This is a genomic window from Planotetraspora phitsanulokensis (genome assembly GCF_016863295.1).
Lineage (GTDB): Bacteria > Actinomycetota > Actinomycetes > Streptosporangiales > Streptosporangiaceae > Planotetraspora > Planotetraspora phitsanulokensis.
In genome coordinates, this window is the sequence record NZ_BOOP01000031.1 from 1 (window position 1) to 56949 (window position 56949).

Consider the following 56949-nt stretch of genomic DNA (forward strand, 5'->3'; position numbering starts at 1 on the left):
GTGACCATCACCGACACCGGCATGAAGCCGCTGCGGATCGGCTCCTGGGCGGTCTGACACACGAGGCGGCCTGGCTGAGGGCGAGCACACATGTGCTCGCCCTCAGTGCTTTCCGGCCGACTGCCGCCGGTGGGCGATCCCGTTCTCGCCTGGGCCCTCTCAGCCCCTGGTCCTGGATTATGTGTCCGCTTCGTCACTGTGTGTTCCCTCAGGGTTCTAGTGTTAGAGACTGACCGAAATTGGTGAAAGGTCTTGTTTTTTGGACCTTCTAGTGATCAAGATGGCGGCACCCGTTCGGAATCCGGGGAGGGTGCGTGGTCAGCGGTGAGGGCGCGCCGGCGATCGTGCCGGGGGTGCCGCAGTGGCTGTGGGCGGTCGTCTCAGCGGTGATCAACGCCGTGGTCGGCCTCGCCGGAATCGAAATCTCCCGACGGCCGACACGGCCTTCCCGGCCTGCGCTCGGTGGTGCCGCCTGATCGGATACGTGATGATCGCCTGCGCGCGGCCGACGCCCCTCCTGGACTCGGCATCGCCGGGCTCGCCCGCGGTGCCGCAGCAAATCCCTTCCGCCGCGTTGAAAGGAACTCCATGATCCGCAAGCTCCGCTTCGGCGGCAGGCTCGCCGCGGTAGCGGTCGCGGCCGCGACGGTCGTCGCCACGGCCGCGTTCGCGCCGGCCGCCGGTGCCGCCCAGCCCACACCCGCGACCCCCCCCATCGCATATGTGGACGTGTCCGTGGCGACTGTCTGGACCAAGCCGAACAGCCCGCGTCCCATTGACGCACCCGCGCTGACCAACCCGGTGGACCCCGAGAAGTGGCTCGCCGGCATGACGGTGGACGACAAGCGGGGCCTGACGAGCGGCAACCTGACCCAGACGCAGGTCCTCTACGGCCACCCCGTCTACGTGCTCGCCGAGCAGGGCGACTGGGCCGAGGTCGCGGTGCCGGGCCAGGCCACGCCGAAGAACTCGCTGGGCTACCCGGGCTGGGTGCCCAAGGCGCAGCTCACCAGCGACCCCGGGTTCGCCGCTGTGGCCGCGCACCGCCCCTTCGCGCTGGTGAACCAGGCCCCGACCGCGTGGCTCTACAACGATCTCGGGCGGCGGTCCAAGGCCCTGAAGATCAGTGTGAACACCCGGCTGCCCGAGCTCGCACGCGTCGGCGACTCCGTCCTCGTCTACACCCCGGACGGCACGAAGTGGCTTGCCGCCGCCGACGTCACTGTGTACAAGTCGGAATCAGACATTCCATACCCGACCGGCACGGATCTGGTGAACTTCGCGAAGAAGTTCATCGACGTGCCCTACCTGTGGGCCGGCCGGGCCGGGTTCGGCTTCGACTGCTCCGGCTTCACCTCCACCGTGTACGAGGCCAACGGCATCGCCATCCCGCGCGACTCCGGCCCCCAGGCCACCTTCGGCGGTGCCACCAAGGTGGACCGGGCCGACCTGCAGCCCGGTGACCTGATCTTCTACGCCCGCAACAACGGCACCGGCTCGATCTACCACGTGGCCATGTACATCGGGGACCAGCAGATGATCGAGGCGTACGACGCCGCGACACCGGTCCGTATCACCCCGGTGCGGTTCAACACCGACTACTGGGGCGCGGTTCGGTACCTCACCGCAGGCCACTGACGGTTTCGCGCCCACGTCAGCGTCGCCGTGGGCGCGGCCGTGCCTTTCCGTCGACGGAGAGGCCGGGGGACCGCTACAAGGAGAGACTCCTCGGGATCGTTCCGATGGCCCGGCCTGCAGTTCTGGGCCATCGGTACGGGCCTGCCGGCCGCCGACACCGCACATGAGGTCGCCTAACCGGTTCCAGGGAGAGGCGTTTTCGGCATGATGACAGGGTGATCTGTCTGCGCCGCCGCCCGGCAAGTTGACCGGAGTCATGTGGTGACCCCCGAGCTTGAGGACTCCGCGTCGTCCTCGCCTGCCGCCGGGAGAAGCTTCTCTTCCTCCATTCGCGCAGTGCTCGCAGGTGTGTGCATCGTCGCTCTGGGAACATGCGTGATTTTGCCGATCGACCCGGAGGCGCCTGCGCGGACGGCGATCGTCGGTGTGGTCGCAGCCTTGCTGAGCGCCGGGGCCTGCGTCCTGCGGTCGGCGCCGGCAGTCCGCGCGGCGGTGTTCATCTGCCCGCTCTTCGGCTGTTTCGCGGTGGGGATTCTCGGCGAGTGGCCTCCCGCGGCCACCACGATCCTGGTCTGCGTGCTCCCCTTGGGATGCCTGCTGCTCGCCGGTCGTCACGCCGCCCTGAGGTCGACGGCGCCGTGGCTGACGCGTGGATCATTGACGCCGGAGGCCCCCTGGCTGGCCCTGGCCACCGTGGTGCTCAGCGCAGCGGCACTCACGGCGTGGGCACTCACAGTGCGTCCTGTGCCGGCCGAGTACCTGCGGGAGTTGCAACGCCTCCCGCTCGGGCTCGCGATTCTGGGCGTGGTGGCGTTCGCCCTGGTCAATCCAGTGTGGGAGGAGTTGCTCTTCCGGGGAGTCCTGCTGACCGAACTCGCCTCGGTCTGGGGCGCCAAGGCGGCAGTGGTGCTGCAAGCGGTGTTGTTCGGAGCCGCGCATTTCGCGGGATTCCCGTCCGGTGTCATCGGGATGATCATGGCAGGTGCCTGGGGTTTCGTCCTGGGCATCATGCGCCTGCGTAGTGGCGGCATCCTGATCTCGTACGTGGTGCACGTGACCGCCAACGCAGTCATCGGGACGATCGCGGTGCTGATCCTGCGCTGAGCACGTACACGCCGCACGCAGCGCCCAATCTGATGTGCTTACCCATCGGATGATCACGGCTCCGCCAGGCCAGTAGCCTGAGTGACAACGCCCCTGGACTGTCGTGGACGCATGTGGAGCACCGTGGACGATCTCAGCAGACGGAGTGACCGGCCGGCCAGCCGAGGCGGCGTTCGGCATTGCTCGTCATGAAGGACTCATCACGGTTTCGGACCGCGCTCGGCGCCACTGGGCTCGCCCTGTCCGCCCTCATCGGCCTCGCCGGCTGCGGTGAGGCCACGACCGCCAAGAACGCGGCCCCCCAGAGCGCCCCAGCACCCACTCACACGCCGGCGACGTCCCCGGACCCGGCCGCCCAGGCGAACTCGTCCCAGGCGGAGGTCGACCGGCGGCTCCGCCGCCTCGAACAACAGCACCACGGACGCATCGGCGCGTACGCGATCGACACGGGGACGGGCCGCGCCCTGAGCCACCGGGCCGGCGAGTTGTTCCCGACGCTGTCGACGTTCAAGGCGATGGTCTCCGCCGCGGTGCTGCGGAAGGCGCGGCAGTCCGATCCTGGGCTGATGGACCGGGTTGTCCGCTACACCAGCCGCGACCTCAAGGACTACTCGCCTGTCACCGGGAAACACGTGACCACGGGCATGACCGTTGCCGAACTGTGCGACGCGGCGATCACCATGAGCGACAACACCGCGGGCAACCTGCTGCTCAAGCAGATCGGCGGACCGGCCGGGCTCACCGCGTTCTACCGCACGCTCGGCGACTCGGTGAGCCGGCTCGACCGCTGGGAGACCGAGCTCAACGTCTGGAAGCCCGGTGAGAAACGCGACACCACCTCCCCGGCCGCCTATGCACGCGACCTGCGGGCGCTCACCCTGGGCGACGCGCTCGAGCCCGCCGACCGGACCCGCCTGATCGGCTGGATGGACGATGCCGAGACCGGGGACGCGCGCATCCGGGCCGGGCTGCCCGAAGACTGGACCGTCGGCGACAAGACCGGGACCGGCCCGACCTACGGCACCACGAACGACATCGCGGTCGTCCGGCCGCCGTCCGGCGCACCGGTGGTCATGGTGATCCTCACCAACCGCCGGGCCGCGGACGGCGCCAGTGACGACAAGGTCGTCGCCAAGACCGCCGCCATCCTCGCCACCGGGCTCGGCCGGGCCGATTAGGACGCGACCGGATGCGCGACACTCCGACTTGGAGATGCCATGGACGTGCTCGTCATAGGCGCCGGGGTGGGCGGCCTGGCCGTCGCACGCGGGCTGCTGGCCGCCGGTCATCGGGTGCGGGTGTACGAGCAGGCACCCGCTCCCCGGGTGAGCGGGAAGGCGGTGCTCATCTGGAGCAACGGCACCGCCGTACTGAACGATCTCGGTGTCGGCCTGGACGGCGTCGGCACCCGCATCGACAGGATCGACGCGCTGACCGCGGACGGCAGGCTGCGCACCAGCATGGACATCGCCCACGCGGCCGGCCGCTACGGCTTCCCGACCAAGGCGATCCCGCGTCGGCACCTTCAGGAACGCCTGGCGGACGGGCTGCCTGACGGCCTCGTCCGGTACGGCATGAGCTGTCAGAGCGTGACCCAGGACGAGGGCCGGGTAACGGCGACCTTCGGCGACGGAACGACGGCCACAGGAGACCTGCTCATCGGGGCCGACGGCCACCACTCGGCCGTACGGCGCCAACTGTGGGGAGACGGCGTCGTGCAGCCGGCCACCTTCGGCACATGGCAGGGCCTCAGCCCGATCGACATCGACATCACTGACACGCACCGCCACATCATGATCACGGGGAGGGAGGGTGCGTGTGGGCTCTTCCCCGCCGGGGACGGCATGCTGCAGTGGTGGTTCGACGTGCGCTGGTCACCCACCGAACCGCGGCCGACTTCACCGCTGGCCGAGTTGCGGCGTCGCTTCGGGCACTGGGGTTCGCCCGTCCCCGAGGTGCTCGCCGGCGCGTCGGAGGACGACCTCGACTTCTTCGGGCACCACTGGAACAAGGTCCGCCGGATGTGGGGGGAGGGGCGAATCACCCTGCTCGGCGACGCCGCCCACACCATGCCGCCCACACTGGGGCAGGGCGCCAACCAGACCCTCGAGGACGCGTGGGTGCTCGGGCGCGAGCTCGCCAGGGACGGCGACGATCCGGCGGTACGGCTGCGCGCCTACGAGAAGGCGCGCTACCCGCACATATCTCTGGTTTCCCGGCTGGCCAGGCGCAACCCCGCCAACTGGCGCATCCCACCGATGCTCGGCCGGCTGTTACCCGAAACGACCCAGACCGCCATGCTCGCGCGCTTCAGCAACCGCCTCAACGCGCCGGCTGCGCGATCCCTCTGACCGCGCTGCGCCGCCGCGTTCAGCCGTCGATCTTGATGAGGTCCGAGTCGTCGGCGCGGTCCGTGGAGTCGGGGGCGGCCGGCCGAAGGTCGCGTCGGGCGACGGGAATCGTGAGAAGGAGAAGGACTGCGACTGCCGCGAACCCGAGCGGATAACCGGTCCTTTCGGTGAGCAGGCCGAAGCCGGTCGCACCGATGCCCATGCCGCCGTCGAAGGCCAGATTCCACAACATGCTCGCCCAGCCGAACCGCTCGCGCGGGACCCGTTCGAACATCACCGTCAGCGTCACGTTCTGCGCGATGCCGAACCCGGTGCCGAACAAGATCATGCCGGCCACCGTCGGGATCAGGCCGTCGAACGGGACAAGCAGGAAGATTCCGAGCGCGGAGGCGAGCAGAGCCGGCAGCAACAGCCGGCGTGGCCGGTAGCGGGAGGCCGCGCGGCCGGCCCACCAGCGGGCGAGCGGGGTCGTGGCCGACTGCGCGAGCAGCGCGAGCGACGCGTTCCCGGCGTGGCCGGTCAACGGCAGAAAGGTCACGACGACCCCCGCGGCCAGCGCGACCGCCCCGAAGATCATGGCGGGCGTGGCCAGGCCGCCGGGACGGGACCGTTCGACCCGGGACCGTTCGACCCGGGTCAGCGGCGGCCTGGTGACCGGCACGGCCACCAGCCCCAGCATGCTGAGCAGAGGGATCACGCCGGCGATGAGGAACACCGGCGCATAGTCGAGGCCGCCGGAGGCCCAGAGGCCCAGCGGGAGCCCGATGATCGACGGGATTCCGACGGCCACGCCGTACGCGCCGAGCGCCCGGCTGCGGTCCTCGGGGAGCGACAGGTCGGCGGCCAGCGCGGTGCCGACCACCACGAGGATCCCCAGGCCGGCACCGCGCAGCAGGCACACGGCGAGGACCAGAGGCAGGCCGGAGGAGAGGGGAAGCGCGAACGCGGGCGCGCCGAGCAGCAGCAGGCCGAGCCAGGTCACCGTGCGGTACCCGTACTTGGACAGCAGGTACGGCACGGCCAGTTCCATGGCGACGGTGGACAACATGAGCGTGCCGGTCGCCAGGCCGGCGCCCTGGCCTCCGGCGCCGCCGGCGGCCACATACTGCGGCACCGTGGACACGAGCAGGTAGAAGCCGGTCGAGCCGCCCGCGACGGACGCCATGGACAGGTACAGGGAACGTGTGAGCACGTCCCCAAGCTTCACAAGGGGCGAGCCGCCGGACATCGGGCAGGATACTTAGCCGCCTCTTCATTGCCCTCTTCTCGCGGGCCACCCGCAGGTGACGCCTCGCGGCCCGTGATCGCGGGGCCCGTCATGCGTCCCTCCTACGATGGGGCGCATGTTCGTGGGGCGGGAGGCGGAGCTGGCGGCGCTGGCGGCCGCGCGGTCTCGCAGTCCGCAGGCGGTGGTGGTGGCCGGCGAGGCGGGGATCGGCAAGTCGCGGCTGGTGGAGGAGTTCGTCGCAGGCGGGAGCTCCCCGGTGTTTCGGGGCGCGGCCGATCCGGGCGGCCCGCCGTACGGTCCGCTCGTGAGCGTGCTGCGCCGCGTGGTGCGCCATCTGGGCGTACGGCAGGCGGTCGACCTGCTTCCCGGGAACGGGCGTACGGCGCTGGCGCGGCTGCTGCCCGAGCTGGGGCCGCAGCACGAACCGGACCGTGCCCGTCTGTTCGAGGAGGTGCTGCTGCTCCTCGAAGGCGTCGCCGGAAGGGGCGAGGTCATCGTCCTCGTCGAGGACCTGCACTGGGCCGATGTGCCCGCTCGTGACCTGCTGGTCTTCCTGCTGCGCAATTTGACCCGGCCCGGCGTGCTGGTGATCGGAACGACCAGGGACACGCAGGGCCTGTGGCCGCTGCTGCGGTTGGACACCGTCGAATTGCTCACGCCACCCGCCCTTGGCCGGGAGGACGTGGCACGGATGCTGGGTCGCCCGCCCGATTCGCCGGAGGTCGCACGAATTCTGCGGCGCAGCGAAGGAAACCCGCTGTTCGTGGAGGCGCTCGCCGATGTGGGCACGGCCACCCCGGGCGCGTTGCGCGACCTGCTCCTCGCCGGCGTCGAACGGTTGGAGCCCGAGAGCCTCGCGGTGTTGCGCGCCGTCGCCGTCGCCGGGCTCGCGATGGAGCACATCCCGTTGCGGGACATGACAGGCCTCGACGACCTGGCCCTCGACGACGCCCTGCGGCCACTGGTGCGCGGCAGGTTCCTGCGGGTCGAGACAGAGGGCTACGCCTTCCGGCACGTGCTGATTCGCGATGCGGTGTACGACGACGTGCCGCTGGGCGAGCGGGCACGGCTGCACGCCCGGTGCGCCGCCGCGCTGGCGGAGCGCCCGGATCAGGCGAGCGACCATTGGCACGCCGCGGGAGACCGAAGGCGTGCCATGGAGACGGCATGGCAGGCGGGGAAGTACGAGCGGGTGCTCGACCTGTGGGACGAAACGGCCATGCAGGACGTCGACCACGCGCGTGTCCTGGAACTGGCGGCCGAGAACGCCCTCCACGCCGGGGCGGCCGATCGCGCGGAGGAACTGGCCACCGCCGCCATCCGGGAGGTCGATCCGGAGGCCGACCCGGCACGGGTCGCCCGCCTGCTGACACTGCGGGTCACCGTGCGCGACCAACTCGGCGAGGACGGCCTGGACGACCTGCGCGAAGCCGTACGGCTGGCGCCGGACTCCCCGCGGCTCACCGGAGCCCTCGCCGCCACCCTCGCCTGGAACGGCCAGTATGCGGAGGCGCATGCGCACGCCACCCGGGCGGTCGCGCAGGGCGACACCGGCTCCGTGATCACCCTGGCCTCGCTGGCCGCCGCCGATGGAGATATGGAAAGCGCCACGGCCCTGTACGCACGGGCCCAGGCGGCGGCCGGTGACGACGACACGCTGCTCAGCGCGCTCGCCGCCGAAGCGGACGCCCTGGAGGCGGCGGGGGAACACAGCAGAGCCGAGGTCGTCGCCAGGCGCGGCATGACGCACGCACGCGGCGCCGGGCGGGCCAGGTCGCTCGGCACGCTGATCGCGGCCAACCTCGCCGAGCCTTTGGCGTCCCTGGGCCGGTGGGATGAGGCCAGACAGGTCGTCGCCGCCGCCCTCGCCCTGGACCCGCCGCCCATCTACCGCGCGTGGCTGCTCATAGTGGACGGCACGGTCGCGGCCTGGAGAGGCGACACGTCGGACGCCGAGGAGATCTTGCGCCTGGTTCGTCCACTGACACGCGGCCGGTCGCGTGGAGAGGACTCCTGCCTGGAGCCCGACCTGCTCGCCTGCCGTCTCGCTCAGCTCGGCGGAGACGTCGACCGCCTGCGCCGCCTCCTCGGCCACGTGCTGGAAACGCACGACCTGACCCGCAGCCGCCGCTACGCCTGGCCTCTCCTGGCCGCCGCCGCCCAGGCCGGGATCGTCCCCGGCCTGCCCCTCGAGAGCCTTCCCGCCATCGGGCGCCTCCAGTGGGCTCACCGAGCGACGTACCTCGCGGAATGCGGCGAGGGCGCCTGGGACGAGGCGATCGCCCTGTGGCGGCAGGTCGGCCAGCCCCATGCCCTCGGGTCGGTGCTGCTACGCGCGGGCGGCCACGCCGTACACGCGGGGGACCATGCGACGGCCCAGGAGAGGCTGCGCGAGGCCGCCTCGATCGCCGGCTCGCTCGGTGCCCTTCCGCTCGCCGGCCAGGTCGCCGCCGTCGCCGCGACCGCCCGGATCGTCCTCGATCCCGCTCCGGTGTTGTCGCCTCGTGAGCTGGAGGTGCTCACCCTGGTCGCCGAAGGTCTCAGCAACCGTCAGATCGCCGACAGGCTGTTCATCTCGCCCCGGACCTCGGGCGTCCACGTCTCCAACATCATGGCCAAGCTCGGCGCCTCCAACCGGGTCCACGCCGCCGCGATCGCCCGTCACCACGGCCTGCTCTGAGGCGGTGTGGCCGGCGCGGGCCACACCGCCTTCTCATCAGGATGTGAGCGTCACGCGATCGCCGGTTCGCCCGATGGGCGCGGCGCCGGAGCGCTCTCGAGCGGTTGCGGGGGAGCGTTGAGCACCGTCTCGTCGAGACGGCCCTCGCTGCGGGCGACGAGGACCGGCACCACGATCTGCCCGGCGACGTTGGTCGCGGTGCGGATCATGTCGAGGATCGGGTCGATGGCCAGCAGCAGGCCGACGCCCTCGAGCGGCAGCCCCAGAGTGCTCAGCGTCAGCGTGAGCATCACGATCGCGCCGGTCAGACCGGCCGTCGCGGCCGAGCCGACCACGGAGACGAACGCGATGAGCACGTATTCGCCGATCCCCAGCGGGACGTCGAACACCTGAGCCACGAAGATCGCCGCCAGCGCCGGGTAGATCGAGGCGCAGCCGTCCATCTTGGTGGTCGCGCCGAACGGCACGGCGAAGGAGGCGTAGTCGCGGTCGACGCCCAGACGCTCGATCGTGACCTTCTGCGTCACCGGCAACGTGCCGACCGAGGAGCGGGAGACGAAGGCCAGCTCGATCGCGGGCCACGCGTTGCGGAAGAACGTGATCGGGTTGACCTTGCCGACGAGCGCGAGCAGCGCCGGGTAGACGGCCAGCAGGATGATGAAGCAGCCGACGTAGACGCCGAGGCTGAACTTGGCCAGCGGTGCGAGCAGGTCCCATCCGTACGTGGCGACGGACTTGCCGATGAGGCCGGCGGTCCCGATGGGGGCCAGGCGGATGACCCACCACAGCGCCTTCTGGACCAGTTCGAGGATCGAGCGGCTGAAGCCGAGGAACGGCTCGGCCTTCTCGCCGATCGCCATGGCCGCGGCGCCGAGCACGATTCCCAGGAAGACGATCTGGAGGACGTTGAGCTCGGTGAACGCCGTGACGATGTTCGTCGGGATGATGCCGGTGAGGAAGTCGACCCAGGTGCCGACACTCTCGGGCGCCTTCGCGCCCGCCGTGTCCAGGGTGACGCCCTGGCCGGGGTTGATGATCAGGCCGAGCCCGATGCCGACGATGACGGCGATCAGCGCGGTGGTGAGGAACCAGAACAGCGTCTTGCCCGCCAGTCTGGCCGCGCCGTTGACGTTGCGGAGGTTGGCGACGCTGACCACCACGGCGGTGAACACCAGCGGCGGCACTGCCAGCTTGAGCAGCTGGACGAAGATTTTTCCGACTTCGGTGAGGGTGGTGGCCAGCCAGGCGAGGTCCCAGACGCGGGCGGCGAAGCCGAGGGCCACGCCCACGACCAGGCCCAGCAGCAACTGCAGGGAGAAAGAGAATCTCTTCATGATTGACGAAGGCTCCGAAAGACGGCATGCCTGATAGGGCATGCGAAAAGGGGAGTGAGTGAGGGTGATGGCGATCGAGCGCTGGTCAGAGCGCGATCAGCGACAGAGAGAGCCGGCCAGACGACAGAGATCGATGTGCAGCCGCGCGACGAGCCACACGGACAGGACGGTAAGCCTCACGGGACCAGCTAACGGGTGTGAAGGAGCATTACTCCGACTGTAAGAGTGTTTTACCTTCCGATCAAGAGGTTCCCGACCGGGAGTGCATGGATGTTCCGGCCAGCCGGAAGTGGGCGGCCGTAACCAGGCGGCCGGTTACGCGCTGTGTACGGCCGCTGCACCTGGGCGGAATCCACTTCGTGAAATTTCGGGTTTCGCAGCGTTGACAGAAGGTTGTCCCACTGCCAAAGTCACCAATTGACTAGTTCACTTGGTCGTTACGAGTCCGAAACGGATGGCGGAAGCATGGCGGAGTACGACGCCCCTGTCTCCCCGTCGATGAGGCCGAGCCTCACCGACGGGTTGATGACCCAGATCCTGGAGATCATCAGGCACGAGAACCTGGGCTACGGCGACGGGCTTCCCACGGTCCGGGAGCTGGCGAAGCGGTTCTCGGTCACGGCTCCGACCATCAGGGAGGCGCTCCGAGGCCTGCAGGCGACCGGAGCCGTCGAACTGCGGCACGGCTCGGGTGTCTACGTGGGTGCCGGCGTTTCCCGGATGGTCCTCGCCAACCCCCACACGACCGGGATCACCACCGAGGCGACCCTGCAGCTCGTCGAGGCCCGGTTGATGATCGAGCCCACCATCGCCATGCGGGCGGCGCTGCACCGCACGTCGGACAACCTCGACCGGCTTCGCGCGGCGCTCGCGACGGCGCTGGAACCGCGCGACGCCGACCGGCCCGACGCGCGGTTGAACTTCCACCGCGAGCTCGCCGCGGCGTCGGGCAACACCGTCATCTACGAGGTGATCGACTCGCTGCTCGCCGTACGCAGGCGGGAGCAGCGGGAGGTGCGGCAGATGTACGACCACCGAGCCGACTACGACCAGCACGTCGCCATCTTCGAGGCGGTGGCGGAGCAGGACGCGGAACGAGCCGGTGACCTGACCCGCGCGCACCTGACGGAAATCCGCAACGCGGTCGCCTCGCGCCTGTCCTGACATCGGGCCGCGCCCCGGCTTCTGTGCTCGCGGGCGCATCCGGCTGTATCGAGAAGACTGGAGAACCACATTGCAAGGGGTAGGGCCGCAGCAGCGGAGTCGCACTCGGGGGAGCGGTTACCTTCTCGCCGAGATGACCTGGCCCGAGGTGGAAGCCGCCCGTGAGGCGGCGCCGCTGGTGATCGTGCCGCTCGGTTCATGCGAGCAACACGGCCGTGGCATGGCCCTGCAGACGGACACGGTCCGCGCTGTCGAGCTGGCCAAGCTGGTCGCCGAACGAATGGCGCCGCGCGCGGTGATCGCACCGGAGACGACCGTCGGCCTGTCCGAGCACCACATGGGCTTTCCCGGCACGATCACGCTGACCCCGCAGACGTTGCAGCAGGTCGTCTACGAGATGGTGCACAGCCTGTACCGGCACGGCTGGCGCAAGGTGTTCCTGCTGAACGGACACGGCGGCAACAACGCGGTCGTCGACGTCGTCTCGATTCGCATCCGCACCGACTTCCCTGACATGCACCTGGCCTCCAGCGGCATCTCCGCCCTGGTGCCGGACGTCATCAGTCAGGAGGGGGTCAGCGAGCTGCGCGGTCATTCGTGTGAGGTGGAGACCTCGCAGGCCCTCTACCTGGCGCCCGAGCTGGTGCGTAAGGAGAGCCTGGTCCGGGGCACGGATCGGCGCGCGGACCTCGACGCGGCGGGACGGCTCAGCCGGATGCATCCCGCGATCCACTTCCCCCAGCCCTACCACCGCCTCGACCCGAACGGCGCGCTGGGCGACGCCACCGCGGCCAGCGCCGAGTTCGGCGAGCGGCAGGTGTCGGCCGCCCTCGACCGGCTCACCTCGTTCCTGGAGCAGTTCATCGCCCTTCCGCTGCCGGATGCCGGCTCGGCCGCCGGCCCCCGATCCCTCTGAGCATCGGCCTGTTCTAACGCAGAAACCCTCCGTTCGACACATCAAGGAGCCACCATGCCCCCCGCATCCGTACGCGACAGACGTCGGACCTCCTTGCGGCTGGCCACGATCGCCCTGGCGGTCGGGCTGACCGGCACGGCCTGCGGCGGCGCCGACGCCACCGGCGCCGCCACGAAGAACGGCGCAGATCTGGGGCTGATCAAGCCGGGCATCCTGTCCGTCGCCTTCCGCACCGACGACAAGCCCGCGTCGTTCCTGCAGGACGGCAAGGCCACCGGCATGTACGTCGAACTCATGGACGAGATCGCCAAGCGCATGGGCCTGAAGGCGACATACGTCTCCAGCGACTTCGCGAGCCTGCTCCCGAGCGTTCGCAACCACCGGTACGACACCGCGGCGTTCGGTGTCCTGGTCACACCGGAACGGGAGGCCGTCACGAACTTCACCGCCGCGGTCTCCTACGGCGAGGCGCAGCTGATCTCCCTCAAGAAGTCCCCGCTGGCGACCATCAAAGACTCGGGAGGCAAGACGGTCGCCATCACCCGCGGGAGCGCGCTCATCCCGTTGCTGCAGAAGACCGCTCCCACGGTGGTCATCAAGGAGTTCCCGAACATCGCGGCGAGCGCGAACGCCCTGACCGCGGGTCAGGTGGACGGGCTGTTCTCCGGCACGGCCACCGTGCGCGAGCTGCTCGCACAACATGACGACTTCACCGCCTCCGAGGTGATCACGTCGGGCAAGACCGCGTTCCCGGTGGCCAAGGACAAGCAGAAGCTCCTCGACGCGGTGAACAAGAACCTCGCCGGCATGATCGAGGACGGCACGTACGCCCGGCTGTTCTACAAGTGGAACCCGGCGGACGCGCAGATACCCGAGGAACTCGTCACCGAGCATCCGGGCATGCCGACGACCGCTCCCGCCGGGGCCTCGTCGTCCACGGCGCCTTCCGCGAGCTCGTAGGAGGACCGCGATGTTCGACGGGCTTCAGCGCGTGTGGGAGACGTTCTTCAACCTCGACCTCATCGGGCAGACCCTGCCGGCCCTGCTGCGAGTCGGCCTCCTCAACACGCTGCTCCTGGCGGTGCTCGCCAGCGTGATCGGCGTCGGCGTCGTCGTCGTGATCGCGGCCGGGCTGATGTCGTCCAAGGTGGCGGTCCGCCTGCCGTGCCGGGCATACGTCGACGTCCTGCGCGGCCTGCCGCACATCCTCACCGTCTACCTGGTCGGCCAGGGGCTGCCGCTCGCCGGCATCACGCTGTTCGGTGAGAGCACCTACGGATATGCCGCGCTGGCGATCGGACTGCTCGAAGGCGCCTACATGGCCGAGATCTTCAGGGCGGGATTCCAGAGCGTGGAGAGGGGGCAGATAGAGGCGTCCCGCAGCCTCGGCCTGTCCCACCTGGAGACGCTGCGGTTCGTGGTCTTCCCGACCGGAGCCCGTCGCGTTCTGCCGCCTCTGACCGGGCAGTTCATCCTCGTCATCAAGGGCACCGCGCTGGTCTACCTCCTCGGCCTGACGGCCGACCAGCGGGAGATGTTCGCGATCGCGCAGGACACGGCGATCGTCAACGCGTCGCTGTCGCCGCTCGTGGCGGCGGGCCTCCTCTTCCTGGCGATCACGGTGCCGATGACCTACGCGGTCAACGCCTGGGAACGGCGGCTCAGGGACGGGCGGAAGGACGCTCCGACCGACACCGCGACCGACATGGACCGGGCACTCGCCCATCAAGGCACTGGATGACCCCATGACGACACAGACCACATCGCAGGCCCCCACGACCCGCGGCACCCCGGTCACCTTCGACCACGTGAACAAGAGCTTCGGGCGGACCCAGGTCCTCCACGACATCTGCCTGGAGGTCCCGGGCGGTCAGACCACGTGCATCGTGGGACCCTCGGGCTCCGGCAAGTCGACCCTGCTGCGCTGCACCAACCGGCTCGAGGAACCCGACGAGGGCAGGGTGCTGCTCGGCGACACCGACGTGACCGACGGGTCGGCGGACATCGACGCCGTCCGCGCGCGGATCGGCATGGTCTTCCAGACCTTCAACCTGTTCCCCTACCGCACCGCGCTGGACAACATCACGCTCGCACTCCGGCGCGTACGCAAGCTGCCGGCGGAGGAGGCGGCGGAGCGGGCACGCGCGCACCTGGCGTCGGTGGGGCTGGCCGGCCTGGAGCACCGGCGGCCGGCGCAACTGTCGGGAGGCCAGCAACAACGTGTGGCCATCGCCCGCGCCCTGGCGATGGAACCGGAGGTGATGCTGTTCGACGAAGCGACGTCCGCGCTCGACCCCGAGCTGGTCAAAGGCGTGCTGTCCATCATGCGCGACCTGGCCGGACAGGGAATGACGATGATCGTGGTGACGCACGAGATGCGCTTCGCGCAGGAGGCCGCCGGACAGGTCGTCTTCCTCGACCACGGCAGGCTGATCGAGAGGGCCGCACCGGACAAGTTCTTCGGCGCGCCGGAAAGCCCGCGACTTCAGGCGTTCCTGAGCGCGGTCACCTGACACCCGCCGCGCTCCACACCCCCCAACCCGCAAACCTTCGGCAGAAGGCTGGTTCAGCATGCGCACATTCACCCCCAAACTCCTGCGCGTCGCGGCGTCGGCCGCGCTCGTCGTCGGACTCACCGCGGCCGCCGTGACGCCCGCGTCGGCCGAGCCGGTACGGCAGGCCGGCCCACGCGCTCATCAGTCCGGGGTCGTCGACCACCGGGTCCCGACCCGGGGCTGCCGGCGGCCCCCCACCGCGGAACCCGGCGTCTCGGAGCAGCGCACCATCGTCTCCGGTGGTGTGACGCGCTCCTACGTTCTGCACCTTCCCGCGAGCTACCGGCCCGGGAAGAAGACGCCACTGGTCATGGCGTTCCACGGGCGCAAAGGCAGCAGTGAGCAGATCGAGGGCTTCTCCGGCATCTCGGCGCTCGACGCGATCGCCGTCTACCCGCTGGGCCTGATCGGCGAGGGCGGCCACACCGCGTGGCAGGGGGCTCCGTACGCCTCGGGCGCCGACGACGTGCTGTTCGTCAGTGACCTGCTCAACGAGCTGCAGGGCACCCTCTGCGTCGACCCGGCCCGCGTCTTCGTCACGGGGAAGTCCAACGGCGCAGGCTTCGCCGGCGTCCTGGCCTGCCGCCTGTCCCGCAGGATCGCGGCAGCCGCACCGGTCTCGGGAGCCTTCTACCAGGCCGGGGAGCAGAACTGCGCACCGCGGCGGGCCGTGCCGATCCTGGACTTCCACGGCACCGCCGACTCGATCGTCGACTACCTGGGTGAGCCCGAAGACGGCCTCCCCCCGGTGTTCGACTGGACCGCCGCGTGGGCCGAGCGCGACGGCTGCGACGGAACCCCGCAGACGATCGTCGCCAAGGACGACATCACCGCCTTCCAGTGGACGGGCTGCCGGGCCCACTCGACGGTCATTCACTACCGCATCGAGGGCGGCGGCCACACCTGGCCCGGCGAACTGGCCGACAGCGGCCCCGGGCACGTCACCAAGACCATCTCCGCCACCGCGGTGATGTGGGACTTCTTCAAGGCCCACCCGCTGCACTGAGTGTCCGCGGCCGGGGCACAGTGGCCGTGCCCCGGCCGCTCAACCGCCACCGCCTGCGCTCTCGTGGTCCGCCGGGTGGGTGCTCGACGCCGGTCAATAGACTCGTCGGCATGACCTTGCTTGATCTCACCTCTGACCAACTGCTTTCCACCACGCGTGCGGTCCGCAAGCGTCTCGACTTCACGCGTCCCGTTCCCGACGACCTGGTGCGGGAGTGCGTCGCGATGGCGTTGCAGGCGCCGTCCGGGTCGAACGTGGTGACGATGCGGTTCGTGGTGGTCCGCGATGAGGAGAAGCGGCGCGCGATCGGTGAGGTGTACCGGCAGGTGTACGCCATGTACAAGGCTTCGCCCGGCTACGCGGGCAGGCTGACCGGCGATGCCGAGCGTGACCGGATCCAGGGCAGGGTGGCGAGTTCGGCCGACTATCTGGGCGAGCACATGGGTGAGGCTCCCGTGCTGGTCATCGGCTGCAACGAGGGCGCGGATCGGGCCTCGGCCGGCGCGGGGCTGGGCAACATCCTGCCGGGGATGTGGAGTTTCATGCTGGCGGCCAGGGCGCGGGGGCTCGGCACATCGTGGACGTCGATGCACGTGGCCCGCGAGCGGGACGTCGCGGAGATCCTCGGCATCCCGTACGACACCGTCGCACAGGCGGTGCTGACGCCGCTCGCGTACACCAACGGGACCGACTTCCGCCCGGCCGGCCGGCCGAACCCCGACCAGGTGATCCACTGGGACACCTGGTGAAACCGTAGATCCCCTTCCGGCGCGGCCGCGTGACGGCGGGCCGATGAGCCCGAGGAGTGGAGTCAGCCGAAGACGAGTCTGCGGAAACCGTTGCGGACCTCGGTGAGGGGTTGTTTGTCGCGGGTGTAGTACACCTTGTTCGTCAGCAGGACGGCCCAGCGGCTGAGCCGGGGGTTGACCCACATGCCGACGCCGGTGAAGCCGTAGTGGACCCAGGTGTCCTCGGCGGGGCCGGTGCCGGGGGCGAGCTGCCAGAACAGTCCCCGTACGGGTCGCAGGTCACCGGTCTGGACCCGCAGGGACAGCGACGTCCAGGCCGATCCGAATCCCGGCCGGGCGGCGCCCGTCGCGCCGCCGAGCACATGCCGGAGGAAGACGCCCAGGTCCTCCGCGGTGGAGAAGACGCCTGCGCTGCCGCACGAGGGGCCCAGCAGCCGGGCCGAGAAGTCGTGCACGGACCCTTTGATGTGGAGGCCGGTATCCGGGTCGGCCTCGGTCGGGGCGCACCGGAACCGCCTCTCGGGGGCCAGCGGGCCGTAGCCGGTGGTGGTCAAGCCGAGCGGCCGCCAGGTCTGGACGCTGGCGAGCTCGTCGAGCCGTACGCCGGTGAGGTGTTCGGCGAGGAAACCGAGGATGATGGCGGCCCGGTCGGTGTACTCGACGGCCTGGCCGGGTGGACGACGGAGCGCTTCGCGCAGCACACCCGCACGGATGTCCTCGCGGTCGATGCCGTAGAGGTGCCTGAGCTGAGCCCGCAGGGGGAGGCCGGCGGTGTGGGTCAGCAGCCGGCGAGCGGTGAGGCCGCCCACCGGGTGGCCCGTCACTTCGGGCCAGAAATCGCCGAGTGGGGCATCGATGTCGAGCCGGTCCGTCTCCCACAGGGCGCCGATCGACGACCAGGTGACGAGGATCTTGGTGAGGCTGGCGACGTCGAAGACGGTGTCGAGCCGCATGGGCACATCGGGGACGGCGGGGTCCGGCACGCCCACCGCCCCGAAGTCGTACATGCCGTCGGCGTCACCGACGGCCCACACGGCACCGGGACAGGTCCTGCGGCGGACCCCTTCCTCCAGCAGCCGCCTGATGGGGTCGACGTCGTACGGCCTGGACGTCCTGGAAGCGCCCAGCGGCAGGTTCCCGGTCCTGGTCACCATGACAGGCGCCCGTCGTCGGCGCCGGTCCGGCTCAGCTCGGCGAGGATCTTCGGGCCCAGGATCGTGACGTCGCCACCGCCCATCGTGACGACGACGTCGTGGGGCCGGGCCATCTCGGCGATGACGGCGGGAGCCGCCGCCATATCGTGCACCGGGGTCACGTCGGCCCCTGCCGCCTTGGCGGCGTCGACGACCAGAGCGCTGCTGACTCCGGGGATGGGCCGCTCTCGAGCCGGATAGATGTCGAGGACCACCGAGGCGTCGGCCAGGGCCAGCACCTCGCCCATGGCGGCGCCCAGGTGCAGGGTGCGGGAGAACAAGTGGGGCTGGTAGACGACGAGCAGGCGTGACCCGCGCATGGTTTCGCGCAGCGCCTCCAGATCGGCCGCCATCTCGGTCGGATGGTGGGCGTAGGTGTCGATGACCCGGACGCCGGCGACCTCGCCCTTCAGTTCCAGACGGCGCTTGGCACCGGTGTAGGAGGCGAGCGCCGGGGCGAGTTCGTGAACTGGCAGGCCGAAGGCGTGCCCGGCGGCCAGCGCGGCGACCGCGTCGTGGGCGTAATGGCGGCCGGGCACCGAGACCGTGAACGTGAGCCGTTCGCCGCCGATCAGCACGGTGACCCGGCTGGTCATGCCCTGCGGGGCGATGTCGAGGATGCGGACGTCGGCCTCGGGGGAGCAACCGTACGTCAGGGTCCGCGGGCCGCCGCGACCGGCGAGCCGCCGGGTCAGTTCCCGGGCGCCTTCGTGGTCTGCGGAGATCACCAGTGACCCGGTCGGGGTGATCCGGCCGGCGAAGGCCTCGAAGGACTCGTAGATCTCCTCCAGCGAGGCGTAGTTCGCGTGGTGCTCGAACTCCACGTTGAGCACGACGCCGACCTCGGGCGTGTAGATCTGGAAGCTGCGGTCGCTCTCGTCGGCCTCGGCGACGAATGCCTCGCCCGTGCCCTGATGGGCATTCGAGCCGGGTACGTCGAGATCGGCGCCGATGGCGTAGGACGGATCGACGCCCATCACGGTGAGCGCCACCGCCAGCATCGACGTGGTGGTCGTCTTGCCGTGGGTGCCGGCGATCGCGATCGTCCGGTGGCCTTCCATCAACGCGGCCAGGGCCTGGGATCGGTGTACGACGGGAACGCCGAGCTCCGCGGCCAGGGCCAGTTCGGGGTTGCCGGCGGGGATGGCGCTTGAGACGACCACGCAGGACGCGTCCGGCGGGAGGTTCGCGGCGTCGTGCCCGGCCCGCACGGTGACGCCGAGGCCGCGCAAGGCCTCGGTGGAGCCGGACTCGTACGCGTCGCTGCCCGTCACTCGGGCGCCGCGTCGGGTGAGCATCTTCGCGACGCCCGACATGCCGGCGCCGCCGATGCCGATGAAGTGCGGCCGCCGCAGGTTGTGAGGAAGGGCGGGAACGCTGGGTGACATGGGGAGTCTCCTGGAAGGAAGGGGATTCGTGGTTGGGCGGAGGTGGGCCTGCGGTTTCGTGGTTTGGCGTGTCAGGAGCGGGCGGCCTGGCGGCCTGGGGCCGTGTGATCCGCCCCGGCCATTTCGCGCATCCATCCATGGGGGTCGGCCGCCGCGCCCGACTGGATCTGCCGCAGCGTCTCGCGCAGGCGCATGGTCACCTCGCCGGGTCGCCCGTCGCCGACCGTCCACTGGGCGAGAGCGGTCTTCACCGACCCGACGGGGACGACGCCCGCCGCCGTGCCGCAGGCGAACACCTCGGTGAGCGAACCGTCCGCGCTGTCGCGCCGCCAGTCCTGGAGGGAGACCCGAGCCTCCTCCGCCTTGTAGCCGAGGTCGCGGGCGAGGGTCAGGAGCGAGGCGCGGGTGATGCCCGGCAGCAGGGAGCCGGTCAGCTCGGGAGTGACGATCCGTTCCCCGTAGACGAAGAACAGGTTCATCGCGCCCATCTCCTCCACCCAGCGCCGTTCCAGGGCGTCCAGCCAGACCACCTGGTCGCAGCCTTGCGCGGCGGCCTGGGCCTGCCCCATGAGAGAGGCGGCGTAGTTGGCGCCCGTCTTGGCGGCCCCGGTGCCGCCGGGGGCGGCCCGTACGTACTCCTCGGCCACCCAGACCGACACCGGCCGCACTTCGCCGGCGAAGTAGCCGTCCGTCGGTGAGGCGATCACGACGAAGAGGAACTCCCGCGCGGCCCTGACCCCCAGCCCGGATTCGGTGGCGAACATGAAGGGCCGCAGGTAGAGGGAATGCCCGGGGCGCGAGGGCACCCACGCCCGATCCTGCGCGACGAGCGCTTCGCAGGCCGCGAGGAAGGTCTTCTCCGGCAGTTCGGGCATGGCCATGCGGCGGGCGGACGCCTGGAACCGTCTGGCGTTCTCCTCCGGCCGGAAGGCCCCCAGATTGCCGTCGGGCCCCCGGAAGACCTTCAGTCCTTCGAAGACGGTCTGGGAGTAGTGCAGCGTCAGGTTCGCGGGATCGATCGGGAGCGGCCCGTAGGGAACGAGCCGCGCGAAGTGCCAGCCGGCGTCCTCCGTCCACGTGATCGTCACCATGTGGTCCGTGAAGTGGTGGCCGAAGCCGGGACTCGCGAGGACCTCCTCCCGCTGCTCCGCGGGAATCGGACGAGAGTCCGGCTTGAGCTCGATCACGGGCAGGGTCATGCGAGGCGGCATCCTTACGGTGTGCGGTGACGGTCGGCGGGAGCGGCGTCCGCGGCACGTTGCCCCGGCTCCGACGCGGGGCGACGGGCGGAGCGGCTGGGGGTGGAATTCCGGCTGCTCTCCAGGTGACCGGTACGCGGTTTCGCGCACACAGCCACTGTCGGCAAGGCAGCCATCAGCCCTGCCTGAATAGGGCATCGATGTCCGCTTCATCGTGTATCGGCGACGTATCACCTCGGGCGGCTCCTCGGGAGGGAAACCGCCGCCACGCTCGCGCTTTCCGGTCGGAGCCGGTCGTCGCCGCGCGCTGTTCCGGCGGAACGGGACCTCTGACATGGCCCCTAAGCTGGCGTGCCCCGGGTGGCGCAGTGGCGAGGTGCGCCGGTCGCCGGGAGTCCGAATCGATCAAGAAGTGAACGGAGCGACATGCAGGGGGTCCTTGCCGGCGGTGGAACGGCCGGCCTGGTTTGCGTAGCCGGTCTCGGGATCTCCGGGCGGGCCGCCGCACGCCGTCTGGCCGAGGACGGGTGCGAGGTGATCGTGCTGGAGTCGCGCGACGGCGAGGCACAACGCGCCGCCGCCACGAAGCTGGCAGGGTTCGGCGTACGGGTCCGGTTCGGGCCCCCTCGCCTGCCGGAAGGCGTGTCGCTGGTGGTCACCTCACCGGGCTGGCGACCCGACCACCCGGTGCTCGCCGCCGCGGCCGCGGCCGGCATCGAAGTGATCGGCGAGGTCGAGCTGGCCTGGCGGTTGCGCCCCGGCGACGCCGCGCCTTGGCTGGCGCTGACCGGCACCAACGGAAAGACCACGACGGTCCGCATGCTGACCGCCATGCTCACCGCGGCGGGCCGCAAGGCGCTTGCCGTCGGCAACGTCGGCACGCCTGTGATCGAGGCCGTCGACGGCCCGTACGACGTGCTCGCGGTGGAGCTGTCCAGTTTCCAGCTGCACTGGTCGTCCAGCCTGGCGCCGCAGGCCGCGGCGGTGCTCAACGTGGCGCCCGACCATCTGGACTGGCACGGTTCGATGGACGCGTACGCGCAGGCCAAGGGGCGCGTTTTCGCTCGCGCCCCGGTGTTCGTCTTCAACGCCGACGACCCCTGGCCGGTACGGCTCGCGGTGGCGAGCTCCGGAGCCCGGAGGGTGGGCTTCACCTTGCGGTCCCCGCGTCCAGGGCAGCTCGGGGTGGTGGACGGCGCGCTGGTGGACTGGGCGTTCGTGGCCGGCTCGGCGCACGAGGCGGAGGAACTCGCCACCCTGGCCGACATTCGGTCGCCCGCCCCGCACAATGTGTCCAACGCGCTGGCCGCCGCCGCGCTGGCCCGCGCACACGGGATCCCGGCCGCCGCGGTACGGCGGGGCCTGGCCGGCCACGTTCCCGACCCGCATCGGATCGCACATGTGGCGAGCGTCGCCGGAGTCGACTACGTGGACGACTCCAAGGCCACGAACCCGCACGCCGCAGCGGCCTCGCTGGCCGCCCGCCGTTCGGTCGTGTGGATCGCCGGGGGACAGCTCAAGGGAGCCGAGGTGGACGATCTGGTCCGCCAGGCCGCGTCACGGCTGCGCGGTGTGGTGTTGCTCGGGGTGGATCGCGCGCTCATTCGTGAGGCTCTGGCCAGATATGCCCCGAATGTCCCCGTCGTCGAGGTGGCTGACCGAGACAGCGGGGCCATGGAGCGCGTCGTCACTGAAGCCGCCCGCCTCGCCATCGCGGGGGACACCGTACTGCTGGCTCCGGCCGCCGCTTCGCTGGACATGTTCACCGGCTACGGCGAACGAGGGGACGCGTTCGCCCGAGCCGTGCTGGCCCTGCCTGCCCGGGCCGAACGGCCCAGCCGACCTGGCTCGCCCGCCGGGTGATGCCAGGAGGGCGGGCGTGGATCTTCGCCCGTCAGCGGTGGCTGAGCACGTTGACGACACGTCCATTGGGATCTCGGACGAAGAAGCGGCGGACGCCCCAGCTCTCGTCCTGGAGCGGATGGACGATCTCGGCGCCGGCCGCCACCATGGCCGCGTGCACGGCGTCCACGTCCGACACCTCGACGCTGAGATCGGGCTGCACGGCTGCCGAGGCATCGGGGCCCATGAGCGTGACCTGCGCCGTCGGATTGTCCGGCGACGCCATGGTCACCACCCAGCCTGAGTTCATGACCTCCTCGAAACCGAGCAGTTCGTAGAACTCCCGGCTCTCGTCGATCGCCTCGCTGCTGATATCGGGCACGACCCGGCGGATGCTCATGTGGCTCATCCTCCCTCCACCGGGCGATGCGGCGCGCGGCCATGGGGCGAAGGGGCGAGGTAAGCCACTCGGGCAGAAGGTCGCCAACTCCGCCCACGCCAAGTGAACGTGCCAATGCGCAGTTGAAGGGCTGGCGTCTCCTGCGGAAGCTCCGCTGCTGCCCCAACGAGCAGGTCAACTGGTCAAAGCCATCCCACGTCCTTCAATCCCGAGAAGCAGGGTGAAAAAGACTCACTGAGCCCCGCCAGCCGTTGCCCCTTTTCGGCTAACTTGAAACATGACTTCTATGACCGAATGCGGTCAAATGCGTCATGCATATCACTATCACATTCAAAGTGTTCAAATGGTACCCTCGACCAGAATTCGCGCAGAGAAAGACGCGGATCGCTTTACGGAAGGGACGCCTTGCAAATGAAGCTCGGCAAGCAAGTCGCGCGTATCGGCCTGTTGGCGGGTATGGCACTCACCGTTGCATCGGCGGTCGCGTTCACGGCACCGGCCACAGCGGCAACGGCGGCATCGACATCCTCTTCTCCTGCCCCGGCAGCCACCTCATCGGCATCGACCAGCTCAACGGACAGTCCGTCCCTGCTGAACCGGCAGGCCCGTTCGGATGCAGAGTTGCGCGAGCAGATCGCACTTCAGATGGAGATCGCCCCAGGGGGCAAACAGACGAGCCCCAACGAGGTTTCGTATGACAACGGCAAGTTCGTAGTGACGTACGCTCTGCCCGGGCAGCGCGCCCTCGGCGTCGCCGACTGCCCGTCCGGCTGGTTCTGCTTCTACGAGAACATCAACTTCGGCTACCCGCGAGGCAAGCTTTCGGACTGCGGCACGCAGGACCTCGGACAATATGGCTGGGCTAACCGCATATCCTCGGCCGACAACAGCACTACCAACTCGGTCGAATACTGGGAAGCTACAAGCTTCGGAACCTTGTACCTCTTCACCAACTTCAACCCTGGGGCAATCTCTTATGTCGGGAACGACTACAACGATAGGGCGGATATCGTGCACCGCAACTGCTGAACTCACTGCGCACATACCAAAGGTCTAGCTCTCGACCAGAATTCGCGCAGACAAGACGCGGATCACTTTGCGGAAGGGGCGCTTTGCAAATGAAGCTCGATAAGCAAGTCGCGCGTATCGGCCTGTCGGCGGGTATCGCACTCACTGTTGCATCGGCGGTCGCGTTCACGGCACCGGCCACAGCGGCAACGGCGGCATCGGCAGCTCCTTCTCCTGCCCCGGTAGCCACGTCATCGGCATCGACCAGCTCAACGGGCGAGCTGTCCCTGCTTAACCGGCAGGCCCGCTCGGATGCAGAGTTACGCGAGCAGATCGCACTTCAGATGAAGATCGCCCCTGGGGGCAAGCAGACAAGCCTCAACGAGGTTTCGTATGACAACGGCAAGTTCGTAGTGACGTACGCTCTGCCCGGGCAGCGCGCGCTCGGCGTCGCCGACTGCCCGTCCGGCTGGTTCTGCTTCTACGAGAACATTAATTTCGGCTACCCGCGAGGCAAGCTTTCGGACTGTGGTGGGCAGGACCTCGGACAATATGGCTGGGCTAACCGCATATCCTCGGCCGACAACAGCACTGCCAATTCGGTCGAATACTGGGACGGCCCCTTGTTCCTCTTCACCAACTACAACCCTGGGGCGATCTCTTATGTCGGGTCCGCCTACAACGATAGGGCGGATGTCGTGTTCCGCAACTGCTGAACTCACTGCGTACGTACCAAAGGTCTAGCTGGTCGAGCTTGCGAAGCCCCCGGGGAATTCAGTCCCCGGGGCTTCAAGCGTCTTAGGAGAGCGATTTTGGCGGTGGGCCCTTGGTCAAGGCCTCGGCATAGTCGCGTTATGTCCGTTTTATTCATGCCGGGTCGAGTCGGAGGGTCTCGGGGGTCCTGGTGGCGTCCCGGGCGTGGTGGCGTGCAGGCGGCTGTGATGCTGGCGTGCCTGGCCGTTTTGGAGGATCCCGATGGCGAGCAGATCGTGGCTGCCAGGCGATCTGGCTATGGCCGTCAGGGCGCTTCAGGCGCATCCTGTGAAGTGCGCGGAGTGGCCGGGCGTGGCCAGCATGCTGGGTTCTGGCCGGCGAGGAGGAATGCATGGAAAGCGCGCCGAGCAGGACGGCGATGTTTGCGGCCGTGTCGCGTGGATTGTTTCGCCTGGAGACGGCGTCGCCGTGGGTACTGGACGATGTGCTGGCCCTGGTGCTTGTCGGCCCGGTATGGCAGCAGCTGCGAGACCAGTTCGATCCGCTGTTCCCCGGCCCGGTCCGCAGCGAGTCCCGTGCGGCTGTCTGCACCCGCAGCCGGTACGCCGAGGACCGGCTGGCTGCTGGTGCCTTCACGCAGTACGTGATTCTTGGCGCGGGGCTTGACTCGTTTGCGTGGCGGCGGCCGGATCTGCTCGGCTCGCTGACGGTGTTCGAGGTTGATCACCCTGCCTCCCAGGCCTGGAAGCTCGAGCGGGTCAGGGAGCTCGGCCTGCCGCTCAGCGACTCGCAGGTATTCGTGCCGGTTGATTTCGAGGCCGGACCGGTTCAGGATGTTCTGGGCCTGGCTGGGTTCGACTGGGCGCAGCCGGCGATGTTCTGCTGGACGGGCGTCGCCCCCTATCTGACGGCACAGGCGATCGAGTCGACGTTGCGCACGATCGCGGCGGCTGCTCCCGGGTCTGAGGTGGTGTTCTCCTACCGGGCCGAGGACTGTGCGCTCGACGACGCGGGGACGGAATTCGCCCGTATCTACACGCCGATCGCGGCTTCTGCAGGCGAGCCTCTTCAGCCTGGCTGGCCGGTATCCGAGATCGAGAGGCTGATCAGCCGGTGCGGGCTAAAGGTCGTGGACCACCCCGCACGTGCAGACCTCCAGCAGCGGTACTTCGCCGGCCGTACCGATGGCCTGCGGCCCTATACCTTCGAGACCCTGGTGGCCGCGCGGGTCACCTGAGCGAGCGCAGGCCTGGGGTCCGCTGCCGGTGCGGATCTGGGAGGCGTCTTCGCCGTAGCTGACGTCGCGGAGGTGGTGCAGGGCCTCGATCTGCCAGTGGCCGCGGATCCAGGCGGCGAGCTGGGCGGGGGTTGCCTGGTGGGCGTCCAGGCTGGTGATGGCGTAGACGGTGACGGTCCGCCACCTCCCGCCGTCCAGCGGCCGGATCTGGCGGGTGAGGCAGATGGCCTGTGCGGCGTGCGGGAAGGCGAGCCCGGCGGCGACGGCCGCGGCCTTGAGGGTGCGGTGCTCCTGGCGGCCATGGCCCCGGTTGTGCTGGCGGGAGGCGACCGGGATGTGCCGCCAGGGCAGGTTCTTGACCTGGGCGTACAGGCCCGGCTGGTTCTTCTTGACCACCAGGATGTAATGGGCCCTCCTGCCGGTGACAAGGAACTCGGCGTGCTCGCGCTGGGTGTGCAGGGCGTCGGCGGTGATGACGCACCCGGCCAGTCCAGCGGCTCGAGCAGCGGCGCGAACCGGGTGATCTCGTTGGTCTTGCCGTCCACCCGGACCTGGCCGAGCACAACACCACAGCGCTGGTCGAGGGCGGCCAGCAGGTGCACCGGCTGGCCGTCGGCGCTGGCGTGACGGGTGCCCCGCACCGCCTTGCCGTCCACCGCGACCGCCCGCCGGCGGCGCCGTCCGTGTCCTGCTGCCTGGCCGGCGGCGTGCAGCCGCGCATCCAGCCAGGACTCGACGGCGGCATCCAGCCGGTCAGCGTCCACGGCTTCCAGCACGCGGCGGATGGTAGCCTCATCCGGCGGCACGAACCGCCGGGTCAGCGGATCGCGGCGGACGCCCAGAGCGGCCAGGACCTGCGGCGGCGCATCCGCGACCCACTCGCCGACCGCGGTGAACGACGTCGCCCCGGCCGCCATTAACAACGACGTCAGGCTGTGCCGCACGCCGCGCCGATTCCGCGGATCCGGCACCCATGCCAGGTACTCCGCCAGGCCTGGGCACTGGCCCGACAGCAGCGCGCGGTCACTGGCCGGCAAACGTGAAAGCTCTTCCAGGGCGGCGCTGATCGAGGATGATGACAAGGCAGGCACGGTCTTCCGCAGCGATCACTGGATTCGACACCCACATGATCTTGGAACCGTGCCTGCGCCGCATCCCGGTGAGCGAACCAGACACCCGGTCATAAACAAGCCATCACGCCACTATGCCGGGACCCTGGGTCCTTGGTGCCTCTTACCTGGGCGGACGCTGCCGGCCGCCGTCCGATCTCCAAAGCCTGGAGCACGTCTCCGATATGAAGCGCGCCTGATTTCGTGGAGACTCTGACCGTGCCGCCATCGGTGACCTGTCCGCCGGTTGATCCCGACGATCCGGCCGGCCTCCGCAGTACCCACTCCCTGAGACACAGGATCCAAATATGCCGTGCGCTCAGCAAGTAGCTTCTTGCGGCCCTACGGAGACCGAACCGGCCGGATCTCGAACACTGCAACTCCTGAACAAATCAGGTGTTGCAAAGATCACTAGAACCTAGGCAGGCGTTCGATCACTCGCAGGGGGTTTCAACGTAGTCCTGGTAGACGGTTTTCACGCCCCAGTTGTACGCGCTGCCGTCGCACGTACCCCCGAAGACACCGACCACTTGGGTGTAGGAGTTATCGGAGTAGTACGTACTCTTGCAGGCGTAGCCGAGGGGGCAGGCCCTGGCTTGGGCGGGACCGGCAGGGAGGGCGACGAGGGCGGTTGTGGCCAGGGCCGCGGCGACGAGGGCGCGACGGATCATGCAAGGTCCTTCCTGAGCACGGAACGGCGTGGGTTCCGCCACCCGTCGGGCGGCGGCCCAACCCATGATCGAAATGATCCGTCACGTTCACATGAAACGCAATACTCACTCATATTCGTGCGTTCTGTAGAATGCCTAATGCATTCGCCCCGCTCGCCGAAATGTGCACCCGCCCAAGCGTCAATCGTTCACACCAAAGCGTTTGCCTGTTGTCACGCTCGGCACTTATGTCCTTCCACCTTTATCGCGTGGACGATTCCGGCCCACCCTAAACCGATTTTATGTTTCCGATTCACCAAGCACTCGTCGACCAACTGGAGCAGAGATGCCATGTCGACATTTTTCTAGTATTCGGACGAGAAGCTGCCGGACAGGTTCGAGATCCGCATCCTCCTCCTCGCTGACAAGGAAGGACGCACCTACGAGGTGAGCACGTTCAACGGCGGGCCGAAGCACGGTGAGACCAATGCCCGGTGGATGCCGTCAAGCAAGGAGGACGGCCTGACGGGTGGCCTGCGGGAGTCGGTCGAGACGATCGCGGCGGCGCTGACGGGGGTGGCCGGGGCGTGGGGTCACCGGTAGGTGTGCGTATGCACGCGAGGAAGCCCTGGAGCCAGGCGGTGCCGGGGCTTCCTTCGTTCAGGAGCGCTGTCAAACGTCTGCAGGGTGATCGCGAGTTGTAAGGGGTGACTCCTTGACGGCTGGGAGGCGGGCTGCTGGAAGGCTTCTCGGTGGTCCGACGACACGACCGCTGAGAAGTGGGAGGCGACGCGGCCTCACAATCAGGTGCGGTGTGTCGTCGAACCGGGTGAGGGCAACTGCGGCAAAGGGAGTCAGCATGACCACTCGATCCGAGCCAGGAGACGACCAGGCCGATCCGAGCCTGAGCGCGATCATGAGCGAGCGGCGTCAGCTGATCAATCTCGCGTACCGCCTCCTCGGCTCCCTGGCCGAGGCGGAGGATGTCGTGCAGGAGACGTACGCCCGCTGGTACGCCATGTCCCGGCAGCAGCAGGAGGCCATCGAATCCCCCGGAGGCTGGCTGACGAGGGTCGCCAGTCGTATCTGCCTCGACGTGCTCGGTTCGGCGCGGGCCCGGCGCGAGCGCTACGTGGGCGAATGGATCCCGGAGCCGCTGCCCGAACCCACGGAGTTGGGCGGCGCCGCGGTCGACCCGGCCGACCGGGTCACTCTCGACGAGTCGGTCAGCATGGCCTTCCTCGTCGTGCTCGAATCGATGACCCCGGCCGAGCGCGTCGCGTTCATCCTTCACGACGTGTTCCGCTACTCCTTCCCCGAGGTGGCCGAGATCGTCGGCCGTACGCCGGCCGCGTGCCGCCAGTTGGCCTCGTCGGCCCGCCGCCGCGTACGCGCGCAGCAGGCCCCCGCGACCGCGACAGCCCAGCGCGCCGGCATCGTCAGGGACTTCAAGGAGGCGTGGGAGGCCAGGGACATCGAGGCCCTCATCGGCCTCCTCGACCCCGACGCCACGGGGATCGCCGACGGCGGCGGCCTGGTCAGCGCCGTGTTCCGCCCGATCGAGGGCGGCGAGAAGGTCGCGCGCTACGCCATCGAGCTCGCCGGCTGGGTACCCGACCTGACGATCCTGGAGCGTACGGTCAACGGTCAGCCCGGCCTGGTGGCTCAGCGAGACGGCGTCACCGTGGTCGTGATGGCGTTCGACATCGTCGGCGACCGGATCAAGCACATCTGGGCCGTACGCAACCCCGAGAAGCTCCGTCCCTGGACGGCGGAGCAACAGCACTAGAGCGGGCGGCCGGCAGACCGGGATCCGCCTGCCGCCCGCGGGTGCCGCGACGTAAGATCACGAAAGTGTTACTGGGAAGAGACCCGGAGCTGGAAGTCGTCGATCGCTTGGTCGACGGGGTGCGGGCGAGTACCGGCCGCGCGCTGGTAGTCGTGGGTGAGCCCGGAATCGGCAAGTCGGCGCTCATGGACCACGCGATGGGCCGAGCCGGGCAGGAAATGCGCGTGCTGCGGGTGGCCGGCGTCGAAGGCGAGGCCGAGTTGCCCTACTCCGCCCTTCACCTTCTGTTGCGCCCGGTCCTCGACCGGATCGAGGTGCTCCCCGCGCTCCAGGCGTCCGCGCTCCGTGCCGCTTTCGGGATGGAACCCGCCGCCGGCGCGGATCGGCTTCTGGTCGGGCTCGCCACCCTCACGCTGCTGTCCGACCTGGCCGCGGAACGGCCCCTGTTGTGTCTGGTCGATGACGGCCACTGGGTCGACACCGCGTCCGCCGCCGCTCTGCACTTCGTGGGACGACGCCTCGAGCATGACCCGATCGGCCTGATCGTGGCCGTCAGGGAACAGGGCGGCCCATCCGACCACGCATCGTCCTTCGCGACCCTGCCGGTCATGCGGCTCGCCGCGCTGCCACGAGAAGCGGCGACGGCCCTGCTCGCGAGGGAGGCGCCGGAGTTGCCGGCGCGGCTCCGGAACCGGGTGCTGGCCGCGGCGAGAGGCAATCCGCTCGCATTGCGTGAGTTGCCCAAGACGGTCGATGACGAGGAGCCGTCGGGCACCGATCCTCTGCCGATCACCGAATGCCTGCGGCGCGCTTTCACCGGGCAGATCGACCGGCTTGAGGACGCGGCCCGCAAGCTGCTCGTGATCATCGCGGCGGAGGGCACCGGTGACCTGGGCACGGTCATGCGGGTGGCCGACCTCCTCGGCGTGCCGAGGACCACCCTCGCCGAAGCCGAGCGGGCCGGGCTCGTCGTCGTCACCGCCGGCTCGGTGCGGTTCCGCCATCCGCTGGTGCGGACCGCGGCCTACCAGGGGGCTCTGTTCACCCAGCGGCAGGTCGTGCACCAGGCCCTCGCCATGACCGTGGAGACGAGCGACCCGCACCGATGGGCCTGGCATCTGGCCGCCGCGGCGTTCGGGCCGGACGAGCATGCGGCCGCCGCCCTGGAACGCACGGCGGAGAGCTCCCTGCAGCGAGACGGCCAGGCTGTGGCCGTCGCGGCCTATGAGCGGTCGGCTCAACTCAGCGAGGACGGGCCGGCGCGGAGCCGGCGGCTGTCGGCCGCCGCCATGGCGGCGATCGAGGCGGGGCAGTTCGTCCGCGCCGGGGAGCTGTGCGACGCCGCCGCCCGGTTGACCGACGAGCCCGCCGTCCTCGCACGGCTGGCGGGTGCCCGCGGGCGGCTGGAGTTCGAGCGCGGCAACCCGAGGGCCGCCGCGAGACTGATGATCGACGGAGCCGCCAAGGTCCCCGTCGAGGCTCCGGAGGACGCCGCCGAGATGCTGGTGCTGGCGACCTACTACGCCGGGCACGGTGTGGACCTCCCGCTGGCGGGCCAAGCGGTGACGATGCTGAACTCGCTCGATCTTCCGGCGAACCATGGCTTCCAGCCGTACATGCGCCAGGCACGCGGATTGTACCAGCTCATCGCGGGTGAGGCAGCCGACCACGCCACGTTCGAGGCACTCCGCCCCACCTCGGTCTGGGAGCAGTCCTGGACGGCGCGGGCGCTCAACTTCGCCGGGCGTGCTTCAGAGGCGCTGGAGATATCCACGGCCATGGTCGCCCAAACCCGGGCAGACGGCCTCATCGGGCATCTCGCCAACGCCCTCTTCCACCAGTCCTGCGCTCAGACCTTGCTCGGCCGCTGCCGGGCCGCGGCCGAGTCGGCGGAACAGGGCCTCATGATCGCGGCCGACACGGATCAGGGATCGGTCGCGACCTATCTGCGTGGCCTGCTCGCGTGGCTGGCGGCGCTGGACGGAGACGACCAGCGCTGTCGTGCGTTCGCCGATGAGGCGATCCGCTATGCGGACGATCACGGAGCCCCGCCGAGCGCGGCGGACGCGACCTGGGCGCTGGCACTGCTCGATCTCGGCAACGGCCGCTACGAGTCCGCGCTGAGCCGCATGGAGAACCGGTGGCAGGGCTGGCCGCACAGCAGCGCCAGGGTCCGGGCCACCGCCGACCACATCGAGGCCGCGGTCCGGGCGGGGGAGCCCGGCATCGCCGCCCGCCTGATCGGTGAACTCGACGCCGACATCGGGAAGCTTCTCGACCCGTGCGCTCCGTCCATCATCGCCCGCTGCCGCGCCTTGGTCAGCCCGGCGCGGGAGGCCGAACACCACTTCGTCACGGCCCTGCGGCAGGGGGAGTGCCAGGACCGGCCGTTCGACCGAGCGCGCACCCTGTTCGCCTATGGGACGTGGCTCCGAAGGGAACACCGCAAGACCGAGGCGAGGAGCCGGCTCCGGGCCGCAGTGGAGATCTTCCAACGGTCCGGCGCGACGCTCTGGGCGAGCCGCGCGCAGGGTGAGTTGCGGGCCACCGGTGATCGGTCCGCCACCCGCTCACCCGAGCCCGGCCTGATCGACCGGTTGACACCCCAGGAGTTCCAGATCGTACGGCTCGCCGCGACCGGCGCCACCAACCGCGACATCGGAACGCAGCTGTTCATCAGCCCGCGTACGGTGGCCCAGCATCTGTACCGGGCCTTCCCCAAGCTCGGCATCACCACCCGTACCGAGCTCGCCGCCCTCAACCTCGACCTATGACACCGTCCCTTCGCCACTGTGGCGTGTAAGTCATCTGACTCAGGTCTCCGAAAGGGGCCGGCCTGGGAGTGGCGGACGATTGGGCCCGTCACAGACCTGGAGCGCACGACCGGGTGCCCTTCTGGGCGAGTTGAGCAATCTTTCGGATTCGGCCGAAGATCACACGCTTATAACGTGCCCATGGAGCACGACCGTCCCGTCCGAATAAGGGGAATCGCGATGAACAAGCTTGTTAAGACGCTGGCGGTGGCCGGCGCGGCGGCATGCGCGCTCGCCGTCTCCGCACCCGCCCAGGCCGCGTCCAACCCGTACAACCACGAGTCGGTGTGCGGCTCCGGCTACTACAACATCGACCACCACGACCTGTACACCTCGAGCGGGATCAAGGTCGCCACGATCTGGCTCGACTACAACGGCAGCTCCAACTGCGTGACCACGTTCGAGTACTCCACCCTCGCTGAGGTGTTCCTGAAGGCCACCCTGCAGGTGGAGGGTTCCACCACCAAGGTGGACTCCGGCGACTTCAAGTACTACGCCGGTCCCGTGCGTGCGGTCGCGCCCGGCAAGTGCGTCAAGTGGGGCGGTCAGTGGGACGTCGACCCCGGCGTCTCCTGGACGAGCCAGTGGTCCCACTGCGGCTGACGCGGTGACCGGGTGCCGGCCTCCCCGGCGTTCTCGGGGATAGCCGTCAGTGACAGGTGAAGGCCTCGCGCCAGTCGGGCGCGGGGCCTTCAGGCCGTGACCACTCGACGTGGACGGCTGGAGCGTCGAGTCACCCCGCTCACGCGCTGCCCCTGGCGCGAGCGCGGAAGGCGGCCGGGGTCTCACCGGCTCGCTGCCGGAAGAACTTGGTGAAGACCGTGGGCTCGGGGAAGCCGAGCTGCTCGCCGACGGCCGTGACCGCCAGGTCGGTGTGCACGAGCTGACGCTTGGCCTCGAGCAGGACTCGGTCGTCGATGAAACGTTTGGCGCCGACGCCGGCGGCTGCTCGTGTCGCGCGGGTGAGGGTGCGGACGCTGTATCCCAGGTCCCTCGCGAAGTCCTCCACACGGCGGGTCCGGGCGAAGTCCCGATCCACCGCGCCCTGGAAGCGGCGGAACGCCTCCGTCACGCCCGCCCCGTCGTCGTCCAGGCCGCCTTGTGCCCGTGCCAGCCGCAGGACCAGTACGGCAAGCAGATGCCGCAGCACCTCCACGTGCGCCTCGAGCGACGGACCGGCCGGGCCGCGACACTCGCTCTCCAGCAGGTCGAGGACAGCGCGTACGGTCTGGTCCGTGTCCTCAGAGATCAGCGGCTCCCGCCAGGAGGCGTCGACGCGTGCGAGCTCCACGGCACCGGGGCTCAGGAAACTGCGCTCGAAGAGGACGACGGAACCTTCGGCCGCGGTGAGGTCGGAGCGGAACTGCTGGATCTGACCAGGACGAAGCCACATCCAGGCGCCTTCGGTCAGCACATGCTCGGTGAAGTCCGCGCAGTAGCGCAGGGTGCCCGATCGCACGGTGATGATCTCGTGGAAGGCCAGCCGCTTGGGCGAGTACATGTCGACGTCGTGACCGCGGGCGCGGGCGAGCAGGCCGGGGAAGTCGAACACCTCCACGCCCGGCGGAGCTCCCACCGAAGCCCTGTACGGGACGTCCGTGACGACGACGTGTCCGTTTCTGTCCATGGTATGTCCCCAGCGTACCCTCTCGGGGCCTCCGCACCCGTCTAGCGTTGAGTGCAACAGAGCTGGTCAGAGCCGCATGAAGCGCCGATGACCGCGGGCCACACGAGGATTCGGTGTCCGAACCCGACCGTGCGGCGTCCGAAACAGCTCGTCCATTCGGCGTCCATCTCGCCGGGCGAATCGAGAGGGTTGATCATCGTGCGACTGATCGTGGGCATGACGGGCGCGACGGGTGCGGTGTTCGGCATCCGGCTGCTGGAGAACCTGGCCGACCTGCCGGAGGTGGAGGTCCACCTGGTGCTCAGCCGCTGGGCGCGGACCACGATCGAGCTGGAGACCGGTCTCACGGTCGCCGAGGTCGGCGCGCTCGCCGATGTCGTCTACCAGCCCGAGGACCAGGGCGCGCCGATCTCCTCGGGCTCGTTCAGGACCGCCGGCATGGTGATCGCACCGTGCTCGATGAAGACCCTGGCCGCGATCCGCGCCGGATACGCCGACGGGCTGATCGCCCGCGCCGCCGACGTGGTCATCAAGGAGCGGCGCAAGCTCGTGCTCGTCCCGCGTGAGACCCCGCTGAGCGAGATCCACCTGGAGAACATGCTCGCGCTCAGCCGCCGGGGGGCACAGCTGATGCCGCCCATGCCGGCCTTCTACAACCACCCTCGATCGGTGGACGACATCGTCGACCACATCACGGCACGGGTCCTCGACCAGTTCGACCTGCCCGCACCCCGCGCCCGGCGATGGGAGGGCATGCGCGCCGCCCGCGGCCTGCGCTCCGCCACCTGACCGGCACTCCGGCGACCGCTCCCCGGCCCGCACTCCCGCGCACCCGATCGTGCGACCTGTGAAAGGAACGACTCATGGCCTACGACGACCTGCGGAGCTTTCTCGACACTCTCGACAAGGAAGGGCAACTCCTCCGGATCAGTCAGGAGGTGATGCCGGAGCCGGACGTCGCCGCCGCGGCGAACGCCGTACCGCGCCTCGGTGACGCGGCCCCCGCCCTCTACTTCGACAACGTCGCCGGCTTCACCGGCGCGAAGATCGCGATGAACGTCCACGGCTCGTGGGCCAACCACGCGCTCGCGCTGGGCCTGCCCAAGGAGACCGGCACCAGAGAACAGATCGAGGAGTTCACCAGGCGCTGGGCCGACTTCCCCGTCGAGCCCGATATGCGGGACGACCCGCCGTGGGCCGAGAACACCATGGAAGGCGACGACGTCGACATCTTCTCGGTCCTCCCACTGGTGCGGCTGAACGAAGGCGACGGCGGCTTCTACATCGACAAGGCGGCGGTCGTCTCGAAGGATCCCGATGACCCGGACAACAGCGGCAAGCAGAACGTCGGCATCTACCGGATCGAGGTCACCGGCAAGGCGGCCCTGGCCATACAGCCGGTGCCCGTGCACGACATCGCCGAGCACCTGCGCAGGGCGGAGGAGAGGGGCGAGGACCTCCCCGTCGCCATCGCGATCGGCAACGACCCGGTCATCTCCATCGTCGCCTCCACCCCCATGAGGTACGACGAGAACGAGTACGGCCTGGCCGGCGCACTGCGCGGAGCGGCCGCTCCGATCAGCATGGCCCCGCTCACCGGACTGCCCGTGCCGTGGGGATCAGAAGTGATCATCGAGGGCGTCGTCGAGGGACGCAGGCGCGAGATAGAAGGACCCTTCGGCGAGTTCACCGGGCACTACTCCGGCGGGCGCAGAATGCCCGTCATCCGCATCGACAGGATCTCGTACCGCACGAACCCCGTCTTCGAGCACCTCTACCTCGGCATGCCGTGGACCGAGATCGACTACCTGATGGCCGCCAACACGTGCGTGCCGATGTACACCCAGCTCAAGGCCGACTTCCCCGAGGTTCAGGCAGTGAACGCGATGTACACCCACGGACTGGTCGTCATCGTGTCCACGAGAAAGCGGTACGGCGGGTTCGCCAAGGCCGTCGGCATGCGCGTTCTGACCACCCCGCACGGCCTCGGCTACGCCGCCACGGTGATCGTGGTGGATGAGGACGTCAATCCGTTCGATCTGCCCCAGGTGATGTGGGCCCTGTCGACCAAGATGAACCCGGCGGACGACCTGGTCACCGTGCCGAACCTGTCCGTCGTGGCGCTGGATCCCGCTGCCCGCACGCCCGGCGTCATCGACAAGTTGATCATCGATGCCACCACACCCGTGGCACCGGACACCCGCGGCAGCCACGGCACTCAGGTGCGCGACCTGCCCGAGACGAGCGAGTGGCTCGTCAAACTGCAGCAGCTGGCCGGCGGCCGCGCCGCGGCCTCCCCAGACAGGGAGCGTCATACACCGCACCATGCGGGAGACGCCGCTCCGAGCCACGACTCGATCTGCCCGCGCTGCGCGTACGAGACCGTCGAGAGGGTCTTCACCTCGCCGGTCACCGGCGCCTGGGACGTTCTGCGATGCGAGCAGTGCCTCTACATGTGGCGCACCAGCGAACCCGCTCGGCGGATCCGGCGCGACGCCTATCCGGAGGAGTTCCGGATGACGCTCGAGGACATCCGCGACGCCACCGAGATGCCGGTCATCCCACCGCTGCGAACCGCCGTCGAGTGAGCCGGCCATAAATCGATCATGGATTCGGGGGGACACCATGAGATCTGCGACGCACGGCCATGACTTCATCGTGGTCGGCGGCGGCACCGCCGGATGCGTGCTCGCCGCCCGCCTGTCGGAGCGCGACGACACACGCGTGCTCCTGCTCGAGGCCGGCGACGGGCGGCCGCTGGAGGCCATGTCCAGGCCGCCCGCCTGGCCGACGCTGCTGCGGAGCCCGGCCTGCTGGGGCGACGTCACGATCGAACAGGCCGCCACCGGCACGTCCACTCTCCTGCCGCGCGGACGAGGGCTCGGCGGGTCGTCCTCGATCAACGGCATGATCTTCGCCCGCGGGCATCGTTCCAGCTACGACGCCTGGCAGTTGGAGGGGTGGAGCTTCGACGACCTGCTGCCCCACTTCAAACGCTCGGAGAACGCACCGGGCCGGGACCCGGCGCTGCGCGGCGTCGGCGGGCCGTTGACCGTCGCGCCCGCCGATCCGGTCAATCCGGTGCTGGCCGCCTGCCTGGAGGCGGCCCTGGAGGCCGGCCATCCCCGGGCGTCCGACGTCGGCGGCGGGCTCGAGGAGGGGTTCGGGCCCGTCGATCTCAACATCGTCGGCGGCCTGCGGCAGAGCGCCGCCGACGCCTATCTGGCACCGGCCCTGGACCGGCCGAACCTGCGGGTGGTGCCCGGCGCGCTGGTCCACCGGCTGCGGATCGCCGGCGGCCGCTGCACCGGAGTCGACTACAGCGCCGACGGGCAGCGGGCCACCGCCTCCTGCTCCGGGGAGGTCGTGCTGGCCGCCGGCACGATCGGGTCGGCGCAGCTGCTTCTGCAGTCCGGCGTCGGCCCGTCCGCCCACCTGCGCGAATCAGGCATCGACGTCGTTGTGGACCTCCCAGGAGTGGGAGAGAACCTGCATGATCACCCCATGACCACCGTGGTGTACCGGGCGGCACGGCCGGTCCCGCCCGGCACGCACAACCACGCCGAGGTCTTCGGCCTGGTTCGCAGTGATCCCTCTCTGGACGAGCCCGACCTGCAGATCCTCTTCATCGACGGCCCGGGTCACATACCCGAGCCCGACGAGCAGGGTTACACGATCGGGGTCGGACTCATGCGCCCCCGCAGCCGCGGCACCGTACGCCTGGGCGGTCCGGAGCCGGGCACTCCTCCGGTGCTGGACCCGGCCTACTACGGCGACGACCGGGACCTGGCCGCAGTGGTCAGGGGGTTGCGAATGGCCCGTCAGATCGGCCGCGCGAGCGCCCTGGACCACTGGCGCGACCAGGAGGTGATGCCGGGACCCGACACGTTCGACGAGCCTGGCCTGCGCGACTACGCCCGCGCCACCCTGGCCTCCTACTTCCATCCGGTGGGCACCTGCCGGATCGGGGACGACGGCATGGCCGTCGTCGATCGCGACCTTCGGGTGCGCGGCATCAGCGGGCTTCGGGTGGCCGACGCCTCGGTGATCCCCTCCGTTCCGTCGGCCAACACCAACGCGACGGTCTACGCCATCGCCGAGCGCGCGGCCGAACTCATCGCGGGCCCACCGCAGGGGGAGTAGGGAGCCGATGCCGGACGCGCTGGTCGGGCGCGGAACCCGATCAGCGCGTCGCGGACGACAGGGGTCTCAGCCCAGGTGCCGGGTGAAGAACCGCAGCGTGCTGTCCAGCTCGAACGCCGGGATCTCCCCGTGCCTGCCCGGGTTGGCGTGCAGCGTCTTCTCGGTTGAGGCGAAGGCGTCGAACAGCGCCAGACTCGCCGCCCGGGGGACCATCTCGTCGTCCCACTGCACCAGGAACTCCAGCGGGACGGTGATCTGTGCGGCGGCCTCGGCCGAGGTCTCCGCCCCGTTCAGACCCAGCACCGCCGCGCGGACGCGGGGCTCGGCGGCGATGAACGGGACGCCGAGCCCGCAGCCCATCGACATGCCCCAGTAACCCACCGGACCGGGGCCGACGTGGTCGAGTTCCTGGACCGCGTCCACGACCGCCCGCCATTCCGGGACGGCCTGGCCGGCGAGAAGCGTGTGGAGAGCGGTGACCAGCGGAGTCAGTTCTCCTCCGGTCTGCGCGCGGGTCCGCATCTCGGCGATGATCCGGTGTTGTTCCTCACTTCTCGGCCGGTCGCCATGACCGGGCGCATCGACGGCCACCACCGCGAAGCCGCACTCGGCCGACAAACGCAGGGCGCGCGCGACGCCGTCGGGTGCCTGCTTGTGCCGGCCGCCGCCGTGTCCCATCAGGATCAGGGGACGGGTCCCGGCGGCACCGTCCGGCGTCCACAACACACCGGGGATCTCGCCGAAGGTGAAGGAGAGGGTGAAGAGCTGTTCGGTGACGCCGTCGTACGACGTCCGGGAGGTGAAGCGCATTGCGTTCCAAGCCTTTCGGGATGCCTTCTGCGGGCACTCCCTAAGCCACGCGGGGGAGGGAGGCCCGACCTGTCACAACGTTGATCGGTCTCACCTCCTCAGTTCGCAGCGGCAAACGGCTTCGCCGAAGTTAGCACAACCGGCTTCCCGCTTGTAGGTCTTTGTCCGGACATATGGCACTAGCGAGGTGCCGCGAGAACGTCCCGGAGCACGTCCTCCAGCGTGACGCGGGCCAGCTCGCGCCGCAGGGTCTCCTCGATGCCGTCGTAGATGCCCTGCATCGCCGGCTGGATGCCGTAACCCACCACGCACCCCTGGTCCGGAGTGGCGCGGTGCATCGCGAACAGCGGGCCGGGTTCCACCGCCTCGTACACGTCGAGCAGGGTGATCGACTCCAGGTCGCGCGCCAGCGACCAGCCTGCGCCCACGCCCCGCCGGGACTCCACGAGCCCCGCGCTGCGCAACTCGCCGAGCAGCCGCCTGATCACCACGGGATTGGTGTTCGCGCTGGTCGCGATCTGCTCGGAGGTGGCGACCTCGTGGCCCTGGCGCTGGTAGAGGCTGATCCAGGCCAACGCGTGGGCGGCGATGGTCAACCTGCTGTTGGCGCTCATGAACCCTCTCCTCTCGGCCGCAACGATCGATGTTACGACCAGGCGGTCGTAACAACAAATGTTGCGATGGGATCGTTGTAACAATTACTGTTACGACCGTTCCCGGAAGGATCGATCAGCGAGGTGAGAAGAATGGACAAGCCGCTCATGGGCAAGGTCGCCCTGGTCACCGGAGGGTCGCGCGGACTCGGAGCCGCGACCGTACGGCTGCTGGCCGAGCAGGGCGCCGACGTCGCGTTCACCTATGTCAGCTCCGACAGGCAGGCCCACGCCGTCGTCGAGGAGGTGCGCGGCAAGGGGGCGAAGGCCGTCGCCTTCAAATCCGACCAGGCGGACACGGGCCGGGCCCCGGCGTTGATCGACGACGTGGTCGCGTACTTCGGCGGCCTGGACATCCTCGTCAACAACGCGGCGATCTCGATCGAGCAGGGCCGCACGGTGGACGACCCGGACGCCGACACGGCCGCGCTGGACCGGATGCACGCCACCAACTACCTCGGCGTGATCGCCGTCATCCGGGCCGCCTCCCGAGTGCTGCGCGCGGACGGCCGCATCATCACGGTGAGCTCCGGGCTGGGCTCCCGGGTCGGCGTGCCGGGACTCGCCGACTACTCGGCGACCAAGTCGGGGATCGAGAGGTACACCATGGGCGTCGCACGGGATCTCGGGCCCCGGGGCATCACGGCCAACGTCGTGGAGGCCGGACTGATGGAGAGCGGCATGGAGCCGCCGGACCCCGAGACGCTCAAGGTCATGGTCGGCTCGCTGTCCCTGCAGCGCATGGGGCATCCCGACGAGATCGCCGTGGCGATCGCCTTCCTGGCGAGCCCTGCGGCGTCGTACATCACGGGCGCGGTGCTGGATGCCCACGGGGGATACAACGCCTGAATCCTGACACCCCGACAGGTCTGGCTTGACTGTATAGGAGTCAGCATCTAGGTTCTGACTATCGAATCGTGAAGTTAGGAGAGGTCGTGAGGGTGTTCCTCGCCGGTGCGTCCGGCGTGATCGGGCGGCGGCTGGTTCCCCTGCTGGTGCAGGCGGGGCACGTGGTCGGTGGCATGACGCGGTCGGCCGGCAAGATGGAGCTGCTGGCCGAGCTGGGCGCCGTGCCGATTCTGTGTGACGTCTTCGACCGGGACGCGTTGATCCAGGCGGTCCGTGACTTCAATCCGGACGTCGTTCTCAACGAGCTGACCGATCTGCCGGACGAGGTGGAGAAGATCGGTGACCACGCGGAGCTCAACGCCCGCATCCGCACCGAGGGCAACCAGAACCTGATCGAGGCGGCACGGCGGAGCGGGTCGCCGAAGATCCTGGCCCAGACCGTCGCCTGGCAGCTGCCTGACGGACCCGACGCCCGAGCCGTCGCCGCGCTGGAACGTTCCGTTCTCGCCGAAGGGGGCGTCGTGCTGAGCTACGGGCAGTTCTATGGGCCGGGCACCTACAACGAACAGCAGATCCCCGCGGAGCCCCGCGTGCAGATCGACCGTGCCGCCGAACGGACGGTCGAGCTGCTGGACGCGCCGTCGGGCGTCGTCGTCATCACCGACTAGCGACGTCAGGGGGAGTCGTGTCGCTCACGTTCGAAGGTGTTCTGGCCGATCGCAGCACGTGGCGGCTGGAGAACTGCTCGATCGGGAAGTCGATGGAGGTCATCGGCACGCGGTCGTCGATGCTGATCCTTCGCGAGGCCTTCTACGGCACGACGCGGTTCGACGACTTCGCCCGTCGGACGAAGCTCACCGACGCGATCGTCGCCGCCCGGCTGAAGGAACTGACCGACATCGGCCTGTTCGTCAGGCGGCCCTATCAGGAGCCGGGCAGGCGCAGCCGCTACGAGTACCTCCTCACCGAGAAGGGCAGAGATCTCGTTCCCGCCGTGTTCGCGCTCATGCAGTGGGGCAACAAGCACCTCCAGGGCGACGACGGCGGGCCGCTGCGCCTGGTGGAACGAGGCACCGGTGAGCCGGTCGTGATCGGCCCGCGCACCGTGTCCGGGAGGGATCTCGAACTCGAGGACCTCGCGATCGTGGCGCACGGCGATTGGGCCGGCTGACAGAGCGGTTGAGCGTTCATCCGGCCGGGTTCACATCGGCCGTCACCGATTCTCCGACCACCGCGCGCGCGTGGTCTCTTCAAGGAACCGTCTTGTCCTCATCTCAGCTGATCACCGAGGCGCCCGCGGCCCACCGCCGGCGCACTCTCCCCGCCGGACCGGCGTTGACGGGTGTAGCGCTCGCGTTCACCAGCCTGTATCTCGCGGCAGGCGCGCTGACGCCGCTGCTCGTGGTCTACAGACAGCAGTGGCGGTTCCCGCCGTCGCTTCTCACCCTGGCGTTCGCCGTATACGCGATCGGCTTCCTCGCCGCCGTCCTCTCGATGGGGTCGTTGTCCGACCATGTCGGCCGGAGGCCGGTCCTGATCGGAGCCCTGGTCATCCAGCTCGCGTCGAACGTGCTGTTCCTCGTCGCCACCGACATCGGGTGGGTGATCGCCGGCCGGATCGTGCAGGGCGTCGCCAGCGGCGCGGGGACGGCCGCCTTCACCGCGGCGCTCGTCGAACTCGCCCCGCAGAACAAGAAGAGACTGGGCACGATCCTCGGCAGCGTCGGTCTGACGGGTGGTCTGGGCGGCGGCTCCTTACTCGCCGGCCTCGCCATCCAGCTGTCGCCTGCGGCGAATTCGATCGTCTTCGCCGTCCTCGTCGTCCTCACGATTCTCGGGGCCGCAGTCGTCGTCCTGTCTCCGGAGACCGTGCCCCGCACGTCCGGGGCGCTCCGTTCGATGGTTCCGCGCGTCGCGGTGCCGCCCACGGCCCGCAAGGAGTTCGCCGCCGCGGCACCCGTGGTCGCCGCGGTCTGGATGCTCGCAGGGCTGTCAGGAGGGCTCGCCCCGAGCATGGTTCGCAGCGTCTTTCATCTGGACAGCGGCCTGCTCAACGGCGTGGCCGGCTTCGTCGCTCCGGCGGTGTCGGCGGTCATCGGGCTGTCGTTCGCACGCGTCGACCCCCGGCGGGCGATGACCGTCGGCATCTACGCGTCCATCGCCGGAGCCGCCGGCATCATCGGCGGCGTGTTCGCCGGAAGCCTGACGATCATGATCGTCGGGCAGGCCGTCGCCGGCGTCGGCTTCGGGGCGTCGTTCTCCGCGGCCCTGCGGCTCGTCTTCCCGCTCGCGGAAGCACACCAGCGCGCGGGGGTCGTGGCCGGAATCTACGTCGTCTCCTACGTGGCGTTCGGAGTGCCCATCGTCATCGAGGGCCGCCTCGCCGGCCCTCTCGGCGAGGTGCCGGCGGTCGTCTGCTACACGGCGCTGACCGTCCTCCTCGCGCTCATCAGCCTCATCGCCCAGATCCGCATCCAACGCCGCGCCTGAAGCGGAGTACGCGACAAAGGAGGAACCGCGTCAGGCCCTGGTGCGGTCTCGCCCGATACGTCGTGCTCATCCGGTGTCCTCGTCCGCGTTGGAGTGCGGTGGGTGGAAGGTGTGCCGCTCGGCCGGCGTCGGCGCGGCGCCCCGACGGTTCCAGCACCGCCTCACCGCACATTCATCGGATCTCCACGCGGTGTGAATCGAAGATCATCTTGAGGTCGAGATCCGCGTTCGGCGCCCGCGTTAGGTCGGGTGATCAGGGTCGACAGGCACGGGAGCATCACGTCCTCGGGGCCGCAGGGCCTGCAGGCGACGGGTGCCGCTGAGCGTAGGACCAGTGCCGAGCGGAAATCAATACTTGACGAAGTTAAATATTGCTCCTACGTTTCGCCTATGTTTCCCGGGAACGGCATGGCTTCGCTGTGGCACCTGTGGCAACGGCGGGTGTTCATGGCTGTGCCGACCCACGGACCACTCGGTCGTGTGAGTCTCGCGCGCCGGCTCAGGCTGTCCTCCGCCGTGTCACCGAGGCCGCGCACTCGCTCGTCGACACGGTCGTCGCATGAATCGGCCGCGTCCGTCCGCCCGCTCCTCCTCGAGGAGTGGGCAGGCGGAGCGGCTGCGGTGAGCGTCCAGCCATTCGCCGTTCCCTGACCCGCCGACTTTCCTCCGGCCCCGGCCGGCCATAACGCAACAGGTACGACCCTCACCCCGCAACAGGAGGTGTGACTGTGACGTCACCCCGTTTCCTGATGGAGCCGCACGTGCCGTCCTGCGCGGTGCCGAACGGCAGCTGTGCCGAGCACATCCCGCAGCTGGGCGCCATCACCCATACCGGACCGCCGATCACGGACGGCCGGGTCCGGCCGCCGGCCGCACCCGTCGTCGGCGTCGCCCGGGACCTCGACGCAGCCGACCTGCGGGTGGGTTGATGGAGATCACCACGCGGCCTCCGGGCTCGCAGGTCCGCCCGGCCGAGAGGCCGGTCGGGTCCGGACGGAGCCGGAACGCGTTCGCGCGCTACTTCCACAGCCATTGGACCGAGGCCCGGCGGTCCTGGCGCCTGCACTGGCAGCTGTACCTGCTGGTGATCGTGCCGGTGGCGTACTTCGTCATCTTCAAGTACATCCCGATCAGCAACGCCGTCATCGCGTTCAAGGACTACAACGTCATCAAGGGGGTCTGGGGCAGCGACTGGGTCGGGTTCAAGAACTTCGAGCTGTTCTTCAGCAACCCGGTCTTCGGCACGCTGCTGAAGAACACCTTCATCCTGGCGTTCTACCTGGTGCTGGCCAGTTTCCCGATCCCGATCATCCTGGCCATCGCGCTCAACGAGATCCGCAACGGCCTGTTCAAGCGCACGGTTCAGCTGCTCACCTACGCGCCGTACTTCATCTCCACCGTCGTGGCGGTGTCGATGACGATCCTCATCCTGTCGCCGCGGCTGGGCATCGTGAACGACGCGATCGGCCTGTTCGGGATCCCGGCGATCGACTTCCTCGGCGATCCGGACTACTTCCGGCACATCTACGTCTGGTCCGACGTGTGGCAGACGACGGGCTACTCCGCCGTCATCTACATGGCCGCCCTCGCCGGCATCGACCCCGCGCTGCACGAGGCCGCGAAGATCGACGGCGCCAGCCGCTGGCAGCGGATCCGGAACGTCGACCTGCCGGGGATCATGCCCACCGCTGTGATCATCCTTGTGCTCGGCGTGGGCAACATGATGGCGATCGGGTTCGAGAAGGCCTTCCTGCTGCAGAACGACCTGAACCTCGCCCAGTCGGAGATCATCGCGACCTACGTCTACAAGACCGGCCTGGTCAACGCGGACTTCAGCATGGCCACCGCCGTCGGTCTGTTCAACTCGGTGGTCAATCTCTGCCTGCTGCTGTTCGTCAACTTCGCCGCCAAGCGGATCACCGGGAAGGGGTTGTGGGGATGAGCGCGCTGACGACGTCGCCCCTGTCCAGGCTGCGACGGAAGCCGGCGGCGAAGGAGCGGATCCGTGAGCCGTTCCGCGACCGGGTGTTCCTGGTCGTCGTCACGATCATGCTGGTGGTGATCCTGGGGCTGGTACTGCTGCCGCTGATCTACATCGTCGCCAATTCGTTCAGCAGCGCGAGTGCCGTATCCGCGGGCAGGGTGACCTTCTGGCCGATCGACTTCTCGCTGCGCGCCTACGAGGTCGCCCTGAGCAACCCGCAGATCCTGCGGGGGTACTACAACTCGCTGATCTATGCCGTCTGCGGCACCTTGATCAGCGTCACGCTGACCGTCGCCATCGCCTACCCGTTGTCGCGCAAGAGGTTCTTCGGGCGCAACGTGCTGATGACCGCCCTGATCTTCACCATGCTGTTCTCGGGCGGCCTGATCCCGACGTACATGGTGGTCCAGGACCTCGGCATGCTGAACACCCGCTGGGCGTTGCTGATCCCCAACGCCGTCGGCGTCTGGCAGGTGATCATCGCACGCACGTTCTTCGCCAACATCCCGGAGGACCTTCACGAGGCGGCGATGCTGGACGGGGCGAGCGAGCTCCGCTATCTCCGGTCGGTGGTTCTGCCGCTGTCGAAGCCGCTGCTGGCCGTCCTCGCGCTGATGTACGTGATCTTCCAGTGGAACACCTACTTCGACGCCCTGGTCTATCTCAAGGATCAGGATCTCTTTCCGTTGCAGATCGTGCTCAGGAACGTCCTCATCCTGAACCAGCGCAACGTCGGCGTCGCGGACGTGGCCCAGCAGCTCCAGCAGCAACAGCTGGCCAACGTCCTGAAGTACGCCCTCATCGTCGTCTCGAGCCTGCCCGTACTGATCATCTATCCCTTCGTCGCCCGCCACTTCACCAAGGGCGTCATGGTCGGCGCCGTCAAGGGCTAGCAATTCACCGATTGGAAGGAACCATGAAAATACCCCCCATCAGGAAAGCCGCCGCTCTGGCGATCGCCGCGACTTTGGTCGTCGCGGGGTGCAGCTCCGGCGAGGACGAATCCAGCAAGCCGGAGCTCGGTGCGGGCGGCAAGGTCATCATCGACACGCTCGCGCCCGCCGACGCGGACACGAACCTGGACACCAACCCGGTCACGAAGTTGATGAGTGACAAGTTCAAGATCCAGTTCCGCTGGCAGACCACCACGTTCGACGCGGGGCCGGCCAAGGAGAAGCGGCAGATCGCGCTCGCCAGCGGCGACTACCCGGACCTGTTCATGCTGATCCCCTGGGTGGACGGCTTCTCCCAGGCCGAGGTGCTGAAGCTGGGCAAGCAGGGCGTCGCCGTCCCGCTGGAACAGCTGATCAAGGACAACGCGCCGAACATCCAGAAGGCGCTGGACTCCAACAAGACGCTCAAGGAGATGTCGACCGCGCCCGACGGGCACATCTACGCGCTGCCGCAGTGGTCGGACTGCTTCCACTGCAGCTACCCCGACAAGCTGTGGATCAACACCGCCTGGCTGAAGAAGCTCCACCTGGACATGCCGAAGACCACCGACGAGCTTCGCGCGGTCCTGGAGGCGTTCAAGACCAAGGATCCGAACGGCAACGGCAAGGCCGACGAGATCCCGATGACCACGGACGTGCAGGACAGCCACCTGATCGAGTATCTGATGGGGGCGTTCGCCTACCCGCCGGCCGGTGCGAACAACGGCGGGGTCGGGCTGCTCACCCTCAACGGCGACAAGGTCACGACCCCGGTGATCACGCCGGAGTGGCGCGAGGGCCTGAAGTACATCAACTCGCTGGTCAAGGACGGCCTGATCGACAAGGCGGCGTTCACGCAGAACGCCGAGGCGCTCCAGGCGACCGGCAACAACCCCGACGCGGTCATGGTCGGCTCGGCGCCGCTCCTGCACCCCGGCATCTTCGTGCAGCTGGGCTCCAAGGACGGCCGCGACAAGCAGTACGACGCCGCCCCGCCGCTGACCGGGCCGTCCGGTAAGAGCTTCAGCGGCCTGAACTACCCGAGCTCCAGCACCTTCACCTTCATGCTGACCAACAAGGCCAGCAAGGAGGCGCAGGTCGCCGCGATCAAGATGCTGGACTACATCTACACGACCGAGGGCACCGAGATCGCGGTCATGGGGCCGGAGGGTGTGGGCTGGAACAAGCCGGGCCCCGACGACATCGCGCTGGACCAGTCGATCAAGCCGCTCTACAAGCGCACGCCGGGTACGCAGGCGCCCAAGAACCTCTCCTGGGACGCGATGGCGCAGTACAACCTGACCCTCGACTACCGCAACGCCCAGGTGGTGCCGGCGGACATCTACTCCGAGGACGGATACGAGCGGAGGCTGTTCGAGGCGACCAAGCTGTACGAGGGCCACGAGGACAAGGCGCAGTTCTTCCCGACCGTCTCGGTCTGGACCGACCCGGCCGTCAGCGGCGAGATGGCGACGCTGAAGACCAACCTCGAGAGCTACGTCGCCCAGGGCCAGCTGGCCTTCATCACCGGGTCCAAGAACCTCGACACCGACTGGGACGCCTTCGTCCAGGGTCTCGACGGTGTCGGCCTGAAGCGGTACCTGGAGCTGAACCAGCAGGCCTACGACAAGTACAAGGCCGGTCAGTGACACCGCGCCCAGCCGGCCGGAGTGGGCCGGGGCCACTGCGGCCGGCGACGGCCGGCTGGGCGCGAGGGTGTCCGGCGGCTCCCGCGCGGCACCGGGCGGAGGTCTGACGCGCATGCCGACACTGCTCGACGTCACCGACTTCGGGGTGCTCCCCGGCCACGACATCGACGCCGCGCCCGGGGTCCGGGCGGTGCTGGGCGCGGCGTGCGCCGTCGACGGCCCGGTGGTGCTCCGGTTTCCGCCGGGGGAGTATCACCTGTGGCCGGAGGGCGCGCAGCGCCGTGAGCTGTATGTCTCCAACACGGTGGGGGACGATCCGCGACATCGGGTCAAGACGATCGCGGTTCTTGCGGAGGCGGCGGACGATCTGGTGATCGCGGGGGAGGGCGCTCGTCTGGTGCTGCACGGGCTCCAGACGACCTTCGCGGTCGTCGACTCGCGGCGGGTGCGCGTCGAGGGGCTCGAGTTCGACTTCGCGGTGCCGACGGTGGTCGACGCCACGGTGGTGGACGCGGGTGTCGAGGCGGGGCGGCCGTTTCGGGTGATCCGGGTGCCGGAGGCCACGTTGTTCTCCGTCGAGGGGGCTTCGATCCGCTGGCACGGGGAGACGCTCGGCTCGGGAGAGGTGGCGTGGGAGGGGCGTGATGCGCTCGAGTACACCCAGATCCATGATCCGTCCGGCCGGTGGACGCGCCGGGGCCCGAATCCGCTTTTCGAGGGGGTCCGGTCGATCCGGCCGGTGGGGGAGCACGAGATCCGGATCGACTATGACCAGGGTGGTGAGCCTGCCGATCTGGGCCTGGTCTATGAGATGCGTCTGACGACACGTGATCATCCTGGCGCGCTGGTGCTCGACAGTTCCGAGGTGACCTTGTCGGGGTTGCGGTTCCGGTACCTGCACGGGTTCGGCGTGGTCGCTCAGACGAGCCGGGACGTCACTGTCGAGGGGTGTGAGTTCCAGACTCCGCCGGGCAGTGGCCGGTACACGGCGGGCTTCGCCGACTTCGTCCAGTTCTCCGGCTGCTCGGGCCGGGCGGTCGTGAGCGACTGCCTGTTCGACGGGCCGCACGACGATCCGATCAACGTGCACGGCACGTACCTGCGGGTCACCGGTCAGCCGGACCGCCGCACCCTCGAGCTGGAGTACCCGCACCCGGAGACGGCGGGCTTTCCCCAGTTCTCACCCGGTGAGCAGGTCGAGGTCGTCGATCGGGGGACGCTCCAGCCGATCGCGACCGCGACGGTGGAACAGGTACGACAGCCGAGCGGCAGCGCCCATGACCTGCCGCTGCGCACCATCGTCGTGACCGTCGACGCGGAGCTCCCGGACGATCTCACCGGATGGACCGCGGTGGAGAACGTCACCCGGACGCCGGCCGTCCACATCGCCCGCAACGTCTTCCGCAACGTGCCCACGCGCGGAGTGCTCGTGACCACCCGGCGTCCGGTCGTCATCGAGGACAACCGCTTCGAACGCACGGGGATGGCCGGAATCTACGTCTCCTGCGACGCAGACGAGTGGTGGGAATCCGGGCCGGTGCGCGATCTGACGATTCGCGGCAACGAGTTCGTCGAACCGGGCGGACCGGCGATCTTCCTCGATCCGAGGAATACGCGAAGCGACCCCGGGCGCGCGGTCCACAGCGGCGTGGTCGTGACGGACAACCGGTTCGTGCTCGACGGCGTGCCCGCGCTCGACGCGAAGAGCACACGCGGCATCCGCTTCCGGAACAACGGCATCGTCCGGCACGGCCGATCGACGCCCGACGTCGTCCTGCGGTCGTGCTCCGACGTGGGCGTCGAACTCGACGGTGCGGAGCCGAACGATCCTCAGTGAGATCGCCAGCGGGTGATCTCGCGCGCGATTCGCGGTCACTTGAGCATTTCTCAATCACTTGAAATTGGACGTGTGGGTCATGCCAGATCAGTCGCAACGGGGTGAGGCGTCGGTCGACCTCGCCCTCTACCGGCCCGTCGCCGTGTCGTCTACCGACTACGCCGCCACCCCCGCCGAGTTCGCGGTGGACGGGCTCGTCTTCACCGGCGTGCGGGGCAGCGGATGGCGGGCAGCGGACGGCGACCCTCAGTGGATCTCCGTCGACCTGCAGGCGGACTGCCGGGTCGAGTCCGTCCGCCTGACCTTCGAGGCCACAGCGGACGATCCGGTCTACACCCCATCCGCCGGCGACCATCCGCGCGAGGGCACGACCGGCCAGGAGATCCTGTCCAGCTGCGCGGTGGACTTCACGGTCGAGACGTCGCGGGACGACCGGTCGTGGACCACGGTTCACCGCACCACCGACGGGACCGGCGGCGTCGTGGAGATCGGCCTGGCCACCCCGGTCGTCGCGCGCTGGGTGCGGATGACCGTCCGCAGGCGCTCCGCCGCCGGACCCCTCGGGCTGAACGGCTTCGAGGTGTACGGCACGCCGCTGGCGGCCCGGCCTTCCGCCACCGGCTGGACCGACTGGGGGACCCGCGACCACGAGGCGCCCGCACTGCGGGTCGCGGCCGACGGCACGGTGCCGCTGGAGTCGGGCTGGACGCTGACCATGGACGAGTGGGCCGGCGGCCAGGGTGCCGACCTGTCCCTGCCGGGAGCGGACACCCGCCGCTGGCTGCCGGCGACCGTCCCGGGCACCGTGCTGACCTCGCTGGTCGACCAGGGCCACCTGCCCGACCCGGTGGCCGGCTTCGGCAACCTCCACATCCCCGAGGCCCTGTCACGGCACTCCTGGTGGTACCGGCGCGGCTTCCGCCTGCCTCGGGGCCTGCCCACAGGCCCCGGCCGTCACATCTGGCTGGAGTTCGACGGCGTCAACCACACCGCCGACATCTGGCTCAACGGCCGGCGGATCGGGACGCTGACCCACCCCTTCGCACGGTCCGCGCGCGACGTCACGGAGTTGCTCGCGACGGACGGCGAGCAGGCCCTGGCCGTGCGGATCACCCCGATGCCCTTCCCCGGCAGCCCCGCCGACAAGGGACCGGCAGGCCTGTCATGGGTGGACGCCGGCGCCGACATGATGAACCGCAACTCGCCGACGTACCTGGCCTCCTCCGGCTGGGACTGGATGCCGGCCGTACGTGACCGCGCCGCGGGCATCTGGAACCACGTACGGCTCCGCTCGACCGGCCACGCGGTCATCGGCGACCCCCGCGTGGACACCACGCTCCCCGATCTGCCCGACACCGGCGCCGCCGAGGTGACGATCGTCGTCCCGGTCCGCAACGCCGACGCCTCGGACAGGCGGGTGACGGTGTCCGCCTCGTTCGACGACGTCCATGTCTCCCAGACGGTCACGGTCGCCGCCGGTCATACCGCCGACGTCGCCTTCACCCCCGCCGCGTACGGGCGGCTGCGCCTGCGCGACCCCGAGCTGTGGTGGCCCAACGGATACGGCGAGCCCGCCCTGCACGACCTGACCCTCGTGGCCTCGGTCGAGGGTGTGGAGAGCGACCGGCGCACCACCCGGTTCGGCATCCGCCAGGTCGGCTACGAGTACGAGCCGCCGACGTCCTCCGGCGACGGCGCGGTCCCGTTGAAGATCAGCGTCAACGGCGTCCGGGTCTTCTGCCGTGGCGGCAACTGGGGCTGGGACGAACTGCTGCGCCGCATGCCGCCCGAGCGGATGGACGCGGCCGTGCGGATGCACCGCGACATGAACTTCACCATGATCCGCAACTGGCTGGGCAGCAGCGACCGGGAGGAGTTCTACGCCAGCTGCGACGAGCACGGCCTCCTCGTGTGGAACGACTTCCCCAACGCATGGGGCATGGACCCGCCGGACCACGAGGCGTTCCTCGATCTGGTGCACGACACCGTGCGCCGCTACCGCATCCACCCCAGCGTCGTCGTGTGGTGCGGGGCCAACGAGGGCGACCCGCCCGAACCGCTCGACAAGGGCATGCGCGAGGCGGTCCAGGCGGAGGCGCCCGGCGTGCTGTACCAGCACAACTCGGCCGGGGGGATCGTCAGCGGGGGCGGCCCGTACGGCTGGGTCGAGCCGGACCGCTATCACTCGCCGTCCACGCACGGCGGCGTCTTCGGCTTCCACACCGAGATCGGCATGCCCGTGGTGTCCACGGCCGAGAGCACGCGCAACCTCGTCGGCGACGAGCCGGAGTGGCCGATCGGCGGCCCGTGGTACCACCACGACTGGAGCGCCAAGGGGAACCAGGCGACGCAGGACTACCAGGCCGCCATCGAGGCGCGCCTCGGCGCGGCCACCGGGCTGGACGACTTCACGCGCAAGGCCCAGTTCGTGAACTACGAGAACCACCGCGCCATGTTCGAGGCGTGGAACGGTCACCTGTGGCAGGACGCGAGCGGCCTCATGCTCTGGATGTCCCACCCGGCCTGGCACAGCACGGTCTGGCAGACGTACGACTACGACTTCGACGTGAACGGCGCCTACTACGGAGCCCGCAAGGCGTGCGAGCCGGTCCATGTTCAGGCCGATCCGGGGGAGTGGCAGGTCATCGCCGTCAACCACACCCCGCGGGCGCTCACCGGTGTGACGGTGACGGCGGCCGCCTTCGACCTCGGCGGCCACCCGCTCGGCGCCCCGCGGCGGATGAAGGTCGACGTCCCGCCGTCGGCCACGGAGAAGGCGTTCACGGCGGGGTGGACGCCCGGCATGCCGGACTTCCATCTCCTCCGGCTGACTCTGGAGGACGGCCGGGGCCGCGTGTTGTCGGAGAACGTGTACTGGCGGTACCGGGAGGCCGCCCATATGACGGCGCTCAACGACGTCCCGCAGGTGAGGGTGTCGGCCGGCGCCGAGTGGGCCGCCACGACGGGGGCGCGCCGCGCGCTCACCGCGACGGTCACAAACCATGGCCCGGCGGTCGCGGCGATGGTACGGCTGTCGCTTCTGGACGACCTGACCGGCGAGCGGGTGCTGCCGACCCTGTACGGCGAGAACTACCTGTGGCTGCTGCCCGGCGAGTCGCGGGCTGTCACCCTCTCCTGGCCCGCCGCGTCGTTGCCCTCCGACCGGCCCGCCCTGCGGGTGGAGGGTTACAACGTGCCCCGGACGGTGACCCGGCCATAAGACTGAGAACCTTCCCGGCTGACGCCGGACTTGCCTAGACCTGCTTGCCGAAAAACTTCGGAGGCAGACCGCAGTACTGAGACGATCTCAGCCATTCGTCGACGTCCCCCTTCGGGAACCGGTACGACTTGCCGATCCTCACGAACGGTAGGTCATAGATGTTCTTGTAGACCCACTCTGGGGACACCCTGAGATACTCGGCTAGCTGCTCTGGGGTCATCAGTGCGTCAGCCATCATCGGTCACCTCCGAGGGAGCGCGTCTCGCCAAGCTACAGGCGGGGATGGCGTATGTCGTCTCCTACGCTCCCCACGCGATCCAACCGCACATCAATATGCCGACCCTTGGCCGTTCCTGGGCCTGCTGGTGCTCCACTCCTTTCGGAGATAGAGGAGTCCTTCCACAACGAGGATCGCCATCTGCGATGTGATCAGCCCTAACATCCCAATCAAGTACGAGGCTGGGGCCTCGGCCCCGGCGGAGAAGAACGACACCCAGCCGGCGCCTAGCCAGCCAAGAAGGATCAACCCAAGAGCGAGCCGAATTCTGCTCAAGACAGGGCGTGGAGCTTGCATGCCGCACACTCTCCCATGAACAAGTTCGCCGCAGCAGATCACCTCTGACAAGGTCGTCCACTCCCCACATGATCCCCACAGAGGGGACCAAAGGGCCTCCACCCGACTCCACGGCTCCGAACCTCGAAACCGATCCTGACCAGGGAGGACGACACTCCTCCGGATCACTCCGAAGCAGGGGACACTAGGCGGAAAACCCCTGTCGACACCATGCGCAGATTCGGCCGCATCTTCGGTGACCTGCCGTTTCACGGCCGGTGATCATGTACCAGCCGTACGGCCGTACCAGGCGCAAAGACGTCCGGCCATCGCCTGCGGCAGGTGTGTAGGCCTGGAAGTAGGAGCGGGCGCTCAGCGGTGCGGGGTTATCACCCGCAGGTCGGCCTCGATGCGGGCAGCCGTCGCCAGCAGCGGCGGCACCAGGTCCCGCCGCATCGACTCGACGGTGTAACGCGCCGCGTGCACCGGGATGTTGATGGCCGCGATGACCGAGCCCGTACGAGAACGGATGGGCGCCGCCACAGAGCGCAGCCCCTCCTCGAGTTCCTGGTCGACGATCGCGTACCCCTGGGTCCGGACGCGCTGCAACTCCGTGCGCAGAGCCTGCTCGGAGGTGATGGTCCGGGATGTGCGCGACTCGAGCCTGACCTCCTTGAGCCGCCGGTCCACCTCTTCGTCGGAGAGGTGGGCGAGGAGAACGCGGCCCATGGACGTGACGTACGCGGGGAAACGCGTCCCCACCATGATGGACACGCTCATGATGCGGCTGGTCGGCACCCGGGTCACGTAGACGATGTCGTCTCCGTCGAGCACCGACATGGACGCCGACTCCTTCACCTCGGCGACCAGTCGCTCCAGTTGGGGTTCGGCGATCTCCGGGAACGAGAGGCTGGACAGGTACGAATATCCCAGCTCGAGCACGCGCGGGCTGAGCCTGAACAGCCGGCCGTCCGAACGCATGTAGCCCAGATCGACCATGGTGAGCAGAAAACGGCGGGCGGCGGCCCGGCTGAGGTCGGACCGCGCCGCCACTTCGCTGAGCGTGAGTGCGGCGTTGTCGGCGTCGAAGACACGGATCACGGCGAGTCCGCGCTCCAGGGACTGGACGAAGTAGGCACCACGCCCCGGGTCGGTCATCGGGCCCTCCGTTTGTCCCCAGTGAGCTGCCAGCCTACTGGGAACGCCGTCGCGTACTGGACTCGCGCACATGGCCGGCTTCGATCGGCGACGGCTCCGCATCCGGGACCGGATCGTCGACTCCTGAGCGTTCACCAGGTGAGTTCGTCACGCGCACATTCGTGCGATCTGGGCGTGAGCCTACGGTCCGTGCAGGCGAAGCGTCAAACCTCAATCTCTCCCCTCAGATGGGCGCTTATCCACGTCTGTAACAACTTCGACATGAGCATTGACCCGGAGAAGAGTGCGCTTTAAGTTCCGCTCGAGAACTTGCGTGCGATATCCGCACACAATCATGGCCAGCGGGGGGATTGCCCAGGGAGGGTCTATGCGTCGTCTGATCACCCGACTCGCTGTCGCCGCGGCACTCGTCGCCGCGTCGGCGGCATGCGGGTCCTCCAGCCCTTCGACCGGCACAGGAGGAACCAACCAGGTCGACAACGTCAAGGTCGGGGTCATCCCGATCGTCGATGTGGCGCCTATTTATCTGGGGAAGGAAAAGGGCTTCTTCAGCAGCAGGAAGCTCAACCTCACGCTGGAGAGCGGCCAGGGTGGTGCGGCGATCGTGCCCGGCGTGGTCAGCGGGCAGTTCCAGTTCGGGTTCAGCAACGTGACCTCGCTGATGATCGCCCAGACCCAGGGCGTGCCCCTGAAGGGGGTCGCCAACGGGAACGCCTCGACCGGCAAGGACGGTGAGGACTTCGGCGCCATCGTGGTGAAGGGCGACAGCCCGATCCAGTCCGCCAAGGACCTGGCGGGCAAGAAGGTCGCGGTGAACACCCTGAAGAACATCGGCGACACCTCGGTCCGCGCGTCCGTGCGCAAGGCCGGCGGCGATCCGAGCACGGTGGAGTTCGTCGAGATCGCGTTCGCGCAGATGCCTGCGGCGCTGGACGCCGGGCAGGTCGACGCGGCGTGGGTGGTCGAGCCGTCCCTCGCCGCGGTGAAGGCCGCCGGCGGTCGGATCGTCGCGTCCAACTTCGTCGACGTCGCTCCGGACCTGACCGTCGCGCTCTACTTCACGTCCGAGAAGCTGATGGCCGACAACCCGGATCTGGTCAAGCGGTTCCAGGAGGCCATGCGCGAGTCGCTGACCTACGCCGACGGCCACCCCGACGAGGTGCGCAAGATCCTCTCCACGTACACGAAGATCGACGCCGCGACCATGTCCACGTTGGTCCTGCCCAAGTGGCCGGCGGAGCCCAACCGGGCCTCGCTGGACGAGTTGGCCAAGCTCGGCCAGCAGGACGGGCTCTTCACGAAGGCCCCCGATCTGGACAAGCTCCTTCCATGACATTGACCGAGCGAACGAGTGGGGGCGGTCCGCCGGCCGCCCCCGCCTCGGGGGACGGGCGACCCGGGCGGCGCCGGGGAGCGACCGCATGGCTGGGCCTCGCGGGTCTGGGCACGCTTCTCGCGGTGATGGAGATCGTGCCCCGCGTCGGCCTGGTCTCGCCGAAGTACTTCCCGCCGACCAGCCGCGTCGCTCAGGCCCTCGCCGGGGAGGTGACGGACCAGGCGTTCTGGGTCGCGCTGGGCGACACGCTCAAAGGCTGGGCCCTGGGGTTGCTGATCGCGACGGTCGCCGGGGTGGTGCTCGGCGTGCTGATCGCCGCGGTCCCGGTGCTGCGTGAGTACACCGCCTCCACCATCGAGTTCCTCCGGCCGATCCCCTCGGTCGCGCTGATCCCCCTCGCGGTGCTGCTGTTCGGCACGGACATCCGCTCCACCCTGCTGCTCGTCGTGTACGCGTCGTTCTGGCAGGTGCTCGTCCAGGTCCTGTACGGCGTGCAGGACGTGGACCCGGTCGCCGATGAGACGGCACGCAGTTATGGACTGTCCGCCCTCGCCAGGGTCCGGTACGTCCTGTGGCCGACCGCGCTGCCCTATGTGATGACGGGAGTACGGCTGGCCGCCGCCGTCGCGCTGGTCCTGGCCATCACCGCGGAACTCGTCATCGGCGCGCCCGGCCTCGGCGCCCGCATCGCGGTCGCGCAAACCTCCAACGCCGTCCCCGACATGTACGCGCTGGTGACCGTCACCGGTCTGCTCGGCGTGCTGGTCAACCTGGGCGCTCGCGCGGTGGAGCGCCGGACCCTCGCGTGGCACCAGTCGGTACGTGGAGAGGTAGCGGTATGACCCGAATCGCGCGCAAGGTGGCCGCCGCCCTCGCACTGCCCGTGGTCCTGTTCGCCATCTGGTGGCTGGCCACCGAGAACAGCGCGAACTTCTACTTCCCGTCGCTGCGGGTGATCGTGAGCTCGTTCGGCGAGGTGTGGACCGGCGACCGGCTGGCCACCGACGTCCTGCCCAGTGTGCTGCGCCTGCTGTGCGGATACCTGGCCGCCGTGGTCATCGCCGTGGCCGCGGGCGTCGTCATCGGGTCATCTTCCCGCGTCCGCGCATTCGCCGAGCCCGCGCTCGAGTTCCTGCGGGCGATCCCGCCGCCCGTCCTCGTGCCGATCATCATGCTGTTCGCCGGGATCGGCGACGTGATGAAGATCGTGGTCATCGTGTTCGGCTGCGTCTGGCCGATCCTGCTGAACACCGTGGAAGGAGTACGCGCCGTCGACGGGGTCCTGCTCGACACCGCCCGCTCGTACGGCATCGGCGGCGCGGCCCGGCTCCGGCACCTGGTGCTGCGTTCCGCCAGCCCGCAGATCTTCACCGGCATGCGGCAGGCCCTGTCCCTCGGCATCATCCTGATGGTCATCAGCGAGATGTTCGCCGCCAGCAACGGGCTGGGCTTCGCCATCGTGCAGTTCCAGCGCAGCTTCGCCATCCCCGGCATGTGGAGCGGCATCCTGCTGCTCGGACTCCTCGGCTTCCTGCTGTCCCTGGTGTTCCGCCTCGTCGAGGGCCGCGCACTCAGCTGGTACCACGGTCTGCGCCGTTCCCAGCGGTCGTGACCACGCCCTCCCCGTTCCCCCGAAAGGAG

The 56949-nt window shown here is 69.0% G+C and carries 52 protein-coding genes and 1 pseudogene; 38 read left to right on the forward strand and 15 right to left on the reverse strand.

What is annotated here, in order from left to right:
- Positions 1–314: 314 nt before the first annotated feature.
- The 5 genes from Pph01_RS30610 to Pph01_RS30630 all read left to right on the forward strand — a co-directional run bounded on the left by Pph01_RS30610 (position 315) and on the right by Pph01_RS30630 (position 5093).
- On the forward strand, positions 315–476 hold the full coding sequence (locus tag Pph01_RS30610) for a hypothetical protein (RefSeq protein WP_204076650.1): 162 nt from the start codon (positions 315–317) through the stop codon (positions 474–476).
- A 112-nt stretch (positions 477–588) separates the two neighbouring features.
- Entirely contained in the window at positions 589–1638 is a 1050-nt protein-coding gene (locus Pph01_RS30615) for a C40 family peptidase (protein ID WP_204076651.1), read from the forward strand.
- 375 nt (positions 1639–2013) lie between these two features.
- Positions 2014–2742 carry a CPBP family intramembrane glutamic endopeptidase gene (locus tag Pph01_RS30620; protein ID WP_204076652.1) on the forward strand — a complete coding sequence of 243 codons (729 nt, stop codon included), beginning with the start codon at positions 2014–2016 and terminating at the stop codon, positions 2740–2742.
- Between the two features lie 188 nt (positions 2743–2930).
- The gene (gene bla, locus Pph01_RS30625; protein WP_204076653.1) at positions 2931–3920 is read left to right on the forward strand and encodes a class A beta-lactamase; all 990 of its coding nucleotides are present in this window, start codon (positions 2931–2933) and stop codon (positions 3918–3920) included.
- 39 nt (positions 3921–3959) lie between these two features.
- Positions 3960–5093: an FAD-dependent oxidoreductase gene (locus Pph01_RS30630; protein WP_204076654.1), complete on the forward strand. Its 1134-nt coding sequence runs from the start codon at positions 3960–3962 to the stop codon at positions 5091–5093.
- Between the two features lie 19 nt (positions 5094–5112).
- Here the strand turns inward: Pph01_RS30630 and Pph01_RS30635 are convergent, their stop codons facing one another.
- A complete protein-coding gene (locus Pph01_RS30635; RefSeq protein WP_204076655.1) occupies positions 5113–6285 on the reverse strand; it encodes an MFS transporter in 1173 nt (390 codons plus the stop codon).
- 151 nt (positions 6286–6436) lie between these two features.
- On the opposite strand from Pph01_RS30635, the gene Pph01_RS43450 reads away from it, so the two are divergent.
- Complete coding sequence (locus Pph01_RS43450) at positions 6437–9001, forward strand: ATP-binding protein (RefSeq protein WP_204076656.1); 2565 nt, start codon at positions 6437–6439, stop codon at positions 8999–9001.
- A 50-nt stretch (positions 9002–9051) separates the two neighbouring features.
- Here Pph01_RS43450 and Pph01_RS30645 read toward each other — a convergent pair whose 3' ends face one another.
- On the reverse strand, positions 9052–10335 hold the full coding sequence (locus tag Pph01_RS30645; RefSeq protein WP_204076657.1) for a dicarboxylate/amino acid:cation symporter: 1284 nt from the start codon (positions 10333–10335) through the stop codon (positions 9052–9054).
- 96 nt (positions 10336–10431) lie between these two features.
- Positions 10432–10515: a putative leader peptide gene (locus tag Pph01_RS43755; RefSeq protein ID WP_373315694.1), complete on the reverse strand. Its 84-nt coding sequence runs from the start codon at positions 10513–10515 to the stop codon at positions 10432–10434.
- Between the two features lie 285 nt (positions 10516–10800).
- Between Pph01_RS43755 and Pph01_RS30650 the strand changes: the two genes are divergently transcribed.
- The 7 genes from Pph01_RS30650 to Pph01_RS30680 all read left to right on the forward strand — a co-directional run bounded on the left by Pph01_RS30650 (position 10801) and on the right by Pph01_RS30680 (position 16725).
- A complete protein-coding gene (locus Pph01_RS30650; protein WP_239117139.1) occupies positions 10801–11499 on the forward strand; it encodes a FadR/GntR family transcriptional regulator in 699 nt (232 codons plus the stop codon).
- A gap of 133 nt (positions 11500–11632) precedes the next feature.
- On the forward strand, positions 11633–12415 hold the full coding sequence (locus Pph01_RS30655) for a creatininase family protein (RefSeq protein ID WP_204076658.1): 783 nt from the start codon (positions 11633–11635) through the stop codon (positions 12413–12415).
- Between the two features lie 54 nt (positions 12416–12469).
- On the forward strand, positions 12470–13375 hold the full coding sequence (locus Pph01_RS30660; protein ID WP_204076659.1) for a substrate-binding periplasmic protein: 906 nt from the start codon (positions 12470–12472) through the stop codon (positions 13373–13375).
- Positions 13376–13385: 10 nt separating this feature from the next.
- On the forward strand, positions 13386–14156 hold the full coding sequence (locus Pph01_RS30665; RefSeq protein WP_204076660.1) for an amino acid ABC transporter permease: 771 nt from the start codon (positions 13386–13388) through the stop codon (positions 14154–14156).
- A 4-nt stretch (positions 14157–14160) separates the two neighbouring features.
- On the forward strand, positions 14161–14928 hold the full coding sequence (locus tag Pph01_RS30670; RefSeq protein ID WP_204076661.1) for an amino acid ABC transporter ATP-binding protein: 768 nt from the start codon (positions 14161–14163) through the stop codon (positions 14926–14928).
- 58 nt (positions 14929–14986) lie between these two features.
- Positions 14987–15976, forward strand: coding sequence for a CE1 family esterase (locus Pph01_RS30675; RefSeq protein WP_204076662.1), 990 nt, complete (start codon positions 14987–14989; stop codon positions 15974–15976).
- A 110-nt stretch (positions 15977–16086) separates the two neighbouring features.
- Positions 16087–16725, forward strand: coding sequence for a nitroreductase family protein (locus Pph01_RS30680; protein ID WP_204076663.1), 639 nt, complete (start codon positions 16087–16089; stop codon positions 16723–16725).
- 62 nt (positions 16726–16787) lie between these two features.
- Here the strand turns inward: Pph01_RS30680 and Pph01_RS30685 are convergent, their stop codons facing one another.
- From Pph01_RS30685 to Pph01_RS30695, 3 genes are all read right to left on the reverse strand, one after another.
- On the reverse strand, positions 16788–17879 hold the full coding sequence (locus tag Pph01_RS30685; protein ID WP_204076664.1) for a serine hydrolase domain-containing protein: 1092 nt from the start codon (positions 17877–17879) through the stop codon (positions 16788–16790).
- Complete coding sequence (murC, locus tag Pph01_RS30690; protein ID WP_204076665.1) at positions 17873–19306, reverse strand: UDP-N-acetylmuramate--L-alanine ligase; 1434 nt, start codon at positions 19304–19306, stop codon at positions 17873–17875. The genes Pph01_RS30685 and murC overlap by 7 nt, the downstream gene beginning before the upstream one ends.
- Before the next feature lie 71 nt (positions 19307–19377).
- Positions 19378–20505: a branched-chain amino acid aminotransferase gene (locus tag Pph01_RS30695; RefSeq protein WP_204076666.1), complete on the reverse strand. Its 1128-nt coding sequence runs from the start codon at positions 20503–20505 to the stop codon at positions 19378–19380.
- Between the two features lie 426 nt (positions 20506–20931).
- Between Pph01_RS30695 and murD the strand changes: the two genes are divergently transcribed.
- Complete coding sequence (gene murD, locus Pph01_RS30700; protein WP_204076667.1) at positions 20932–22368, forward strand: UDP-N-acetylmuramoyl-L-alanine--D-glutamate ligase; 1437 nt, start codon at positions 20932–20934, stop codon at positions 22366–22368.
- 31 nt (positions 22369–22399) lie between these two features.
- On the opposite strand, the gene Pph01_RS30705 is transcribed toward murD, so the two are convergent.
- Complete coding sequence (locus Pph01_RS30705) at positions 22400–22747, reverse strand: VOC family protein (RefSeq protein ID WP_204076668.1); 348 nt, start codon at positions 22745–22747, stop codon at positions 22400–22402.
- Between the two features lie 411 nt (positions 22748–23158).
- Between Pph01_RS30705 and Pph01_RS30710 the strand changes: the two genes are divergently transcribed.
- The 3 genes from Pph01_RS30710 to Pph01_RS30720 all read left to right on the forward strand — a co-directional run bounded on the left by Pph01_RS30710 (position 23159) and on the right by Pph01_RS30720 (position 25706).
- A complete protein-coding gene (locus tag Pph01_RS30710) occupies positions 23159–23776 on the forward strand; it encodes a peptidase inhibitor family I36 protein (protein ID WP_204076669.1) in 618 nt (205 codons plus the stop codon).
- Between the two features lie 89 nt (positions 23777–23865).
- Positions 23866–24471, forward strand: coding sequence for a peptidase inhibitor family I36 protein (locus Pph01_RS30715; RefSeq protein ID WP_204076670.1), 606 nt, complete (start codon positions 23866–23868; stop codon positions 24469–24471).
- A gap of 389 nt (positions 24472–24860) precedes the next feature.
- Entirely contained in the window at positions 24861–25706 is an 846-nt protein-coding gene (locus tag Pph01_RS30720; RefSeq protein WP_204076671.1) for a class I SAM-dependent methyltransferase, read from the forward strand.
- Here Pph01_RS30720 and Pph01_RS30725 read toward each other — a convergent pair.
- Positions 25590–26195 carry an ISAs1 family transposase gene (locus Pph01_RS30725; RefSeq protein ID WP_308441930.1) on the reverse strand — a complete coding sequence of 202 codons (606 nt, stop codon included), beginning with the start codon at positions 26193–26195 and terminating at the stop codon, positions 25590–25592. The genes Pph01_RS30720 and Pph01_RS30725 overlap by 117 nt on opposite strands.
- Between Pph01_RS30725 and Pph01_RS42975 the strand changes: the two genes are divergently transcribed.
- On the forward strand, positions 26112–26333 hold the full coding sequence (locus Pph01_RS42975; RefSeq protein WP_239117140.1) for a hypothetical protein: 222 nt from the start codon (positions 26112–26114) through the stop codon (positions 26331–26333). The two genes, Pph01_RS30725 and Pph01_RS42975, sit on opposite strands and share 84 nt — an antisense overlap.
- A gap of 155 nt (positions 26334–26488) precedes the next feature.
- Here the strand turns inward: Pph01_RS42975 and Pph01_RS43760 are convergent.
- Positions 26489–26797, reverse strand: a pseudogene (locus Pph01_RS43760) (transposase family protein); the annotation flags it as partial.
- Positions 26798–27249: 452 nt separating this feature from the next.
- Positions 27250–27486, reverse strand: a complete 237-nt coding sequence (locus tag Pph01_RS30735) for a DUF6289 family protein (RefSeq protein ID WP_204076672.1) — start codon at positions 27484–27486, stop codon at positions 27250–27252.
- A 426-nt stretch (positions 27487–27912) separates the two neighbouring features.
- On the opposite strand from Pph01_RS30735, the gene Pph01_RS30740 reads away from it, so the two are divergent.
- The 4 genes from Pph01_RS30740 (at position 27913) to Pph01_RS30755 (ending at position 32670) form a co-directional block, all read left to right on the forward strand.
- On the forward strand, positions 27913–28068 hold the full coding sequence (locus tag Pph01_RS30740; protein WP_204076673.1) for a hypothetical protein: 156 nt from the start codon (positions 27913–27915) through the stop codon (positions 28066–28068).
- 256 nt (positions 28069–28324) lie between these two features.
- Positions 28325–29254 (forward strand): RNA polymerase sigma factor SigJ, encoded by a 930-nt coding sequence (gene sigJ / locus Pph01_RS30745; protein ID WP_204076674.1) that lies wholly within the window; start codon positions 28325–28327, stop codon positions 29252–29254.
- A gap of 65 nt (positions 29255–29319) precedes the next feature.
- Positions 29320–32028, forward strand: a complete 2709-nt coding sequence (locus Pph01_RS30750; protein WP_204076675.1) for a helix-turn-helix transcriptional regulator — start codon at positions 29320–29322, stop codon at positions 32026–32028.
- Positions 32029–32247: 219 nt separating this feature from the next.
- On the forward strand, positions 32248–32670 hold the full coding sequence (locus tag Pph01_RS30755; RefSeq protein ID WP_204076676.1) for a hypothetical protein: 423 nt from the start codon (positions 32248–32250) through the stop codon (positions 32668–32670).
- Between the two features lie 139 nt (positions 32671–32809).
- Here Pph01_RS30755 and Pph01_RS30760 read toward each other — a convergent pair whose 3' ends face one another.
- On the reverse strand, positions 32810–33694 hold the full coding sequence (locus Pph01_RS30760) for a helix-turn-helix transcriptional regulator (protein ID WP_204076677.1): 885 nt from the start codon (positions 33692–33694) through the stop codon (positions 32810–32812).
- Positions 33695–33892: 198 nt separating this feature from the next.
- On the opposite strand from Pph01_RS30760, the gene Pph01_RS30765 reads away from it, so the two are divergent.
- The 3 genes from Pph01_RS30765 (at position 33893) to Pph01_RS30780 (ending at position 37837) form a co-directional block, all read left to right on the forward strand.
- Positions 33893–34483, forward strand: coding sequence for a non-oxidative hydroxyarylic acid decarboxylases subunit B (locus tag Pph01_RS30765; RefSeq protein WP_204076678.1), 591 nt, complete (start codon positions 33893–33895; stop codon positions 34481–34483).
- A gap of 74 nt (positions 34484–34557) precedes the next feature.
- A complete protein-coding gene (locus tag Pph01_RS30770; protein ID WP_275412889.1) occupies positions 34558–36282 on the forward strand; it encodes a non-oxidative hydroxyarylic acid decarboxylases subunit C in 1725 nt (574 codons plus the stop codon).
- 37 nt (positions 36283–36319) lie between these two features.
- On the forward strand, positions 36320–37837 hold the full coding sequence (locus Pph01_RS30780) for a GMC family oxidoreductase (protein WP_204076679.1): 1518 nt from the start codon (positions 36320–36322) through the stop codon (positions 37835–37837).
- Positions 37838–37903: 66 nt separating this feature from the next.
- On the opposite strand, the gene Pph01_RS30785 is transcribed toward Pph01_RS30780, so the two are convergent.
- Positions 37904–38647 (reverse strand): dienelactone hydrolase family protein, encoded by a 744-nt coding sequence (locus tag Pph01_RS30785; RefSeq protein ID WP_204076680.1) that lies wholly within the window; start codon positions 38645–38647, stop codon positions 37904–37906.
- 179 nt (positions 38648–38826) lie between these two features.
- Positions 38827–39261, reverse strand: a complete 435-nt coding sequence (locus Pph01_RS30790) for an Rrf2 family transcriptional regulator (RefSeq protein WP_204076681.1) — start codon at positions 39259–39261, stop codon at positions 38827–38829.
- 132 nt (positions 39262–39393) lie between these two features.
- Between Pph01_RS30790 and Pph01_RS30795 the strand changes: the two genes are divergently transcribed.
- The 10 genes from Pph01_RS30795 (at position 39394) to Pph01_RS30840 (ending at position 52261) form a co-directional block, all read left to right on the forward strand.
- On the forward strand, positions 39394–40149 hold the full coding sequence (locus Pph01_RS30795) for an SDR family NAD(P)-dependent oxidoreductase (protein ID WP_204076682.1): 756 nt from the start codon (positions 39394–39396) through the stop codon (positions 40147–40149).
- A 68-nt stretch (positions 40150–40217) separates the two neighbouring features.
- Complete coding sequence (locus Pph01_RS30800; protein ID WP_204076683.1) at positions 40218–40817, forward strand: NAD-dependent epimerase/dehydratase family protein; 600 nt, start codon at positions 40218–40220, stop codon at positions 40815–40817.
- Positions 40818–40834: 17 nt separating this feature from the next.
- Positions 40835–41320: a winged helix-turn-helix transcriptional regulator gene (locus tag Pph01_RS30805; protein ID WP_239117141.1), complete on the forward strand. Its 486-nt coding sequence runs from the start codon at positions 40835–40837 to the stop codon at positions 41318–41320.
- A 92-nt stretch (positions 41321–41412) separates the two neighbouring features.
- Positions 41413–42639, forward strand: coding sequence for an MFS transporter (locus tag Pph01_RS30810; protein WP_204076684.1), 1227 nt, complete (start codon positions 41413–41415; stop codon positions 42637–42639).
- Between the two features lie 728 nt (positions 42640–43367).
- Positions 43368–43568 (forward strand): hypothetical protein, encoded by a 201-nt coding sequence (locus Pph01_RS30815; RefSeq protein WP_204076685.1) that lies wholly within the window; start codon positions 43368–43370, stop codon positions 43566–43568.
- Positions 43568–44581 carry an ABC transporter permease gene (locus tag Pph01_RS30820; RefSeq protein WP_204076686.1) on the forward strand — a complete coding sequence of 338 codons (1014 nt, stop codon included), beginning with the start codon at positions 43568–43570 and terminating at the stop codon, positions 44579–44581. The genes Pph01_RS30815 and Pph01_RS30820 overlap by 1 nt, the downstream gene beginning before the upstream one ends.
- Positions 44578–45516, forward strand: a complete 939-nt coding sequence (locus tag Pph01_RS30825; protein ID WP_204076687.1) for a carbohydrate ABC transporter permease — start codon at positions 44578–44580, stop codon at positions 45514–45516. Before Pph01_RS30820 ends, Pph01_RS30825 begins: the two co-directional genes overlap by 4 nt.
- 23 nt (positions 45517–45539) lie before the next feature.
- Complete coding sequence (locus tag Pph01_RS30830) at positions 45540–47204, forward strand: type 2 periplasmic-binding domain-containing protein (protein WP_204076688.1); 1665 nt, start codon at positions 45540–45542, stop codon at positions 47202–47204.
- Positions 47205–47316: 112 nt separating this feature from the next.
- The gene (locus Pph01_RS30835) at positions 47317–49041 is read left to right on the forward strand and encodes a right-handed parallel beta-helix repeat-containing protein (RefSeq protein WP_204076689.1); all 1725 of its coding nucleotides are present in this window, start codon (positions 47317–47319) and stop codon (positions 49039–49041) included.
- A gap of 79 nt (positions 49042–49120) precedes the next feature.
- Positions 49121–52261 carry a glycosyl hydrolase 2 galactose-binding domain-containing protein gene (locus Pph01_RS30840; protein WP_204076690.1) on the forward strand — a complete coding sequence of 1047 codons (3141 nt, stop codon included), beginning with the start codon at positions 49121–49123 and terminating at the stop codon, positions 52259–52261.
- Between the two features lie 34 nt (positions 52262–52295).
- Here Pph01_RS30840 and Pph01_RS30845 read toward each other — a convergent pair whose 3' ends face one another.
- Together Pph01_RS30845 and Pph01_RS30850 are read right to left on the reverse strand one after the other, a co-directional pair.
- Positions 52296–52496, reverse strand: a complete 201-nt coding sequence (locus tag Pph01_RS30845) for a helix-turn-helix domain-containing protein (RefSeq protein ID WP_204076691.1) — start codon at positions 52494–52496, stop codon at positions 52296–52298.
- A gap of 690 nt (positions 52497–53186) precedes the next feature.
- Positions 53187–53972 (reverse strand): IclR family transcriptional regulator domain-containing protein, encoded by a 786-nt coding sequence (locus Pph01_RS30850; RefSeq protein WP_204076692.1) that lies wholly within the window; start codon positions 53970–53972, stop codon positions 53187–53189.
- Positions 53973–54339: 367 nt separating this feature from the next.
- On the opposite strand from Pph01_RS30850, the gene Pph01_RS30855 reads away from it, so the two are divergent.
- Genes Pph01_RS30855 through Pph01_RS30865 form a run of 3 tightly spaced genes read left to right on the forward strand, consistent with a single transcriptional unit; the run spans position 54340 to position 56920 of the window.
- The gene (locus tag Pph01_RS30855; protein ID WP_204076693.1) at positions 54340–55305 is read left to right on the forward strand and encodes an ABC transporter substrate-binding protein; all 966 of its coding nucleotides are present in this window, start codon (positions 54340–54342) and stop codon (positions 55303–55305) included.
- A complete protein-coding gene (locus tag Pph01_RS30860; RefSeq protein ID WP_204076694.1) occupies positions 55302–56150 on the forward strand; it encodes an ABC transporter permease in 849 nt (282 codons plus the stop codon). Before Pph01_RS30855 ends, Pph01_RS30860 begins: the two co-directional genes overlap by 4 nt.
- Positions 56147–56920 carry an ABC transporter permease gene (locus Pph01_RS30865; protein ID WP_204076695.1) on the forward strand — a complete coding sequence of 258 codons (774 nt, stop codon included), beginning with the start codon at positions 56147–56149 and terminating at the stop codon, positions 56918–56920. The genes Pph01_RS30860 and Pph01_RS30865 overlap by 4 nt, the downstream gene beginning before the upstream one ends.
- Positions 56921–56949: the final 29 nt, after the last annotated feature.

What these genes read in the sequence shown, in the direction of transcription:
- Pph01_RS30615 (WP_204076651.1), top strand. Translation starts at nt 589, where the DNA reads ATGATCCGCAAGCTCCGCTTCGGCGGCAGGCTCGCCGCGGTAGCGGTC.
- bla (WP_204076653.1), top strand. Translation starts at nt 2,931, where the DNA reads ATGAAGGACTCATCACGGTTTCGGACCGCGCTCGGCGCCACTGGGCTC.
- Pph01_RS30630 (WP_204076654.1), top strand. Translation starts at nt 3,960, where the DNA reads ATGGACGTGCTCGTCATAGGCGCCGGGGTGGGCGGCCTGGCCGTCGCA.
- Pph01_RS43450 (WP_204076656.1), top strand. Translation starts at nt 6,437, where the DNA reads ATGTTCGTGGGGCGGGAGGCGGAGCTGGCGGCGCTGGCGGCCGCGCGG.
- Pph01_RS30645 (WP_204076657.1), bottom strand. Translation starts at nt 10,335, where the DNA reads ATGAAGAGATTCTCTTTCTCCCTGCAGTTGCTGCTGGGCCTGGTCGTG.
- Pph01_RS30650 (WP_239117139.1), top strand. Translation starts at nt 10,801, where the DNA reads ATGGCGGAGTACGACGCCCCTGTCTCCCCGTCGATGAGGCCGAGCCTC.
- Pph01_RS30655 (WP_204076658.1), top strand. Translation starts at nt 11,633, where the DNA reads ATGACCTGGCCCGAGGTGGAAGCCGCCCGTGAGGCGGCGCCGCTGGTG.
- Pph01_RS30660 (WP_204076659.1), top strand. Translation starts at nt 12,470, where the DNA reads ATGCCCCCCGCATCCGTACGCGACAGACGTCGGACCTCCTTGCGGCTG.
- Pph01_RS30665 (WP_204076660.1), top strand. Translation starts at nt 13,386, where the DNA reads ATGTTCGACGGGCTTCAGCGCGTGTGGGAGACGTTCTTCAACCTCGAC.
- Pph01_RS30670 (WP_204076661.1), top strand. Translation starts at nt 14,161, where the DNA reads ATGACGACACAGACCACATCGCAGGCCCCCACGACCCGCGGCACCCCG.
- Pph01_RS30675 (WP_204076662.1), top strand. Translation starts at nt 14,987, where the DNA reads ATGCGCACATTCACCCCCAAACTCCTGCGCGTCGCGGCGTCGGCCGCG.
- Pph01_RS30680 (WP_204076663.1), top strand. Translation starts at nt 16,087, where the DNA reads ATGACCTTGCTTGATCTCACCTCTGACCAACTGCTTTCCACCACGCGT.
- Pph01_RS30685 (WP_204076664.1), bottom strand. Translation starts at nt 17,879, where the DNA reads ATGGTGACCAGGACCGGGAACCTGCCGCTGGGCGCTTCCAGGACGTCC.
- murC (WP_204076665.1), bottom strand. Translation starts at nt 19,306, where the DNA reads ATGTCACCCAGCGTTCCCGCCCTTCCTCACAACCTGCGGCGGCCGCAC.
- Pph01_RS30695 (WP_204076666.1), bottom strand. Translation starts at nt 20,505, where the DNA reads ATGACCCTGCCCGTGATCGAGCTCAAGCCGGACTCTCGTCCGATTCCC.
- murD (WP_204076667.1), top strand. Translation starts at nt 20,932, where the DNA reads ATGCAGGGGGTCCTTGCCGGCGGTGGAACGGCCGGCCTGGTTTGCGTA.
- Pph01_RS30705 (WP_204076668.1), bottom strand. Translation starts at nt 22,747, where the DNA reads ATGAGCATCCGCCGGGTCGTGCCCGATATCAGCAGCGAGGCGATCGAC.
- Pph01_RS30710 (WP_204076669.1), top strand. Translation starts at nt 23,159, where the DNA reads ATGAAGCTCGGCAAGCAAGTCGCGCGTATCGGCCTGTTGGCGGGTATG.
- Pph01_RS30715 (WP_204076670.1), top strand. Translation starts at nt 23,866, where the DNA reads ATGAAGCTCGATAAGCAAGTCGCGCGTATCGGCCTGTCGGCGGGTATC.
- Pph01_RS30720 (WP_204076671.1), top strand. Translation starts at nt 24,861, where the DNA reads ATGGAAAGCGCGCCGAGCAGGACGGCGATGTTTGCGGCCGTGTCGCGT.
- Pph01_RS42975 (WP_239117140.1), top strand. Translation starts at nt 26,112, where the DNA reads ATGGGCCCTCCTGCCGGTGACAAGGAACTCGGCGTGCTCGCGCTGGGT.
- Pph01_RS30735 (WP_204076672.1), bottom strand. Translation starts at nt 27,486, where the DNA reads ATGATCCGTCGCGCCCTCGTCGCCGCGGCCCTGGCCACAACCGCCCTC.
- sigJ (WP_204076674.1), top strand. Translation starts at nt 28,325, where the DNA reads ATGACCACTCGATCCGAGCCAGGAGACGACCAGGCCGATCCGAGCCTG.
- Pph01_RS30755 (WP_204076676.1), top strand. Translation starts at nt 32,248, where the DNA reads ATGAACAAGCTTGTTAAGACGCTGGCGGTGGCCGGCGCGGCGGCATGC.
- Pph01_RS30760 (WP_204076677.1), bottom strand. Translation starts at nt 33,694, where the DNA reads ATGGACAGAAACGGACACGTCGTCGTCACGGACGTCCCGTACAGGGCT.
- Pph01_RS30770 (WP_275412889.1), top strand. Translation starts at nt 34,558, where the DNA reads ATGGCCTACGACGACCTGCGGAGCTTTCTCGACACTCTCGACAAGGAA.
- Pph01_RS30780 (WP_204076679.1), top strand. Translation starts at nt 36,320, where the DNA reads ATGAGATCTGCGACGCACGGCCATGACTTCATCGTGGTCGGCGGCGGC.
- Pph01_RS30785 (WP_204076680.1), bottom strand. Translation starts at nt 38,647, where the DNA reads ATGCGCTTCACCTCCCGGACGTCGTACGACGGCGTCACCGAACAGCTC.
- Pph01_RS30790 (WP_204076681.1), bottom strand. Translation starts at nt 39,261, where the DNA reads ATGAGCGCCAACAGCAGGTTGACCATCGCCGCCCACGCGTTGGCCTGG.
- Pph01_RS30795 (WP_204076682.1), top strand. Translation starts at nt 39,394, where the DNA reads ATGGACAAGCCGCTCATGGGCAAGGTCGCCCTGGTCACCGGAGGGTCG.
- Pph01_RS30820 (WP_204076686.1), top strand. Translation starts at nt 43,568, where the DNA reads ATGGAGATCACCACGCGGCCTCCGGGCTCGCAGGTCCGCCCGGCCGAG.
- Pph01_RS30825 (WP_204076687.1), top strand. Translation starts at nt 44,578, where the DNA reads ATGAGCGCGCTGACGACGTCGCCCCTGTCCAGGCTGCGACGGAAGCCG.
- Pph01_RS30830 (WP_204076688.1), top strand. Translation starts at nt 45,540, where the DNA reads ATGAAAATACCCCCCATCAGGAAAGCCGCCGCTCTGGCGATCGCCGCG.
- Pph01_RS30835 (WP_204076689.1), top strand. Translation starts at nt 47,317, where the DNA reads ATGCCGACACTGCTCGACGTCACCGACTTCGGGGTGCTCCCCGGCCAC.
- Pph01_RS30840 (WP_204076690.1), top strand. Translation starts at nt 49,121, where the DNA reads ATGCCAGATCAGTCGCAACGGGGTGAGGCGTCGGTCGACCTCGCCCTC.
- Pph01_RS30845 (WP_204076691.1), bottom strand. Translation starts at nt 52,496, where the DNA reads ATGGCTGACGCACTGATGACCCCAGAGCAGCTAGCCGAGTATCTCAGG.
- Pph01_RS30850 (WP_204076692.1), bottom strand. Translation starts at nt 53,972, where the DNA reads ATGACCGACCCGGGGCGTGGTGCCTACTTCGTCCAGTCCCTGGAGCGC.
- Pph01_RS30855 (WP_204076693.1), top strand. Translation starts at nt 54,340, where the DNA reads ATGCGTCGTCTGATCACCCGACTCGCTGTCGCCGCGGCACTCGTCGCC.
- Pph01_RS30860 (WP_204076694.1), top strand. Translation starts at nt 55,302, where the DNA reads ATGACATTGACCGAGCGAACGAGTGGGGGCGGTCCGCCGGCCGCCCCC.
- Pph01_RS30865 (WP_204076695.1), top strand. Translation starts at nt 56,147, where the DNA reads ATGACCCGAATCGCGCGCAAGGTGGCCGCCGCCCTCGCACTGCCCGTG.